General features: G+C 66.0%; 50 protein-coding genes, 3 tRNA genes and 2 pseudogenes (1 of these 55 cut by a window edge). 12 read left to right on the top strand and 43 right to left on the bottom strand.

Annotated features, from left to right (window positions below; genetic code table 11):
* The 27 genes from DWA33_RS00270 to DWA33_RS00140 all read right to left on the bottom strand — a co-directional run.
* Positions 1–207, bottom strand: the 5' portion of a protein-coding gene (locus DWA33_RS00270; protein ID WP_114356125.1) for a lipoprotein-releasing ABC transporter permease subunit. Its footprint begins 1,074 nt before the window's first position; only the first 207 of its 1,281 coding nucleotides appear in the window; the start codon lies at positions 205–207; its stop codon lies beyond the left edge, outside the window.
* 79 nt (positions 208–286) lie between these two features.
* Entirely contained in the window at positions 287–1,603 is a 1,317-nt protein-coding gene (gene proS, locus DWA33_RS00265; RefSeq protein ID WP_114356124.1) for a proline--tRNA ligase, read from the bottom strand.
* Positions 1,604–1,774: 171 nt separating this feature from the next.
* A complete protein-coding gene (locus DWA33_RS00260) occupies positions 1,775–3,373 on the bottom strand; it encodes a copper resistance CopC/CopD family protein (protein WP_147270209.1) in 1,599 nt (532 codons plus the stop codon).
* Positions 3,370–3,897: a YcnI family protein gene (locus DWA33_RS00255; RefSeq protein ID WP_114356123.1), complete on the bottom strand. Its 528-nt coding sequence runs from the start codon at positions 3,895–3,897 to the stop codon at positions 3,370–3,372. The genes DWA33_RS00260 and DWA33_RS00255 overlap by 4 nt, the downstream gene beginning before the upstream one ends.
* Entirely contained in the window at positions 3,897–4,436 is a 540-nt protein-coding gene (locus DWA33_RS00250) for a copper chaperone PCu(A)C (protein WP_114356122.1), read from the bottom strand. The genes DWA33_RS00255 and DWA33_RS00250 overlap by 1 nt, the downstream gene beginning before the upstream one ends.
* A 121-nt stretch (positions 4,437–4,557) precedes the next feature.
* Complete coding sequence (locus tag DWA33_RS00245; protein WP_114356121.1) at positions 4,558–4,962, bottom strand: hypothetical protein; 405 nt, start codon at positions 4,960–4,962, stop codon at positions 4,558–4,560.
* Positions 4,963–5,535: 573 nt separating this feature from the next.
* Positions 5,536–5,817, bottom strand: coding sequence for a DUF1467 family protein (locus DWA33_RS00240; protein WP_114356120.1), 282 nt, complete (start codon positions 5,815–5,817; stop codon positions 5,536–5,538).
* A gap of 4 nt (positions 5,818–5,821) precedes the next feature.
* A complete protein-coding gene (gene mce, locus DWA33_RS00235; protein ID WP_114356119.1) occupies positions 5,822–6,226 on the bottom strand; it encodes a methylmalonyl-CoA epimerase in 405 nt (134 codons plus the stop codon).
* A 38-nt stretch (positions 6,227–6,264) separates the two neighbouring features.
* Entirely contained in the window at positions 6,265–7,935 is a 1,671-nt protein-coding gene (locus DWA33_RS00230; protein WP_114356118.1) for a ribonuclease J, read from the bottom strand.
* The gene (locus tag DWA33_RS00225) at positions 7,935–8,741 is read right to left on the bottom strand and encodes a biotin--[acetyl-CoA-carboxylase] ligase (RefSeq protein WP_114356117.1); all 807 of its coding nucleotides are present in this window, start codon (positions 8,739–8,741) and stop codon (positions 7,935–7,937) included. The genes DWA33_RS00230 and DWA33_RS00225 overlap by 1 nt, the downstream gene beginning before the upstream one ends.
* The gene (nuoN, locus tag DWA33_RS00220) at positions 8,742–10,181 is read right to left on the bottom strand and encodes an NADH-quinone oxidoreductase subunit NuoN (RefSeq protein ID WP_114356116.1); all 1,440 of its coding nucleotides are present in this window, start codon (positions 10,179–10,181) and stop codon (positions 8,742–8,744) included. It abuts the gene before it with no gap.
* Between the two features lie 19 nt (positions 10,182–10,200).
* Positions 10,201–11,718, bottom strand: coding sequence for an NADH-quinone oxidoreductase subunit M (locus tag DWA33_RS00215; protein ID WP_167443092.1), 1,518 nt, complete (start codon positions 11,716–11,718; stop codon positions 10,201–10,203).
* Positions 11,719–13,821, bottom strand: coding sequence for an NADH-quinone oxidoreductase subunit L (gene nuoL / locus DWA33_RS00210; protein WP_114356115.1), 2,103 nt, complete (start codon positions 13,819–13,821; stop codon positions 11,719–11,721). It abuts the gene before it with no gap.
* A gap of 59 nt (positions 13,822–13,880) precedes the next feature.
* A complete protein-coding gene (gene nuoK, locus DWA33_RS00205) occupies positions 13,881–14,192 on the bottom strand; it encodes an NADH-quinone oxidoreductase subunit NuoK (protein WP_011158489.1) in 312 nt (103 codons plus the stop codon).
* Complete coding sequence (locus DWA33_RS00200; protein WP_114356114.1) at positions 14,189–14,827, bottom strand: NADH-quinone oxidoreductase subunit J; 639 nt, start codon at positions 14,825–14,827, stop codon at positions 14,189–14,191. The genes nuoK and DWA33_RS00200 overlap by 4 nt, the downstream gene beginning before the upstream one ends.
* Before the next feature lie 9 nt (positions 14,828–14,836).
* Entirely contained in the window at positions 14,837–15,325 is a 489-nt protein-coding gene (nuoI, locus tag DWA33_RS00195; protein WP_114356113.1) for an NADH-quinone oxidoreductase subunit NuoI, read from the bottom strand.
* 7 nt (positions 15,326–15,332) lie between these two features.
* The gene (gene nuoH / locus DWA33_RS00190; protein ID WP_114356112.1) at positions 15,333–16,358 is read right to left on the bottom strand and encodes an NADH-quinone oxidoreductase subunit NuoH; all 1,026 of its coding nucleotides are present in this window, start codon (positions 16,356–16,358) and stop codon (positions 15,333–15,335) included.
* A 9-nt stretch (positions 16,359–16,367) separates the two neighbouring features.
* Entirely contained in the window at positions 16,368–18,443 is a 2,076-nt protein-coding gene (nuoG, locus tag DWA33_RS00185; protein WP_114356111.1) for an NADH-quinone oxidoreductase subunit NuoG, read from the bottom strand.
* A gap of 33 nt (positions 18,444–18,476) precedes the next feature.
* The gene (locus tag DWA33_RS00180; protein WP_114356110.1) at positions 18,477–18,686 is read right to left on the bottom strand and encodes a hypothetical protein; all 210 of its coding nucleotides are present in this window, start codon (positions 18,684–18,686) and stop codon (positions 18,477–18,479) included.
* A gap of 9 nt (positions 18,687–18,695) precedes the next feature.
* Positions 18,696–20,021 (bottom strand): NADH-quinone oxidoreductase subunit NuoF, encoded by a 1,326-nt coding sequence (gene nuoF / locus DWA33_RS00175; RefSeq protein ID WP_114356109.1) that lies wholly within the window; start codon positions 20,019–20,021, stop codon positions 18,696–18,698.
* An 18-nt stretch (positions 20,022–20,039) separates the two neighbouring features.
* Positions 20,040–20,204 (bottom strand): hypothetical protein, encoded by a 165-nt coding sequence (locus DWA33_RS00170; RefSeq protein ID WP_244601161.1) that lies wholly within the window; start codon positions 20,202–20,204, stop codon positions 20,040–20,042.
* A gap of 47 nt (positions 20,205–20,251) precedes the next feature.
* Positions 20,252–21,001 (bottom strand): NADH-quinone oxidoreductase subunit NuoE, encoded by a 750-nt coding sequence (gene nuoE, locus DWA33_RS00165; RefSeq protein WP_114356107.1) that lies wholly within the window; start codon positions 20,999–21,001, stop codon positions 20,252–20,254.
* Between the two features lie 2 nt (positions 21,002–21,003).
* Positions 21,004–21,975 (bottom strand): FkbM family methyltransferase, encoded by a 972-nt coding sequence (locus tag DWA33_RS00160; RefSeq protein WP_114356106.1) that lies wholly within the window; start codon positions 21,973–21,975, stop codon positions 21,004–21,006.
* On the bottom strand, positions 21,972–23,195 hold the full coding sequence (locus DWA33_RS00155) for an NADH-quinone oxidoreductase subunit D (RefSeq protein ID WP_114356105.1): 1,224 nt from the start codon (positions 23,193–23,195) through the stop codon (positions 21,972–21,974). Before DWA33_RS00155 ends, DWA33_RS00160 begins: the two co-directional genes overlap by 4 nt.
* Before the next feature lie 51 nt (positions 23,196–23,246).
* Positions 23,247–23,861 (bottom strand): NADH-quinone oxidoreductase subunit C, encoded by a 615-nt coding sequence (locus tag DWA33_RS00150; RefSeq protein WP_114356104.1) that lies wholly within the window; start codon positions 23,859–23,861, stop codon positions 23,247–23,249.
* Between the two features lie 13 nt (positions 23,862–23,874).
* On the bottom strand, positions 23,875–24,492 hold the full coding sequence (locus tag DWA33_RS00145; protein WP_430707850.1) for a NuoB/complex I 20 kDa subunit family protein: 618 nt from the start codon (positions 24,490–24,492) through the stop codon (positions 23,875–23,877).
* Positions 24,483–24,848, bottom strand: a complete 366-nt coding sequence (locus DWA33_RS00140; RefSeq protein WP_011158501.1) for an NADH-quinone oxidoreductase subunit A — start codon at positions 24,846–24,848, stop codon at positions 24,483–24,485. Before DWA33_RS00140 ends, DWA33_RS00145 begins: the two co-directional genes overlap by 10 nt.
* 318 nt (positions 24,849–25,166) lie before the next feature.
* On the opposite strand from DWA33_RS00140, the gene DWA33_RS00135 reads away from it, so the two are divergent.
* Positions 25,167–25,361 carry a hypothetical protein gene (locus DWA33_RS00135; protein ID WP_114356102.1) on the top strand — a complete coding sequence of 65 codons (195 nt, stop codon included), beginning with the start codon at positions 25,167–25,169 and terminating at the stop codon, positions 25,359–25,361.
* 313 nt (positions 25,362–25,674) lie between these two features.
* Here the strand turns inward: DWA33_RS00135 and DWA33_RS00130 are convergent.
* A tRNA-Asp gene (locus DWA33_RS00130) sits at positions 25,675–25,751 on the bottom strand.
* Positions 25,752–25,999: 248 nt separating this feature from the next.
* Here DWA33_RS00130 and DWA33_RS00125 point away from each other — a divergent pair.
* The 6 genes from DWA33_RS00125 (at position 26,000) to DWA33_RS00100 (ending at position 35,552) form a co-directional block, all read left to right on the top strand.
* Complete coding sequence (locus DWA33_RS00125; RefSeq protein ID WP_114356101.1) at positions 26,000–26,311, top strand: HU family DNA-binding protein; 312 nt, start codon at positions 26,000–26,002, stop codon at positions 26,309–26,311.
* Between the two features lie 296 nt (positions 26,312–26,607).
* A complete protein-coding gene (gene pepT, locus DWA33_RS00120; RefSeq protein ID WP_114356100.1) occupies positions 26,608–27,861 on the top strand; it encodes a peptidase T in 1,254 nt (417 codons plus the stop codon).
* 152 nt (positions 27,862–28,013) lie between these two features.
* Entirely contained in the window at positions 28,014–29,258 is a 1,245-nt protein-coding gene (locus DWA33_RS00115) for an efflux RND transporter periplasmic adaptor subunit (protein ID WP_114356099.1), read from the top strand.
* A 28-nt stretch (positions 29,259–29,286) separates the two neighbouring features.
* Positions 29,287–32,424: an efflux RND transporter permease subunit gene (locus DWA33_RS00110; protein ID WP_114356098.1), complete on the top strand. Its 3,138-nt coding sequence runs from the start codon at positions 29,287–29,289 to the stop codon at positions 32,422–32,424.
* Positions 32,425–32,526: 102 nt separating this feature from the next.
* Positions 32,527–32,603 (top strand) — tRNA-Val (locus DWA33_RS00105).
* Positions 32,604–32,903: 300 nt separating this feature from the next.
* Entirely contained in the window at positions 32,904–35,552 is a 2,649-nt protein-coding gene (locus DWA33_RS00100; protein ID WP_114356097.1) for a bifunctional diguanylate cyclase/phosphodiesterase, read from the top strand.
* Positions 35,553–35,647: 95 nt separating this feature from the next.
* Here the strand turns inward: DWA33_RS00100 and darG are convergent, their stop codons facing one another.
* From darG to DWA33_RS00065, 7 genes are all read right to left on the bottom strand, one after another.
* The gene (darG, locus tag DWA33_RS00095) at positions 35,648–36,754 is read right to left on the bottom strand and encodes a type II toxin-antitoxin system antitoxin DNA ADP-ribosyl glycohydrolase DarG (protein ID WP_114356096.1); all 1,107 of its coding nucleotides are present in this window, start codon (positions 36,752–36,754) and stop codon (positions 35,648–35,650) included.
* Between the two features lie 16 nt (positions 36,755–36,770).
* Positions 36,771–37,358: a DUF4433 domain-containing protein gene (locus tag DWA33_RS00090; protein WP_114356095.1), complete on the bottom strand. Its 588-nt coding sequence runs from the start codon at positions 37,356–37,358 to the stop codon at positions 36,771–36,773.
* A 342-nt stretch (positions 37,359–37,700) separates the two neighbouring features.
* On the bottom strand, positions 37,701–40,133 hold the full coding sequence (gene lon / locus DWA33_RS00085; protein WP_114356094.1) for an endopeptidase La: 2,433 nt from the start codon (positions 40,131–40,133) through the stop codon (positions 37,701–37,703).
* Between the two features lie 322 nt (positions 40,134–40,455).
* Positions 40,456–41,730, bottom strand: coding sequence for an ATP-dependent Clp protease ATP-binding subunit ClpX (clpX, locus tag DWA33_RS00080; RefSeq protein ID WP_114356093.1), 1,275 nt, complete (start codon positions 41,728–41,730; stop codon positions 40,456–40,458).
* A 387-nt stretch (positions 41,731–42,117) separates the two neighbouring features.
* Positions 42,118–42,756 (bottom strand): ATP-dependent Clp protease proteolytic subunit, encoded by a 639-nt coding sequence (locus tag DWA33_RS00075; RefSeq protein WP_114356092.1) that lies wholly within the window; start codon positions 42,754–42,756, stop codon positions 42,118–42,120.
* Positions 42,757–43,068: 312 nt separating this feature from the next.
* Positions 43,069–44,427, bottom strand: a complete 1,359-nt coding sequence (gene tig, locus DWA33_RS00070) for a trigger factor (RefSeq protein ID WP_114356091.1) — start codon at positions 44,425–44,427, stop codon at positions 43,069–43,071.
* Positions 44,428–44,574: 147 nt separating this feature from the next.
* Positions 44,575–44,659 (bottom strand) — tRNA-Leu (locus DWA33_RS00065).
* Positions 44,660–44,808: 149 nt separating this feature from the next.
* Here DWA33_RS00065 and DWA33_RS00060 point away from each other — a divergent pair.
* Complete coding sequence (locus tag DWA33_RS00060; RefSeq protein WP_114356349.1) at positions 44,809–46,134, top strand: multicopper oxidase family protein; 1,326 nt, start codon at positions 44,809–44,811, stop codon at positions 46,132–46,134.
* A 219-nt stretch (positions 46,135–46,353) separates the two neighbouring features.
* Here the strand turns inward: DWA33_RS00060 and DWA33_RS00055 are convergent, their stop codons facing one another.
* Entirely contained in the window at positions 46,354–47,853 is a 1,500-nt protein-coding gene (locus tag DWA33_RS00055) for an NAD(P)H-hydrate dehydratase (RefSeq protein ID WP_114356090.1), read from the bottom strand.
* 408 nt (positions 47,854–48,261) lie between these two features.
* Here DWA33_RS00055 and DWA33_RS00050 point away from each other — a divergent pair, with 408 nt between their 5' ends.
* The 4 genes from DWA33_RS00050 (at position 48,262) to DWA33_RS00035 (ending at position 51,627) form a co-directional block, all read left to right on the top strand.
* Positions 48,262–48,600, top strand: a complete 339-nt coding sequence (locus tag DWA33_RS00050; RefSeq protein WP_011158515.1) for a P-II family nitrogen regulator — start codon at positions 48,262–48,264, stop codon at positions 48,598–48,600.
* Positions 48,601–48,686: 86 nt separating this feature from the next.
* Positions 48,687–50,096: a type I glutamate--ammonia ligase gene (glnA, locus tag DWA33_RS00045; protein WP_114356089.1), complete on the top strand. Its 1,410-nt coding sequence runs from the start codon at positions 48,687–48,689 to the stop codon at positions 50,094–50,096.
* Between the two features lie 235 nt (positions 50,097–50,331).
* The gene (locus DWA33_RS00040) at positions 50,332–50,997 is read left to right on the top strand and encodes a CerR family C-terminal domain-containing protein (protein ID WP_244601160.1); all 666 of its coding nucleotides are present in this window, start codon (positions 50,332–50,334) and stop codon (positions 50,995–50,997) included.
* A gap of 18 nt (positions 50,998–51,015) precedes the next feature.
* Complete coding sequence (locus tag DWA33_RS00035; RefSeq protein ID WP_114356087.1) at positions 51,016–51,627, top strand: hypothetical protein; 612 nt, start codon at positions 51,016–51,018, stop codon at positions 51,625–51,627.
* A 253-nt stretch (positions 51,628–51,880) separates the two neighbouring features.
* Here DWA33_RS00035 and DWA33_RS00030 read toward each other — a convergent pair whose 3' ends face one another.
* The 7 genes and pseudogenes from DWA33_RS00030 to DWA33_RS25665 form a co-directional block, all read right to left on the bottom strand.
* A complete protein-coding gene (locus DWA33_RS00030; protein WP_114356086.1) occupies positions 51,881–53,158 on the bottom strand; it encodes an adenosylmethionine--8-amino-7-oxononanoate transaminase in 1,278 nt (425 codons plus the stop codon).
* Positions 53,155–53,793, bottom strand: a complete 639-nt coding sequence (gene bioD / locus DWA33_RS00025) for a dethiobiotin synthase (RefSeq protein WP_114356085.1) — start codon at positions 53,791–53,793, stop codon at positions 53,155–53,157. Before bioD ends, DWA33_RS00030 begins: the two co-directional genes overlap by 4 nt.
* Positions 53,790–54,920, bottom strand: coding sequence for an 8-amino-7-oxononanoate synthase (locus tag DWA33_RS00020; protein WP_114356084.1), 1,131 nt, complete (start codon positions 54,918–54,920; stop codon positions 53,790–53,792). The genes bioD and DWA33_RS00020 overlap by 4 nt, the downstream gene beginning before the upstream one ends.
* Before the next feature lie 149 nt (positions 54,921–55,069).
* Positions 55,070–55,645: a hypothetical protein gene (locus DWA33_RS00015; RefSeq protein ID WP_114356083.1), complete on the bottom strand. Its 576-nt coding sequence runs from the start codon at positions 55,643–55,645 to the stop codon at positions 55,070–55,072.
* 89 nt (positions 55,646–55,734) lie between these two features.
* The gene (locus DWA33_RS00010; protein ID WP_114356082.1) at positions 55,735–57,165 is read right to left on the bottom strand and encodes an amidase; all 1,431 of its coding nucleotides are present in this window, start codon (positions 57,163–57,165) and stop codon (positions 55,735–55,737) included.
* Positions 57,166–57,232: 67 nt separating this feature from the next.
* Positions 57,233–57,412: pseudogene (locus DWA33_RS00005) on the bottom strand (integrase core domain-containing protein); the annotation flags it as partial.
* A pseudogene (locus DWA33_RS25665) lies at positions 57,391–57,493 on the bottom strand (integrase core domain-containing protein); the annotation flags it as partial. The pseudogenes DWA33_RS00005 and DWA33_RS25665, both read right to left, overlap by 22 nt.

Raw genomic sequence — 57,493 nt, 5'->3', positions numbered from 1 at the left:
GTCGAGCAGCTCTTTGCGGAAGCCGTTCATCACCGCCATCACGATGATCAGCGTCGCCACCCCCAGCATGATGCCGAGGAACGAGAAGCCGGCGATCACCGAGATGAACCCCTCACGCCGACGCGCCCGCAGGTAGCGCCCGGAGAGCAGCCATTCGAATGGCGCGAAAGGAGGGGTCCGAACAGGCTCGTTCATGGCGTGATCCATAGTCCGAATTTCACACGATTCGGGCTTTATCTGGCCGACGCCGCCCTCGCCGCTCAGGCCCGCGGTGGATAAGTGCCTATTACGTCAGACGTGAGACCACATCGGCGAGCGCGAGGTTTTCACGCGAGCCGTCGCTGCGCCGCTTGAGTTCGACCTTGCCCTCGGCGAGTCCGCGCGGACCGACGTGGAGCTGCCACGGAATGCCGATCAGGTCCGCGGTCGCAAACTTCGCGCCGGCGCGCTGATCTGTGTCGTCGTACAGCACCTCGACGCCCTTGGCCGAGAGTTCGCGATACAGCTGGTCGCAGGCCGCGTCGGTCGCGGCATCGCCCTGCTTCAGATTGAGGATGGTGACCCGGAACGGCGCCACCGCCTCCGGCCAGATGATGCCGTTGTCGTCGTGGCAGGCCTCGATGATCGCGCCGACCAGCCGCGACACGCCGACGCCGTAGGAGCCGCCGTGAATCGGCGCATCGGTGCCGTCCGGCCCGGTGACGTTGGCCTTCATCGAGTCCGAGTATTTGGTGCCGAAGTAGAAGATCTGGCCGACCTCGATGCCGCGGGTATTGAGGCGGTTCGCCTCCGGCACTTCGCTCTCGTAGCGCGCCGGCTCGTGGACGTCCTCGGTCGCCGCATAGACCGAGGTCCACTGCTTGATGATCGGGGTCAGGTCGCCGTCGTAATCGACGTTCTCGTCCGGCACCGGCAGGTTGAGCACGTCACGGTCGATGAACACGCCCGACTCGCCGGTCTCGGCCAGCACGATGAATTCGTGGGACAGGTCGCCGCCGATCGGGCCGGTCTCGGCGCGCATCGGGATCGCCTTCAGCCCCATCCTGGCGAAGGTGCGCAGGTACGCCACGAACATCTTGTTGTAGGACTTGCGCGCGCCGGCTTCATCGACGTCGAACGAGTAAGCGTCCTTCATCAGGAATTCGCGGCCGCGCATCACACCGAACCGCGGGCGCTGCTCGTCGCGGAATTTCCATTGAATATGATACAGATTCAGCGGCAGGCTCTTGTAGGACTTGATGTAGGCCCGGAAGATCTCGGTGATCATTTCCTCGTTGGTCGGGCCGTACAGCAATTCCCGCTTATGCCGGTCGGCGATCCGCAGCATCTCCGGACCGTAGGCGTCATAGCGACCGCTCTCGCGCCACAGATCGGCGAGCTGCAGCGTCGGCATCAACAGCTCGATCGCGCCGGCGCGATTCTGCTCCTCGCGGACGATCTGCTCGATCTTCTTCAACACGCGATGGCCGAGCGGCAGCCAGGCGTAGATGCCGGCGGCCTCCTGCCGCAGCATGCCCGCGCGCAGCATCAGCCGGTGCGAGACGATCTCGGCCTCCTTCGGGTTTTCCTTCAGGATCGGCAGGAAGAAGCGCGACAAACGCATGGGATTTGCTCGGAGAATCGGGTGGAAGCTGAATTTGCGCCAGTGAAACCGGATCGGACGCCAAAACACAAGGGCGCGGGCCGCGCAGTTCGGCAATTCGGGCCGGATTCGCCGCGCTGCGGCGCAGGCCGGACGCGGTCCTAGCACGGCGGCCAGGTGCTCGGCACCCGACTATCGAATCACGATCGGGGCTTCGAGGTTCACCTTCTCGAAGTCCGAGATCAGCACCCCCAGCGTCAGCGTCCACCGCCCGGGCACCGGGGCGGTCAGGCGCGTCCGCCACGGCCCCTCCGCCGTCCTTTGCGCTGCGGCGCTGAGCGGCTCGATGCCAGCGTCGGGATTGGCGAGCGTCACCGTGACCGCCTGGGCGGCGAGCGGCGCCTCGTCGGCGGTCTGCAGCAGCACCTCGATCTGCACCGGACCGGCACGGGCCGGCGTCAGCGTGACCGTGGCCATCGCCCGCTCGCCATGGAGGTGCACGACGTCCGCGGCCACGGCGGCGCCGCTGCGCGGCGGCGGCGTGAACCGCCACAGACCGACCACGCCGAGAATCGCGATCACCAGCATCAGCTCGGCGAAGATGCTGGCCCGCATCGTCCGCACCGCGGCCGCGTCGCCCGCCATCAGACGCGGCGTCAACCGGACCCGGTTCCACAGCGCCAGGCCGAGCAGTCCGAGCACCAGCGCCAGCTTGCCGAGCAGCACCCGGCCGTAATCGCTCTGCCACAGCGCATCGACCGTTCCGAGTTCGATCGCGGCCAGTGCCACGCCGCTGACCAGCAGCGCCACGATCGCCAGCGGGATCGTGCGCGAGAACCGCCGCAGCGTCGCCGGCGCCGTGTCGCGCTTGCCGATCGCGATCGCGAGCGGCAGCAGCGCGCCGATCCACAGCGCGAGGCTGACGCCATGCACCCACACCGCGGCGGATGCGAGCGCGCGCGGTTCGGCCGTGGCGGCATGGCCGCTGACCGCGAACGCCGTCCCCAGTCCAGCCACCGCGCCGAGCGACAGCAGCCGCGCATTCCAGCCGCGCCAGCGCAGCGACAGCAGCGCCACCATCAATGCGATGCCGGACAGCGCCGCGGCGTCGCCGAACGAGCCGGACCCGCCGGCCCGCCATACCGCAGCCTCGCCGATCCGGGAAAGCGGCAGGTCGAGCACGTCCAGCCCCTGCAGGCCGACCGAGAGAGTGAGCGCAGCGAGACCAAGCAGCGCGACGGCGGCGCAGCCGGCCCGTGCACCGCGCGACGGGGCTGCGGCGACCCAGCCGAGAAATGCCGCGCCGCCGACCGCCATCAGCAGCGTCAGCTCGAACGCAATCCTAGTCAGCCAGATCGCGGTGCGACGCATCGGATCGTCGGGCACCTCGATGGCCGGCAGCCTTTGGCCGGGCGTGCCGATCCAGAACGTCAGCGCTCCGCCGATCGGATGGCCGTCAGCGGACGACACCCGCCAGCTCAGCAGGTGTGCGCCCTCACCCAGCGGCGCCGGCGGCTTGAAGCGCAGCGTCGCGCCGTCCTGGTCGATCGCGCTGACCGGATGGCTCCGGCCGCGCGGATCGATCAGTTGCAGCCGCAGCGCGGTCACCGGTTCGTTGAAGGTCAGCGTGAAGCTATGCGGCGCCGTCGCCAGCACCGAATCTGCCGCGGGATCGCTGGAGACCAGGCTGGCATGCGCGGCCGCGAGCGCCGGCCACAGCATCACGGCGATCACCGTGATCCAGGCCAGCCAACGCCCGCGGCTGCGCGTCTGTCGGCGAGCCGCCGTCACGGCACCTTCGGCTCGAGCCGCAGCGCCGGGGCCGGCTCGTGCAGGGCGTCCGCCTTCTGCCCAGCGGCCGGGATCTCGATCCAGCGCGAAACGCCCTTCTCGCATTCCTGCACCACCGGGAAGTACAGCGTCTTGCCGGCAGCGTCTGGCAGTTTCATCACCAGGCCGAAGGTATCGTAGAGATTATCCGGGAGCGGGCCGCCGCGCCAGGTTACTTCGTCGACGGTTTCGGTGATGGTCTTGCCGTGCAGCTTCGGCTGTTCGCCCGCGATCTTGCGGGTCTTGATCTCGACCGACCAGCCCGGCTTCATCTGCGGCTTCACCGACAGCACGCCGTCCGGAATTTTGACCCGCACCGCGAGCGTTGCGCTGCCGTCGCAGCCGTGCGGCACGCTGAGCGCCGCCTGGAAGTAATTGCCGGCCACAGCCTTGTTCGGCTGCAGCGTGACATGGGCCAGCGCTGGACCGGCGCCCAGAGCGGCGGCCACGAGGGCCGCCGCTGCCGATACGGATCGGGATCGCATCACTTCTTCATCCCGTGGCCGCTGTGGTCCATGGTGCCGTGATCCATCTTCATCATGCTGCCGCCGGTGTCGCCGGGCGCCTTGGCGCCGACGCCTTCGACGTCGAGCGTCACCTGGACCTTGCCGGCCTTTTCGAACTGCAGCGTCACCGGCACCTTGTCGCCCTGCTTCAGCGGGCCCTTCAGGTCCATCAGCATGATGTGGTAGCTGCCCGGCATCAGCGTCACGGTCTTGCCGGGCTCGATCGCCAGCCCCTTGTCGAGCGGGCGCATCTTCATCACGCCGTTGTCCATCGACATCTCGTGGATCTCGACCTTGCCGGCGATGTCGGCGGTGCCGGACACCAGGCGATCGACGCTGCTGCCCTTGTTCTGAATCGTCAGGAAGCCGCCGGCGACCTTGGCGCCGCCCGGGGTGGCGCGGCTCCAGGACTGGCTGATCACCAGATCGCCGGCCTTGACCTCGGCGGCCTGGACCGCGGCGGTGGACAGCAAGGTGGCGACGGCGATCGACGCGACGCTGCGGATGAGCTTGTTCATGGGTGGGTCTTTCTGTCGGTTGAGGAGTGGAGAACGAACGCTCCGGCAGCCGCGTTCCCCGGATGCAGGGCGACGCGCCGTCGAGCGAGGGTCGCAAGGAAGAGAGCGGCGGATGCCGCGATCAGGCAAAGGCCGCAGCCAATGCAGGTGGCGCCCGTGCCTGAGCATGAACGAACTGCCCGGCGTCGACGGCCGCTGCACCCACAAGGTGCCAGATCACCGCCTGGGCAAACCGCGCCGCGACGACGTCCTGCGGCGGAAGCGCCGGCGCGCTACCGAGCCCGAGCGAACAGATCACGCAGCAGCCGACATTATGGCCGGTCGGGGCGGTATCCGAAGCCTGCCCCGGCTGTGCCAACGCCGCGCAATGCGGCGCCGCGCCGACCGGATCGGCGATCGCGCCGGCCATGAAGCGAACCACCCCGATCGGCGCCAGCACCTGCACCAGCACCACAACGCCGACCAGCATCGCCGGCCCGAAAGCGCGAAGCAGCGTGATCAAGGGGGTGGGCTGATGAATTATCATGCAGGTCCGCTGCGCCGGCTTCAGGATTCTACCATCGCACGACTAAGCCAAGTGCGCCAAACGAAACCGCCAAGCGAATGCAGGTGGCAAGTTTTCGTTCATTTCACGTCTTGCCTTAAATTTGAACATTCGTTGCCGTGAATGATGACAAACCGCCCCGGATACGCTACCAATACAACCACAGGCTAAGCCTCAGCGGCGAAGGTCTGAGTGGTCCAAGTCTCGGGAGGAACCCTGACGTTCACCAATGAGCGTCGCCCGGCCAACCAAATCAACAAGTATTCGGGAAAATCATAGGGTCGACAAGTTTTTCAGCAGGGCGTCGCGCCCTGCTTTTTCTTTTTCAGCGTCGTCTCGGCACTATTTTTCATTGTACGAATCGCCAAGCGCGTCACTCGCGCGCGGCGAAGCCATCCAACAACAACTGTTGGCAGAGTGATTCGTTTGATGACGAGTGTCGTCGGCTGAGCGAACGTAACGAAACACCTCTCGGCGAATCGTGCGTGCACACATGGGAATCGCGCTGCAATCAGTCCGCGCCTCGACAGCGTCGCGTTGCGCGCTGCTCAGCCGCTACAACGGCAGATTCATCAGCTTGGCGAGACGATCGATGCCCAGCCAGCCGGAGCGATACGCGTATAGTGCGACCGAGAAGATCACGGCGGAGATCAGCGTAGTCCACAGCGCCTTGCGCGCCAGCAGCGGCGCGACCGGCGCGCCGGGATCGGTACCGGGCGCCGCCCCCTCGCCATCGCTTTCGGCGTGGCTGCGCACGCCGAACGGCAGCGTCACGAACAATACGATCCACCACAGCACGAAGTAGATCGCGAGCAGCCCGGCGATCTGGGAGATCATCGGCTCAGGCTTGTTCGATCTCGACCAGCGCGCCGGAGAAGTCCTTCGGATGGAAGAACAGCACCGGCTTGCCGTGCGCGCCGATCTTCGGATTGCCGTCGCCGAGCACGCGCGCGCCTTCCTTGGTCAGGCGGTCGCGCGCTTCGATGATGTCCGGCACTTCGTAGCAGACGTGGTGGATGCCGCCGTCGGCATTGCGCTCGAGAAACTTGGCGATCGGCGAGGCTTCGCCGAGCGGCTGGATGAACTCGATCTTGGTGTTCGGCAGCGTCACGAACACGGTGATGACGCCGTGCTCCGGCAGCGGCACAGCATCCGAGATCGCCGCGTCGAATCCGGCGCCGTACACCTTCGCGGCCTGCACCGCATCCTTCACCGCGATCGCCACGTGGTTGAGCCGTCCGAGCATGTCACCCTCTCTGTTGTCGTGTTCTTATGGTGTTTATCTCAAACTCTCAGCACGTGCACCGTGCACAAAGGCTTCTTGCCCCATTCCATCTGGACGATCGAGCGGACCGTGCGTCGCACCGATTCCGCGACCGCGTCCGGATCGCGCCGCCGCGCCCGCGGCAGTCCCTCGACGGTGGAGACGATCGCATCGAACACGATGTCATCCATCGGCTCGCCGGCGGTGTTGTTCTCCGGAATCCCGACCAGCTCGACCTCGGGATCGTCGGCAAGCTCCCCTGCTTCGGTCAGCGCCAGCGCCACGAAGGCGCAACCGGCGAACGCCATCTTGCGACGTTCGACCACGGCGCGCGAGCTATCCTGCTCGAGGATGGTGCCGTCCTTGTACAGCCGACCGGAAGGCAGCTGATCGATCACCGCCGGTTCGCCGGGGCCGAGCCGGATCAGGTCGCCGTTGCGGCAGACCATCACCTTGGGGACGCCCATCTGCCGCGCCAGCTTGGCATGCTCGTTGAGATGCAGCGCCTCGCCGTGCACCGGGATCAGCAGTTGCGGCCGCACCCAGGAGATCATCTCGCGCAGCTCGTCGCGGCGCGGATGGCCGGAGACGTGGACCAGATGATCGCGATCGGTGATCACCTCGATGCCTTGCGTCACCAGCCCGTTGATGATGCCGCCGACCGCCTTCTCGTTGCCGGGAATGGTGCGCGACGAAAAGATCACGCAGTCGCCCTTGTTGAGCGTCACCTCGGGATGATCATCGCGTGCGATCCGTGCCAGCGCGGCGCGCGGCTCGCCCTGGCTGCCGGTGCACAGCGCCAGCACCTTGTCGGGCGGGAAATGCCCGTAATATTCGGGTCCGCGGAAGCTCTGCACGCCGTCGAGATGGCCGGTCTCGCGCGCCACCTGCGTGACGCGGTCCATCGCGCGGCCGACCAGCACGACCTCGCGTCCCGCCGCCTTGGCGGCATCGGCCACGGCGCGGATGCGGCCGACATTGGAGGCGAACGTCGTCACCGCGACGCGGCCCTTGGCCGACTTGATCAGCCCGGCAAGCGAGGCGGCAACTTCGGTCTCGGACGGCGAGCGGCCGTCACGCACCGCGTTGGTGGAATCGCCGATCAGCGCCAGCACGCCTTCGTCGCCGAGCTGGCGCAGCCGCGCCTCGTCGGTCGGCGCACCGACCACAGGGGTCGGATCGATCTTCCAGTCGCCGGTGTGCAGCACGGTGCCGACCGAGGTGCGGATCGCCAGCGCGTGACTCTCCGGAATCGAATGCGCCACCGGGATGAACTCGACGCTGAACGGTCCAAGATTGATCGTGCCGCCAGACGGCACTTCGGTGATCGGAATCTTCAGCGTGGTACGCTCGGCCGCGAGCTTGGCGGCGAACAGCGAGGCACTGAACTTGGTGGCGTAGATCGGGCAGCCGAGCTTCGGCCACAGATCGATGATCGCCCCGAAATGATCCTCGTGGGCGTGGGTCAGCACCAGCCCGACCAGGTTCTTCTTCTCTTTTTCCAGGAAGCGGATGTCCGGCATGATCAGATCGATGCCGGGCAGATGCTCCTCGTCACCGAACGATACGCCGAGGTCGACCGCCAGCCAGCTCCGCTGCGTGCGGTTGCCGAGGCCGTAGATCGACAGGTTCATGCCGATCTCGCCGACGCCGCCGAGCGGCGCAAATGTAAACTCGTCCGGACGCGCCATCACGCCGCTCCCATTGATGCGACGCCCTTGAAATACACGTCACCGGCCGAAACCGGCACCCTTCTTCCGTCGGTGGTGCGCACGATCAGACAGCCGGTATCGTCGATGCTGTCGAACACGCCCTCGAGCGCGCCGTCGCCGGAGCGGATCGACACCGGCTCGCCGAGACCGGCGGCGCGCTCCAGCCAGCGCCGGCGAATCTCGGGAAAGCCGCGACCGTCATCCCAGATCCCGCGCAGTTCTGTCCAGGAATCGGACAGCGCTGCGAACAGATCCTCGGCGCTGACCGAAATGCCGAGATCGTGCAGCGACACGGCCGGATACGGTGTCTCGGTCGGGGCCGCAATCACGTTGGTGCCGATGCCGACCACCACGGCGAGGCGACCACCGACATTCTCGGCTTCGAGCAGAATGCCGGCGAGCTTCTTGCCCGCGGCCAGCACGTCGTTCGGCCATTTCAGGCGGAAACCGAAATCGGTGCCCGAACGCGCCCGCGCTTCCAGGCTGACCTGCTGCAACGCGGTTTCGAGCGCGAGCCCGGCGGCGAAGCCCAGCGTCGCGGCGGTGCCGGGCGGCACCCGCATCACTTCGAGAACGCTGCTGGCGAGGTTGCCGCGCGGCGCCACCCAGGCGCGCTGGCGCCGGCCGCGACCGGCGGTCTGCTCGGTGGTGACGAACCAGATCGGTCCCGCCTCCCCGCCCCGCGCCCGGCTCAGCGCCTCGGCGTTGGTCGAGCCCACTGAATCGAAAGCGGCGAGCCGATAGCCCGCCGCTGCCGCCTTGGATCCGAGATGCAGCGCCGCCATTCAGAACAGCGATTTGGCGGCTGCCGTCGCCGCGTTCACCAGCGGCGCCGGATAGATGAAGAACAGCATGTTGAACAGACCGGCGACCATCAACACGCTGCGCAGCTCCGGCCGCACCGGATCGACGCCCGCGGCCGGCTCGTCGAAATACATCGTCTTGACGATCGCCAGGTAATAGTAGGCACCCACCACGCTGGTGACGACGCCGATCACCGCCAGCGCGAACATGCCGGCCTTGATCGCGGCCATGAAGACGTAGAACTTGGCGAAGAAGCCGGCCAGCGGCGGAATGCCGGCGAACGAGAACAGCAGCATCGCGAAGAAGAACGCCAGCGGCGGATTGGTGCGCGACAGGCCGGCGAAGTCGCTGATGTTCTCGACGTGCAGGCCGTTGCGGCGCATCGCCAGGATCACCGCGAAAGCGCCCAGCGTCATCGCGACGTAGATCGAAATGTAGACGATCACGCCCTGCGCGCCTTCGACCGTGCCGGCCGACAGACCGACCAGCGCGAAACCGATATTGGCGATCGCCGAATACGCCATCAGTCGCTTGATGTTCTTCTGCCCGATTGCCGCGAACGAGCCGAGCGCCATCGAGGCGATCGCCACGAAGATCACGATCTGCTGCCACTGCGGCGCGATGCTCGGAAACGCGGTCAGCGTGACGCGGGTGAAGATCGCGATGCCCGCCACCTTCGGAGCCGAGGCGAAGAACGCGGTGACCGGGGTCGGCGCGCCTTCATAAACGTCCGGCGTCCACATGTGGAACGGCACCGCCGAGACCTTGAAGCACAGGCCGGCGAGCAGGAACACCAGACCGAACACCAGACCGATATTGCCGTCCTTGGCCGCAGCCGCAATGCCCGCGAACTGCACCGTGCCGGTGAAGCCGTAGATCAGCGAGGCGCCGTACAGCAGCATGCCGGACGACAGCGCGCCGAGCACGAAATACTTCATGCCGGCTTCGTTCGACTTGGCGTCCTGGCGATTGCTCGCCGCCACCACGTAAAGCGCCAGACTCATCAGCTCGAGGCCGAGATACAGCATGACCAAGTCGCCGGCCGAGATCAGCAGCAGCATGCCGGCCGACGACAGCAGCACCAGGATGGCGTATTCGAACATCCGCCGCGACGGATCGGTCAGGACTTCGAGCGACAGGACCAGCGTCACCGCCGATCCGAGCAGCGCCAGCACTTTGAGGAAGCGGGCGAAGTCGTCGACGATGAAGCTGCCGCCGAAGGTGACCAGCTTGCCGGCGGGCAATGCGAACAGTTCGAGCGCGCCGGTGAGGAGCAGCAGCAGGATCGCCAGCACCGTGACGGTGCCGGTCGCCTTCGGCCCGCGATAGGCGCCGAGCATCAGGAGCAGCATCGCCCCGACGACCAGCACGAGTTCCGGAAGGATCGGCAGCAGCGGGTAGCCGGCTGTTTCAAAGTTCATCTGGATCGGTCCTTGCCGGTCAAGGCAGCGCCGCTGCCTTCACGGCAGTCACGGCGGCGGCGTAGTTGTTGACGAGTTGCTGGACGGACGCGGCGGACATGTCGAGCACCGGCTTCGGATAGAAGCCGAACAGGATCGTCGCCACCAGCAGCGGCGCCATCATCAGACCTTCGCGCCAGGTCAGATCCTTGATGGTGGCGAGCGACGGCTTGGTCATCGCGCCGAACACCACCTTGCGGTACAGCCACAGCGCGTAGCCGGCCGACAGGATCACGCCGGTGGTCGCCAAAGTCGCGGTCGGAACGTTGACGCGGAAGGTGCCGAGCAGCGTCAGGAACTCACCGACGAAGCCGGAGGTCCCCGGCAGGCCGACATTGGCCATGGTGAACACCATGAACACCAGCGCGTACAGCGGCATGCGGTTGACCAAGCCGCCATAGGCGGCAATCTCGCGGGTGTGCATCCGGTCGTAGACCACGCCGACGCAGAGGAACAGCGCGCCCGAGACGATGCCGTGGCTGACCATCTGGAACACAGCGCCGGCGACACCCTGCGTGGTGCCGGCGAAGATCCCCATGGTGACGAAGCCCATATGCGCCACCGAGGAGTACGCGATCAGCTTCTTGATGTCCTCCTGCATCAGCGCGACCAGCGAGGTGTAGATGATCGCGATCACCGACAGGGTGTAGACCAGCGGCGCGAAATAAGCCGAAGCGTCCGGGAACATCGGCAGCGAGAACCGCAGGAAGCCGTAGCCGCCCATCTTCAACAGGATCGCGGCGAGCACGACCGAGCCCGCGGTCGGCGCTTCGACGTGCGCATCCGGCAGCCAGGTGTGCACCGGCCACATCGGCATCTTCACCGCGAACGAGGCGAAGAACGCCAGCCACGCCCAGGTCTGCAATCCGCTCGGCACCGAGGTCCGCAGCAGCGTCGGAATGTCGGTGGTCCCGGCGTTCCAGTACAGCGCCATGATCGCCAGCAGCATCAGCACCGAGCCGAGCAGCGTGTACAGGAAGAACTTGAACGACGCGTACACCCGGCGCGGACCGCCCCAGATGCCGATGATCAGGAACATCGGGATCAGGCCGCCTTCGAAGAACAGATAGAACAGCACCAGATCCAGCGCCGAAAAGGTGCCGATCATCAGCGTTTCGAGGATCAGAAACGCGATCATGTATTCGCGCACCCGCACCGTCACCGAGCGCCAGCTCGCGATGATGCAGAACGGCATGATCGCGGAGGTCAGGATCACCAGCGGCAGCGAAATGCCGTCGAGACCCAAGTGGTAGGTGATGGTATCGCCGAGCCAGGGCGCCTTCTCGACGAACTGGAAGCCCGGATTGGCCGGATCGAAGTGCCAGACCAGCAGCAGCGACACCGCGAAGGTGATCAGCGTGGTCCACAGCGAGATCCAGCGGGCGTTGCGGCGCGCCGCCTCGTCCTCGCCGCGCGCCAGATACACCAGCGCGGCACCCAGCACCGGCAGGAAGGTGACGACCGACAGGATCGGCCAGGTCATGATCGAAGCCGACATTTACCGGCCCCCCAAGCCGAGTATGAACCAGGTGATCAGACCGGCCACGCCGATCAGTATCGCAAACGCGTAGTGATAGAGATAGCCGGTCTGCATCCGCACCACGCCGCGGGTGACGTCGAGCACCCGGGCCGAGATGCCGTCGGGGCCGAGACCGTCGATCAGCATGCCGTCGCCCTTCTTCCAGAGCTGCCGGCCGATCCACTTCGCCGGACGCACGAAGATCACCTCGTACAGCTCGTCGAAGTACCACTTGTTGAGCAGGAAGTTGTAGAGCAGCCGATGCTGGCTGGCGAGCTCCACCGGGATATCCGGGCGCCGGATGTAGAAGAACCAAGACACCAGGAAGCCGACCACCATCATCACCGTCGGGAGCAGCGCGATCCACGCCGGGATGTGGTGCATCTCTTCGATGATGTGCGGGTGCATCTTCAGCGACGAGCGGAAGAACTCCTCGACTCCGTGCCCGGCGAACAGCTCCTTGAACGGGTAGCCGGCCGCCAGCGCACCGAACGCCAGCACGAACAGCGGGATCGTCATCACCAGCGGGCTCTCGTGCGCCGCCTCGTAGTGCTTGCGATCGTGCGGCTGGCCGTGGAAGGTCTTGAACACCAGGCGCCAGGAGTAGAACGAGGTCAGCAGCGCCGCCACCACGGTCATCACGAAGCCGTAGAACGCCAGCGGGTTCTTCGAGACGAACGCCGCCTCGATGATCGCGTCCTTGGAGAAGTAGCCGGCGGTCAGCGGGAAGCCGGTCAGCGCCAGGGTGCCGATCAGCATCACCGCGTAGGTGAACGGGATGCGGTCCTTCAGGCCACCCATGTTGCGGATGTCCTGCTCGTGGTGCATCGCGTGGATCACCGAGCCGGCGCCCAGGAACAGCAGCGCCTTGAAGAAGGCGTGAGTGAACAGGTGGAACATGCCCACCGAATACGCACCCGCCCCCATCGCCACGAACATGTAGCCGAGCTGCGAGCAGGTCGAATACGCCACGATCCGCTTGATGTCGTTCTGAACGAGGCCGATCGTCGCCGCGAAGAACGCGGTGGTGGCGCCGAAGAACATCACCACGGCCTGGGCATCCGGGGCGAGCTCGAACAGCGGCGACATCCGCGCCACCATGAACACGCCGGCGGTGACCATGGTGGCGGCGTGGATCAGCGCCGACACCGGGGTCGGGCCTTCCATCGCGTCCGGCAGCCAGGTGTGCAGCAGGAACTGCGCCGACTTGCCCATCGCGCCCATGAACAGCAGCAGGCAGGCCAGCGTCAGCGCGTCGGCGTTCCAGCCGAAGAAGTTGATGGTCTTGCCGGTCAGGTCCGGGGCGGCGGCGAAGATGGTGTCGAAGTCGGTCGAACCGACCAGCACGAACACCGCGAAGATGCCGAGCAGGAACCCGAAGTCGCCGACGCGGTTGACCACGAAGGCCTTGATGGCGGCGGCGTTGGCGGACGGCTTCTGGTACCAGAACCCGATCAGCAGATAGCTGGCGAGGCCGACGCCTTCCCAGCCGAAGAACAGCTGCAGCAGATTGTCGGCGGTCACCAGCATCAGCATCGCGAAGGTGAACAGCGACAGGTAGCCGAAGAACCGCGGCCGGTGCGGATCCTCGTGCATGTAGCCGATCGAATACAGATGGACCAGCGACGACACCGTCGTCACCACCACCAGCATCACCGCCGTCAGGGTGTCGACCCGCAGCGCCCAGGCGACCTGCAGCTCGCCGGAATTGATCCACGGCAACAGCGCCACACGGGAGTCGTGGTGCATGAAACCGACGTCGACCAGCGTCACCCAAGACAGCGCGCAGGAGATCAGCAGCAGCGTCGTGGTGACGATCTCGGCGAGCCGCGAGCCGGCCGCGGCCGGCTCGACCGGGCCGTGGGCATGGTCGTCGTGAGCGTGGTCGTCATGACCGTGCGCCGCATGCGCGTGGGCGTCGTGGCCGTGCGCAGCGTGGCCATGGGCGTCGTGCCCGTGGCCGTGATCGTCGTGATGCTCGACGGTATCGCCGCTCGGGTTGCGGGCATGGGCGCCCACCAGCGCAATGACGGCGGCGATCAGCGCGCCGACCAGCGGCAGGAATACGATAGCCTGGATCATGCGCGCGCCTTCAGCCTCCGGACGATGCCGTCAATCCGCACTCGATTGCCGATCATGCCCTAGCCCTTCATCAAGTTGATGTCTTGCACCGCGATGGTGCCGCGATTGCGGAAGAACACCACCAGCACCGCCAGGCCGATCGCGGCCTCCGCGGCTGCGACGGTGAGCACCAGCAGCGCGAACACCTGCCCGACGATGTCGTTCAGGTAGATCGAGAACGCCACCAGGTTGATGTTGACGGCGAGCAGCATCAGCTCGATCGACATCAGAATGATGATGACGTTCTTGCGGTTCAGGAAGATGCCGAGCGTGCCGAGGGTGAACAGCACCGCCGCGACCGACAGGAAATGGCCGAGCCCGATCTCGTTCATCGCACCCACTCCGCAGAGTCGTTGTCGGAAAGTCCCTGCCCCGGCTTGACCTGGCGGATCGCCATCGCCGTCTCCCTGGAGCGGGCGTTCTGCGCGGCGATGTCCTGCCGCTTGACCTTCTTCTTGTGGCGCAGCGTCAGCACGATCGCGCCGACCATCGCCACCAGCAGCACGATGCCAGACACCTGGAAGTAGTGGATGTAGCGGGTGTAGAGCACCAGGCCGAGCGCTTCGGTGTTGGATACGCCGGCCGGGATCGGCGCCGTCACCGTCTTGGTCACGGTCGGGCTGATCACCCAGCCGCCGGCCAGCAGCAGCAATTCCGCGAGGAAGATGAAACCGATCAACAGGCCGAACGGCAGATATTCGAGGAAGCCTTCGCGAAGCTGGCTGTAATCGACGTCCAGCATCATGATCACGAACAGGAACAGCACTGCGACGGCGCCGACATAGACCACGATCAGGATCATCGCCAGGAATTCGGCCCCCATCAGCACGAACATGCCGGCGGCGTTGACGAAAACCAGGATCAGGAACAGCGCGGAGTGCACCGGGTTGCGGGCGACCACGACCATCACCGCGGCGGCGATCGCCACCCCGGCGTAGAGATAGAAGAACAGGACGGGCATCGACATGGCGTCAGCTCACCGGTACGGCGCGTCGAGGGAGATGGCCTTGGCGATTTCCCGCTCCCAGCGGTCGCCGTTGGCCAGCAGGCGGGCCTTGTCGTAGTAGAGTTCCTCGCGGGTCTCGGTGGCGAATTCGAAGTTCGGCCCCTCGACGATCGCGTCGACCGGGCACGCCTCCTGGCAGAACCCGCAATAGATGCACTTCACCATGTCGATGTCGTAGCGCACCGTGCGGCGGGTGCCGTCGTTGCGGCGCGGGCCGGCCTCGATGGTGATCGCCTGCGCCGGGCAGATCGCCTCGCACAGCTTGCAGGCGATGCAGCGTTCCTCGCCGTTGGGATAGCGGCGCAGCGCGTGCTCGCCGCGGAACCGGGGCGAGATCGGATTCTTCTCGAAAGGATAATTGATCGTCGGCTTCGGTTTGAAGAAGTAACGCATGGCGAGAAAGAACGCCGATACGAACTCCGTCAGAAGCAGCGAACGGGCGGTCGCGGTGATGTTCATCAAAGCCTCATTTCGGTGCCAGGCCGGCGAACTGCAGGACGGCCGCCACGATCACCACCATCGCCAGCGACAACGGCAGGAACACCTTCCAGCCCAGCCGCATCAACTGGTCGTAGCGGTAGCGCGGCACGATCGCCTTCGCCATCGCGAACAGGAAGAACATGAACAGCAGCTTCAGCGAGAACCAGACGATGCCCGGCACCCAGGTGAAGGGCGCGTAAGGCACCGGCGGCAACCATCCGCCGAGGAACAGGATCGTGCCCATCGCGCACATCGTGACGATCGCCACGTATTCGCCGAGCATGAACAGCAGATACGGGGTCGACGAGTATTCGACCATGAAGCCGGCGACCAGTTCCGATTCCGCTTCGACGAGGTCGAACGGCGGCCGGTTGGTTTCGGCCAGCGCCGACACGTAGAACACGACGAACATCGGGAACAGCGGCAGCCAGTACCAGCCGAGCATGCCCCATTTGCCGTCCTGCGCCTCGACGATCGCGGTCAGGTTCAACGAACCGACGCACAGCAGCACGCAGATCACCACGAAACCGATCGAGACCTCGTAGGACACCATCTGCGCGGCCGAGCGCAGCGCGGCCAGGAACGGGTACTTCGAGTTCGACGACCAGCCGGCCATGATGATGCCGTACACCGACAGTGACGACACCGCCAGGATGTACAGCACGCCGACATTGATGTCGGCGATCACCCAGCCGGCATTCACCGGGATCACCGCCCAGGCAGCGAGCGCCAGCACGCAGGTCACCAGCGGCGCCAGCAGGAACAGGCCCTTGTTGGCGCCGTCCGGAATCGTCGGCTCCTTGACGACGAATTTCAGCAGGTCGGCGAACGACTGCAGCAGGCCCCACGGTCCGACCACGTTCGGACCGCGCCGGATCTGCACCGCCGCCCAAATCTTGCGGTCGGCGAGCAGGATGTAGGCGATTGCGATCAGGAGGATGACCAACAGCAGCACGCTCTGCCCGATCACCACGAGCAGCGGCCACAGGTTGGTCGCGAAGAATTCAGCCATGGGTCCCGCCTACTCCGCCGCCGTCAGCAATTGCCCCGACGCCAGGCGGGAGCATTCCGCCATCACCGCGGACGCCCGCGCGATCGGGTTGGTCATGTAGAAATCGGCGATCACCGGCTTGAACGGCGTCTTCTCGACGCTGCCGCCGGCGCCCGCCAGCTTGCGCACATCGGCCGGATCGCCGGCCTCGATCTGGTCGACCCGCATCAGATGCGGCACCTCGGCGAACAGCGCCTTGCGCAGCGCCGCCAGCGAGTCGTAGGGCAGCTTGGCGCCGAGCGCTTCGGACAGCGCCCGCAGGATCGCCCAGTCCTCGCGCGCATCGCCCGGCGGGAACGACGCCCGGTTCGCGATCTGCACGCGGCCTTCGGTGTTGACGTAGATGCCCGACTTCTCGGTGTAGGCGGCTCCCGGCAGGATCACGTCGGCGCGGTGCGCGCCGCGATCGCCATGGGTGCCGATGTAGACCACGAACGCGCCGTCCGGCACCTTGATCTCGTCGGCACCGAGCGAGAACAGCAGGTCGACGCCGCCGGCGGTGGTCATCTCCGCCGCGCTCAGCCCGTTCGCACCCGGCACGAAGCCGATGTCGAGCGCACCGACGCTGGAGGCCGCCGGATGCAGCACCGCAAAGCCGTTCCAGCCGTCGTCGAGCGCGCCGACGTCGGCGGCGAGCTTGGCCGCCAGCGACAGGATCGCCGCTCCGTCGCGCCGCGCCGTCGCTGCGGCGCCGACCAGGACGATCGGGCGCTTGGCGTTCTTCAGCGTCTCGGCGAACGCGTGCTTGCCGACGATCAGGTCGTTCAACGTGTCGGTACCGGCACCGAGATAGTCGTAGTGATAGGTCAGCTCGGCCCTGTCACCGATCACGCCGATCGGCATGCCGCTGGCGCGCCAGCGCTTGCGGATCCGGGCGTTGAGGATCGCCGCCTCTTTGCGCGGATCGGAGCCGATGATCAGCACCGCGTCGGCCTGCTCGATCCCGACGATGCCCGGATTGAAGATGTAGCCGGCGCGGCCGGCCTTCGGATCGAACGCCGCGACGTTCTGCGCCGCGATATTAGCCGAGCCGAGCTTGGCGAGCAGCTGCTTCAGCGCGAACATCTCTTCGACCGCGGCGAGATCGCCGGCGATCGCGCCGATCTTCTTCGGCGAAGTGCCGTCGAGCCTGGCCTTGATCGCGGCGAACGCCTGCGGCCAGCTCGCCGGCTTCAGCTTGCCGCCCTCGCGGACGTAGGGCCGGTCGAGCCGCTGGGTGCGCAGACCGTCGACCACGTGGCGGGTCTTGTCGGAGATCCACTCCTCGTTGATCGCCTCGTTGACGCGCGGCAGGATCCGCATCACTTCGCGGCCGCGGGTGTCGACCCGGATCGCCGAGCCGACGCCGTCCATCACGTCGACCGACTGGGTCTTGCCGAGCTCCCAGGGCCGCGCCGCGAAGGCGTAGGGCTTCGACGTCAGCGCGCCGACCGGGCAGATGTCGACCAGATTGCCCTGCAGCTCGGAGGTGAGCGCCTTCTCGAGATAGGTGGTGATCTCCATGTCCTCGCCGCGGCCGATCGCGCCCATCTCCGGCACGCCGCAGACTTCGGCGGCGAAGCGCACGCAGCGGGTGCACTGGATGCAGCGGGTCATCGAGGTCTTGACCAGCACGCCGAGATACTTGTCCTCGACCGCGCGCTTGTTCTCGGCGAACCGGCTCTGGTCGACGCCGTAGCCCATCGCCTGGTCCTGCAGGTCGCACTCGCCGCCCTGGTCGCAGATCGGGCAATCGAGCGGATGGTTGATCAGCAGGAACTCCATCACGCCTTCGCGCGCCTTCTTGACCATCGGCGATTTGGTCGAGACTTCCGGCGGCTCGCCGTTCGGACCCGGGCGGCAGTCGCGCACACCCCAGGCGCAGCTCGCCACCGGCTTCGGCGAGCCCTTGAGTTCGACCAGACACATCCGGCAGTTGCCGGCGATCGACAGCCGCTCGTGATAACAGAACCGCGGAATCTCGGCGCCGGCCGACTCGCAGGCCTGCAGCAGCGTGTATTCCGGCGGAACTTCGACTTCCTTGCCGTCGACGATGATCTTGATCATATCGTTCCAGTCACTCTCAGTGTCGGCGAGCGATCAATGCGGCTGGTCGGCGAGATCGAGACGACGCTCGATCCGGTCGACACGAACTTCGAGACGATCGAGACGGCGATTGACGCCGGCCAAGCCTTCTTCGACACCCGTCATACGTACCTTCAGGTCGTGAACGTCATCGATCACGCGATCGAGTTTGGCGTCCATCCGCCGCAAATAAGTCAGCACCAGATTGTCGGGCTCGTCCGCCATCTTCGCCTCCTACTCCGCCGCTTGCATGTGCGCCGGATCGAGCACGCCCTGGTCGTCGAGCGTCGCCTTGCGCGAAAAGTCGTCGATGCGGCGCTCGATCTCCGGGCGGAAGGCGCGGATCAGGCCCTGGATCGGCCAGGCCGCGGCGTCGCCGAGCGCGCAGATGGTGTGGCCTTCGACCTGCTTGGTCACTTCCAGCAGCATGTCGATCTCGCGCTTGTGGGCGCGGCCTTCGACCATGCGGTCGAGCACGCGCCACATCCAGCCGGTGCCTTCGCGGCACGGCGTGCACTGGCCGCAGCTTTCGTGCTTGAAGAAGTAGCTGATGCGCGCGATCGCCGCGATGACGTCGGTGGACTTGTCCATGACGATGACGCCGGCGGTGCCGAAGCTCGACTTCACCGCGCGGGTGCCGTCGAAGTCCATGATCAGCTCTTCGCAGTCGGCCGCCGGGATCAACGGGCACGACGCGCCGCCGGGAATGATCGCCAACAGATTGTCCCAGCCGCCGCGGATGCCGCCGCCGTGCTTCTCGATCAGCTCGCGGAACGGAATGCTCATCGCCTCTTCGACGACGCACGGCGTGTTGACGTGGCCGGAGATGCCGTACAGCTTGGTACCGACATTGTTGGCGCGGCCGATCGACGAGAACCACGCGGCGCCGCGGCGCAGGATGTCCGGTGCGACCGCGATCGACTCGACGTTGTTGACCGTGGTCGGACAGCCGAACAGGCCGACATTGGCCGGGAACGGCGGCTTCAGCCGCGGCTGGCCCTTCTTGCCCTCGAGGCTTTCGAGCAGCGCGGTTTCCTCGCCGCAGATATAGGCGCCGGCGCCGTGCGCGACATAGAGGTCGAACGGATAGCCGTGGACGTTGTCCTTGCCGATCAGCTTGGCCTCGTAGGCCTGATCGATCGCCGCCTGCAGCCGCTCGCGCTCGCGGATGAATTCGCCGCGGACGTAGATGTAACCGGTGTGGGCGCCCATCGCGCAGCCGGCGAGCAGACAGCCTTCGACCAGCGTGTGCGGGTCGTGGCGCATGATCTCGCGGTCTTTGCAGGTGCCGGGTTCGGACTCGTCGGCGTTGACCACCAGGTAGCTCGGCCGGCCGTCGGCATTGTCCTTCGGCATGAACGACCATTTCAGGCCGGTCGGGAAGCCGGCGCCGCCGCGGCCGCGCAGGCCCGACGCCTTCATCTCGTTGATGATCCAGTCGCGGCCCTTGTCGATGATCGCCTTGGTGCCTTCCCACGCGCCGCGACGGCGCGCGCCCTTCAGCGTCCAGTCATCGAGACCGTACAGGTTCCGGAAGATGCGGTCCTTGTCGTCCAGCATGGCTTGCGGCGTTCCCTGTCAGCGTTTCGATTGCATGTAAGCGAGTCCGACGGCGCAGCCCCCGAAGGTCAGCGCCCAGATCAGGCTCGATTGGAGTGTCGCACCGAGCGCGTAGCGCTGCAGCAGAAATATGAACGCTGCGGCGGCGACACCGTGCAGCAGGATGTAAACCGGGGTCGGCATGGCTCTCGCGCTCTCCGCGACGGCGCGCCCGGTGGGGGCGATCGTCGTCATGGCGTGTTGTTACCGCTGGAATCCGCAGCCGGCGGCTTCGGTGCCGGCCGCTCCTGGACATTGGCTGCCGCACCGGCCCGCTTGGCCTCGTCGTCGGTCAGCGACGGTCCGTTGGCATCGACCGGCGATACGTTGATACCGCCACTCTGCAGCGTGGTCGGACCGGTGATCGGCGCCGCGTATTGGCGGCCGTTCTGCGGCCCCGGCTTCGGCGGATTGCCGCTGGCAAAGCCGTCGAGCACCTTGTTCAGCAGCTCGGGCGTCAGGTCCTCGTAGGTGTCCTTCCAGATCTGCACCATCGGCGCGTTCACGCAGGCGCCGGCGCACTCGACTTCCTCCCAGGAGAAGTCGCCGTCGGCGGACAGATGGAACGGGTCGTGATGGATCCGGTTCTTGCAGACCTCGATCAGCTCGCCAGCACCGCGCAGCCGGCACGGCGTGGTGCCGCAGACCTGGACGTGCGCCTTCTTGCCGACCGGGTTGAGCTGGAACATGGTGTAGAACGTCGCCACCTCCAGTGCGCGGATGTGCGGCATCTGCAACATGTCGGCGACGGTTCGGATCGCCGCTTCCGGCAACCAGCCGCCGCACTGTTCCTGCGCCCGCCACATGATCGCGATCACCGCCGAGAACTGCCGGCCCGGCGGATACTTCGTGATCTCCTTCTGCGCCCAGGCGAGATTGTCCGCGGTGAACGCGAAGCTCTCGGGTTGCAGCTCTTTGGGTGCCAGACGACGAACGGACATGCTCAGTTTCTCGCCGAGCGCTGTGCCACGCTCGCATTCAGGTGTTGGATCCGGGCCTGCCAGAACGCGCTCGCGGTTCCGACGACGTTGTAGCCGACATTCGACGCGACCTTGATCCGGTCGAGAATGCCGAGGTCGACCACGGCCTCGTAGCGATTGCTTTGCGGGTCGTACACGACCAGCTTCAGCGGGGTGTGTTCGAGGATGTAGCGCGACACCTTGTGGTCGCGGTCGCTGCCGTGCTCTTCGCACAGGATCGCGGTGTCTTCGGCGAGCAGCCGCTCGCCGCCGCGGATCGCGTCGATCTCGACGCCCTCGACGTCGAGCTTGACGATGTACTTGCCGCCGGTCGGCAGATGGCCGTCGTCGATCAGATCGTCGAGCCGGATCACCGGCACGTCCTCACCGCCGGCGCCGGGCTTGCCGACGATGCTGAGCGCCTCGTGTTTGGTACCGGACAGCCTGGCGACGCCGCGCGCGGCGCCGACCGCGCATTTCAGAACCGAGAACCGGTTGCCGTTGACCGCGGCGTTGTGCGCCAGCCGGGCGAAATTCTGGCTCGACGGCTCGATCGCCAGGGTGCGGTGGGCGCCGAACGGCGCGCTCGACACCAGCACCGACCAGTAGCCGTAATTGGCGCCGCAATCGACGAAGGTGAAATCGACATCGGCGGCGTCGCGGAACAGCAGGTCGAGTTCGATCTCGTAGGCGTAGTCGCGCTGCAGCAGCTTGCTCCAGTAGCCGTCGCCGTAAGGAAACACGAAGGTCGCGTCCGGATTGAGCTTGATCGCGATGTCGCGCTCCGGCAGCGCCTTGCGCATCAGATTGGCCGCGGCGTTGTAGCCGCGATACGAGAAGGTCGACGACACCCGCGCGCCCATCACCAGCGCCAGCGCGGCCATGCGCTCGAGGGCGCCGGCGCCCTCGAGAGCGCCGGTGGCGCGGTCGAACTGGATGGGCTCGGGGGCGTTCACCGATCGACCTCTCCGAACACGATGTCGAGCGAGCCGAGGATCGCCGAGACGTCGGCCAACAGGTGGCCGCGGCTGAGGAAATCCATCGCCTGCAGGTGGGCGAAGCCGGGCGCGCGGATCTTGCACTTGTACGGCTTGTTGGTGCCGTCGGACACCAGATACACACCGAACTCGCCCTTCGGCGCTTCGACCGCGGCATAGACCTCGCCGGCCGGGACGTGGAAGCCCTCGGTGTACAGCTTGAAGTGATGGATCAGCGCTTCCATCGAACGCTTCATCTCGCCGCGCCGCGGCGGGAAGATCTTGTGGTCGTCGATCACGACGGGCCCCTGCCCGGCCGGCTCGCGCAGCTTGGCGATGCACTGCTTCATGATCCGCACCGCCTGCCGCATCTCTTCCATGCGGATGTGGTAGCGGTCGTAGCAGTCGCCGTTCTTGCCGATCGGCACTTCGAAGTCGAGTTCGGCGTAGCACTCGTAGGGCTGCGACTTGCGCAGATCCCAGGCGGCGCCGGAGCCGCGCACCATCACGCCGGAGAAGCCCCAGGCCCAGGCCTGATCGAGCGTCACCACGCCGATGTCGACGTTGCGCTGCTTGAAGATGCGGTTGTCGCTGAGCAGCCGGTCGAGGTCGTCGACCACCGCCGGGAAGGCGTCGCACCAGGCGTCGATATCGTCGATCAGCTTCGGCGGCAGATCCTGGTGCACGCCGCCGACGCGGAAATACGCCGCGTGCATCCGGCTGCCGGACGCCCGCTCGTAGAACATCATCAGCTTTTCGCGCTCTTCGAAGCCCCACAGCGGCGGGGTCAGCGCGCCGACGTCCATCGCCTGCGTGGTGACGTTGAGCAGATGCGACAGGATGCGGCTGATCTCGGCATACAGCACGCGGATCAGCTGCGCCCGACGCGGCACCGTGATTCCGAGCAGCTTTTCCACCGCGAGACAGAAGGCGTGCTCCTGGCTCATCGGCGCGACGTAGTCGAGCCGGTCGAAATACGGAATCGCCTGCAGATAGGTCTTGGCCTCGATCAGCTTCTCGGTGCCGCGATGCAGCAGCCCGATATGCGGATCGACCCGTTCCACCACCTCGCCGTCCAGTTCCAGCACCAGCCGAAGCACGCCGTGCGCCGCCGGATGCTGCGGCCCGAAATTGATGGTGAAGTTGCGCACGCTGGGCGTGTCCGCGTGTGCGGCGGCGGAGGCGGCGGCATCAGCCATGGGGCAAGCTCCGCTTGCTGGGAAAACGCGAAGGGCGAACGGCGAACGAGATCACGACTTCACTCCAGCCTTCTCGTCTCCGGGAAGAACCGGATAGTCCGCGCCTTCCCACGGCGATAGGAAGTCGAACTTGCGGAATTCCTGATTGAGCCGCACCGGCTCGTAGACCACCCGCTTCTGGTCGTCGTCGTAGCGAACCTCGACGAAACCGGTGAGCGGAAAATCCTTGCGCAGCGGATGTCCCTCGAAACCGTAATCAGTCAGCAGCCGGCGCATATCGGGGTGGCCGGTGATGATGATGCCGTAGAGGTCGTAGGCTTCGCGCTCGAACCAGTCGGCGCCGGGGAAGACGTCGATGATCGACGGCACCAGCGTGGTCTCGCCGACCTCGGCCTTGACCCGCACCCGCTCGTTCAGCTTCGGCGACAGCAGATGATAGACGATCTCGAACCGCTGGGCGCGGCCGGGATAGTCGACCGCGGTCATGTCGATGAAGCTGATGAAGCGGAAGCGCGGATCGTCGCGCAGCAACCGCATCACCTCCACGATTTTGCCGGCATCGACGATCAGCGTGAGCTGGCCGAACGCGACCGAATGACCGGTCGCGATTCCCGGCAAGGCGCCGACCATCGTCTGACCCAGGGTGTCGAGCCCGTTGTCGTCCATGAAACAGCCTTCTTCAGCGTTCGATAGTGCCGGTCCGCCGGATTTTCTTCTGCAGCAGCATCACGCCGTACAGCAGGGCTTCGGCGGTGGGCGGACAGCCGGGCACATAGATGTCGATCGGAACGATACGGTCGCAGCCGCGCACCACGGAATACGAATAGTGATAGTAGCCGCCGCCGTTGGCGCACGATCCCATCGAGATCACGTAGCGCGGCTCCGGCATCTGATCGTAGACCTTGCGCAGCGCCGGAGCCATCTTGTTGGTCAGCGTGCCGGCGACGATCATCACGTCGGACTGCCGCGGCGACGCACGCGGCGCGAACCCGAACCGCTCGGCGTCGTAGCGCGGCATCGACAGCTGCATCATCTCGACCGCGCAGCAGGCCAGGCCGAAGGTCATCCACATCAACGAGCCGGTGCGCGCCCAGGTGATCAGGTCGTCGGTCGCGGCGACGAAGAAGCCCTTGTCGGACAGTTCGCGATTGACGTTGAGAAAGAACGGATCGTCGGCGCCGACAGGCTTGCCGGTGTTGGGGTCGATGATGCCGGTGGCGGGCCGCGCGATCAGCGGCTGCGCGCCGGCCGGATGTTGCGACGGCGTCGGCTGCATCGTCTCAGGCCTCAATCCCATTCCAACGCGCCCTTCTTCCATTCATAGGCGAAACCCACCGTCAGGACCCCGAGAAACACCATCATCGACCAGAACCCGGTGGCCCCGAGCTTGCCGAAGGCCACCGCCCACGGAAACAGGAACGCGACCTCGAGATCGAAGATGATGAACAGGATGGCGACCAGATAGAATCTGACGTCGAATTTCATGCGGGCATCGCTGAAAGCATTGAATCCGCATTCATAGGCCGAGAGCTTCTCAGGGTCCGGCTGCTGATACGCCACCGCAAACGGCGCGACCAGAAGGACGAAGCTCAAACCCGCCGCAACGATGATAAAAACGACGATTGGCAGATAGTTAGACAGAATGCCGCTCATCCCGTTCCCTAACCCCGCGGCGTGTTGCGCTGCCGCAGACTCGTTCGCATTTGAATTGTTCTACCGCTTAGCGCAGTGCAACAGGGGGCGCAAGCCAAGCTGTGGCAAGACCGAGGGCATATGCACCCTCATACGTCTTTAGCAGCACGAATTCGTGACTCATCATTCACCACGGCTCGCAGATCGCATCAACCAGATCGAAACCATACCGCCACGGTACGAAACCATTTTCGGAAACGGCGAAACGATCCTGAAACACACGCAAGGCTATCGTCCGTTCGTCGACGCGGCAACAACAAGCGCCGCGCGGAGGCAGCGATGAACCACTCTTTGCATTCAGCGGATCGTGCGACCCACCTGAAGATCGTGGTGGTGGCCCTCATTGCTGGGATCGGTGTCGCGGCGCTCGGGATCACCGCCCGCACCACTGCCTCCGACAGCCAGACCGCCCAGGTCATCAAGGCGACCAAGCAGATGACCGTCACAGACTCCGGCCGCTCGACGGTGAGATAGCAACGGCTTCATCGCCGCGCATCAAGGGTAACACAGTGTTGAGAAGGCCGCCATCGCGCGGCCTTTCGCATGTCCGGCCGCTTGAATCTTATCGCGCCTGCGGCTTGCGCGAAGGCGTAGCCCCCCCGCCGTGCCGGCCGCTCGCGGCGTCCGGCGGCTTTGGTCTCAGCCTCGCCGCTCACCACCAGGCGACAAGCTGCAGGACTGTCCGCCAGGACTTTCCGCCAAGTCTTTCAACTAGGCCATTGACCAAGGCATTCAACATGTTGTCGGGAGAAGTTCGCGGTGGTGCCAAACGCCCGTCCGGGCGAAATGGCGCGAGAGACGGGGCTCGAACCCGCGACCTCCGGCGTGACAGGCCGGCGCTCTAACCAACTGAGCTACTCCCGCGTGGTTTTGCGTCAACCGCGCAGGCGGTCGACTTAAAGGGACGCCCGACCCAAGTCAAGCGGGTAACGGCAGAGATTCCCATTCTCGTGCGGACAACCGCATTTCCCCTTTAATGTCGGCGTCTTTTTACGCCCTGATGCAAATAATGCGCTGTTTACAGGGCAAACGACGTAGGCAGCGGCCACCCGAATCGTCTAAGCCCTGCTACGTCTTAGTTTCTAAGCCGCCACACACAGCAGGAGGGCTATATGGCGAAGAAAGCAGCTGCCAAATCCGCGACGCCGGCGACGGTGACCCTGAAGCATCTCGCAGCGGCGCTCGCCGAAGAGCACGAGCTGTCGAAGAAGCAGACCGAAGCCATTCTCGGCGACATGGTCACCCGCATCACCAAGCACCTGAAGAAGGGCGAGCGCATCCGCATCGTCGGCCTCGGCATCCTCCAGGTCCGCAAGCGCGCCGCCCGCATGGGCCGCAACCCGGCCACCGGCGAGCAGATCCAGATCAAGGCCTCCAAGAAGGTGGCGTTCCGCGCCGCCAAGGAACTCAAGGAAGCGATCTGATCCGCTTCCGAGCGGCGTTCGTCGGGTGGCTCGGCTTGACCCGGGCCGCGTGAGGCATGCTTCTCGCAGCAAGGCGCTGGAGTTGCGGTTCTGATGATGTCAGGACCAGAACTCCAGCTTCTGGATTGAAGAACGGCAGGCTTGGGCATCCGCCCCGCCTGCCGTTTCTTTTTGGCGACACCCGAGCGACCCCGCGGGTCGCGCCGCAGGACGGGACCGGATATCAACAGCAAGGCCGCGCAACCGGAGGCGCCAGATCTGTTTCCGGTGCCGCGCCGCTGCAAGGGAGCTCGGATGTGACCGCGATCGACTTCGACTTCACCGTGCTGGAGCGCTTCCTCCGCTACGTCACCATCGACACCCAGTCGGACCCGGCCTCGGGCACCTGCCCTTCCACCGAGAAGCAGAAGAATCTCGGCGCACTGCTGGCGCAGGAGCTGCGCGAGCTGGGGCTCGCCGACGCCCATCTCGACGACCACGGCTACGTCTACGCGACGATTCCCACGACCACCGCCAAGCCGAACGTCCCGGTGGTCTGCTTCTGCGCCCACATGGACACCTCGCCCGATTGTTCAGGTGCCGGCGTCAAGCCGCAGGTCTGGAAGGACTATCAGGGCGGCGACATCGTGCTGCCGGGGGATTCCTCCCAGGTGATCCGGCGTGCCGACCACCCGGCGCTGGCGGATCAGATCGGCCACGACATCGTCACCAGCGACGGCACCACCCTGCTCGGCGCCGACAACAAGGCCGGCGTCGCCGAGATCATGGACGCCGCACGATTCCTGCTGGCGCATCCCGAGATCCAGCACGGCACGCTCAAGATCCTGTTCACCCCGGACGAGGAAATCGGCCGCGGCGTCGACAAGGTCGACCTGAACAAGCTCGGTGCCGATTTCGCCTACACCATGGACGGCGAGAGCGCCGGCCACATCGAGGACGAGACGTTCTCGGCCGACAGCGCGGTGATCACCATCGAGGGCGTCAGCGCCCATCCGGGCTTCGCCAAGGGCAAGATCGAGCACGCCATCAAGATCGCCGCAGCGATCATCGAACGGTTGCCGAAAACCGGATGCTCGCCGGAAACCACCGAAGGGCGCGAAGGCTTCCTGCACCCGGTCGGCATCAGCGGCACGCTGGAGAAGGCAACCGTCGGCTTCATCGTCCGTGACTTCACCGAAGCCGGGCTGCAGGACAAGGAGACGCTGCTGCAGAGCATCGTCGAAGAGGTGATGCTGGAGTATCCGCGCTCGCGCGCCAGAATCGAGATCCAGCCGCAATATCGCAACATGAAGCAGGTGCTCGACCGCCATCCCGAACTGGTCGAGAACGCCCGCGAAGCGATCCGCCGCGCCGGCCTCACCCCGGTCACCGCGGCGATTCGCGGCGGCACCGACGGCGCCCGGCTGTCGTTCATGGGCCTGCCCTGCCCCAACGTGTTCGCCGGCGAGCACGCCTTCCACTCCCGTCTGGAATGGGTCAGCCGCCAGGACATGGAAGCGGCGGTCCGCACCATCGTGCATCTGGCGATGATCTTCGAACAGCAGGCGTAGCGCGCGCATCGCGGCGCCGCCCGCCCAGCGCGCTGGCGCGGATGGCGGCGGCCGCGATGTTGTCTCAATCGTTGGACCACGATCCAGGAATCAGGTCTGAGTTCCCGTGCCGCGCAAGTTCCATTCGCGCGCGCGACACGGAGAGCTCTCGGATGATGTGCGCCCGCTTCATGCCTTTGGCGTCGTCGCGCAGGATCGGGCTGTTCGCGCTGATCGCCGCTGCCCCCATGCTCCTTTCGGGCTGCAAGGAGGAGAACAAATACGCAGCGCCGCCGCCCGCCAAGGTCACCGTGGCCAAGCCGACCCAGGCGCCGGTGACGCTGTATGCGGAGTTCACCGGCAACACCGCGCCGGTCGCCTCGGTCGATCTCGAAGCCCGGGTGCAGGGCTTCATCGAGAGCATCAACTATCTCGACGGCGAAGCGGTCAGGAAAGACCGGGTGCTGTTCAAGATCGAGCAGGCGCAATACCAGGCCCAGGTCGACCTGCAGCAGGCGCAGCTCGACGGCGCCAAGGCCAAGCAGGTCAACGCCCAGCGCGAGGCCGACCGGCAGTCGATCCTCGGCCAGAAGGACGTTGCCTCGCAGCGCAACGTCGATGACGCCCTGACCAATCTGGCAGCCGCCAACGCCCAGGTCGCCGCCGCCGAAGCGTCGCTGGCGCTCGCCAAGACCTCGCTCGGCTACACCACGGTGACGGCACCGTTCGACGGCGTGGTGACCCGCCGGCTGGTCAACGTCGGCACCCTGGTCGGCTCGGCCGGCGCCACCAAGCTCGCCACCATCCTTCAGGTCGATCCGCTCTACGTCTATTTCAACATCACCGAGCAGCAGCAGATCAATCTGCGCGACGCGCTCGCGCGGCGCGGCAAGACGCTGAAGGACATGCGCGAAGAGCGGCTGGAAATGCCGATCCAGGTCGCGCTGTCGTCCGACACCACGTTCCCATACGCCGGCAAGGTCGACTACATCGCGCCGCAGGTCGATCCATCGACCGGCACCCTGCAGCTCCGCGGCTCGCTGCCGAACAAGGACGTGGCGCTGGTGCCCGGCCTGTTCGTCAGGGTCCGGGTCGCGGTCGGCAAGCTCGATGACGCGCTGCTGATCAACGACACCGCGGTGATGTCGAACCAGACCGGCAGCTACGTCATGGTGGTCGGCGCCGGCGACGTGGTCGAGCAGCGCCAGGTCACGCTCGGCCCGCAGGAAGGGCAGCTCCGCGTCGTCACCAACGGCCTGAAGGCCGACGACCGGGTGGTGATCGGCGCGATCCAGCGCGCGATCGCCGGCAACACCGTCGCGCCGGTGGCCGGGACCATGGCGGCCGCTCCGACCGCGCCGACCCCGGCGCCTGCCGCGCTGAGCCCTGGAGCCCAATCCGGCACCGCGAAACCCTGATCCGCTCGGCCCTCACGAGGCGTTGCCCATGTTCTCGCGCTTCTTCATCGAACGGCCGGTGCTGTCCAACACCCTCGCCTTTCTGATCATCCTGCTCGGCGCCCTGGCGCTGATGCGGCTGCCGGTGTCGCAATATCCCGACGTGGTGCCGCCGACAGTGTCGGTGTCGGCAAGCTATCCCGGCGCCAGCGCCCGCACCGTGATGGATTCGGTGGCGCTGCCGATCGAGCAGCAGGTCAACGGCGTCGAGGGCATGATCTACATGCAGTCGACCAGCGCCAGTGACGGCAGCTACAATCTGGTCGTCACCTTCGACATCGGCACCGACCCGAACATGGCGCAGGTGCTGGTGCAGAACCGCGTGTCGCTGGCCACGGCGCAGCTGCCGGCCTCGGTCTCGACCCAGGGCCTCAACGTCAAGAAGAAGTCGACCTCGATCCTGCAATTCGTCAGCCTGGTCTCGTCGGACGGCCGCTACGACAATCTGTTTCTCGCCAATTACGCCAAGATCAACCTGCAGAACGAGCTGGCGCGGCTGCCCGGCGTCGGCGACGTCTCGGTGCTCGGCTCGGGTTCGTATGCGATGCGGATCTGGCTCGATCCCGACAGACTGCAGAGCTACGGCCTGACGCCGAGCGACGTGGTCAGCGCCGTGCAGCAGCAGAGCAATCAGGTCACCGCCGGCATGGTCGGCGGCCCGCCGGCGCCGTCGATCGTCAATTTCCAATACGCGCTCGACGTCGTCGGCCGCTTCAACCAAGCCACCGAATTCGAGAAGATCGTGGTCAAGGCGGTCGACCAGGGCGGCGGCCAGCTGGTGCGGATCGGCGACATCGGCCGGGTCGAACTCGGCGCCTCGTCCTACGGCCAGACCGCCAGCCTCGACGGCAAGCCGTCGGCCGCGATCGCGATCTCGCTGCTGACCGGCGCCAACGCGCTGTCGGTGGCGGAATCGGTCAACGCCAAGATGAAGCAGATGGCGGGTTCGTTCCCGGCCGGTCTCGACTACAAGGTGTCGTTCGACAGCACCAAGTTCATCACCGCCTCGGTCGACGAGGTCTACGAGACGCTGATCATCGCCGCCGTGCTGGTGCTGGTGGTGATCCTGCTGTTCCTGCAGGACTGGCGGGCGATGCTGGTCCCCGCCACCACCGTGCCGGTGACGATCATCGGCGCGTTCGCGGCGATGTCGGCGATGGGCTTCACCGTCAACACCACCAGCCTGTTCGCGCTGGTGCTGGCGATCGGCATCGTGGTCGACGACGCCATCGTCATCGTCGAAGGCGTCTCCCGCCACATCGCCGGCGGGATGTCGAGCCGCGAGGCCGCGGTGAAAGCGATGTCGGAGCTGTTCGGCCCGATCATCGGCATCACCTTGGTGCTGATGGCGGTGTTCCTGCCGGCGGCGGCGATCTCCGGCCTCACCGGCAAGATGTATCAGCAGTTCGCGCTGGTGATCGCCGCCACCGCGCTGATCTCGGCGGTCAACGCGGTGACGCTGAAGCCGACACAATGCGCGCTGTGGCTGCGCGCGCCAATGCCGCCGGAGCAACGCAATGTCGTCTACCGGATCTTCAACGCGGTGTATGCGCGCTGCGAAGCGGTGTATGCGGCGTTGATCCGCCGGCTGGTGGCGTTCAGCATCCCGACTACGATCGTCGGACTGGCGCTGATCGGGGTCGCGTTCTACGGGCTGTCGCGGGTGCCGACCGCGTTCCTGCCTTCGGAAGATCAGGGCTATTTCATCATCAGCCTGAAGCTGCCGGATTCGGCCTCCGCCGGCCGCAGCGAGGCGGCGGTGGCCAAGGCGGTCGAACTGGTGCGCCAGACCGCGGGCGTCGAGAGCGTGATCGGCGTGTCCGGGATCTCGCCGCTCGACAACAACGCCACGATGTACAACGCCGGCATGCTGTACGTCGTGCTGCACGACTGGGATCAGCGTAAGGCCACGGATCTCAGCATCGACGCGATCGCCGCCAGGGTGCGGGCCGCGCTCGCCACGCTCGACACCGCGACCGCCTTGGTGCTGATGCCGCCGCCGATCCAGGGTATCGGCAACACTTCGGGCTTCACCCTGATGGTGGAGATGAAGAACGGCAGCTCGGATTTCCTGGCGCTGCAGAACGCCGCCCAGCAGTTCGCCGCCAACGCTTCGACCCAGAGCGGCATCACCCACGCCGCCTCGACCTTCAACGCCGACGTCAAGCAGCTCCGTTTGGTGGTCGACCGGATGAAGGCGGAGACGCTCGGCGTCACCGTCGGCCAGGTGTTCTCCGCGGTCGAGAGCTATCTCGGCTCGACCTACGTCAACCAGTTCACCAAGTTCAACAACGTGTTCCAGGTCTACGTCCAGGCCGACGCGCCGTTCCGGCTGCGGCCCGGCGACGTGCTCAAGCTGAAGGTCAAGGGCTCGAACGGCCAGATGGTCCCGGTCGGCGCCGTCGCCTACCTGACCGACGAGGTCGGGCCGCCGCTGATCACGCTGTACAATCTCTATCCGGCCGCGACGCTGGTCGGCAGCCCGGCGCCCGGCTTCAGCTCCGGCGAGGCGATGACGCTGATGAGCGAGGTCGCGGCCAAATCGCTGCCGTCCTCGGTCGGCACCGCCTGGACCGGGATGTCGTATCAGGAGCAGGTGGTCGGCAATCAGATCTACTACGTGTTCGCGGTGGCGCTGCTGCTGGTGTATTTCGTGCTCGCCGGCCAATACGAAAGCTGGCTGCAGCCGCTCGCCGTGATCCTGGCGGTGCCGCTGACTCTGCTCGGCACCGTCGCGGCGCTGGAATGGTCCGGCCTGCCGAACGATCTCTATACCCAGATCGGCATCGTGCTGCTGATCGCGCTCGCGGCCAAGAACGCGATTCTGATCGTCGAATACGCCCGCGAAAAGTGTATCGAAGGCATGCCGATCGCCGAGGCCGCGGTCGAGGCGGCGCGGCTCAGGTTCCGGCCGATCCTGATGACCTCGTTCGCCTTCATCTTCGGCATGCTGCCGCTGGCGCTGGCGACGGGCGCCGGTGCCGGCGCGCGGGTGTCGCTCGGCATCGCGGTGGTCGCCGGCATGCTGGCCTCGACCGGCCTCGCGGTGCTGTTCGTGCCGTCGTTCTTCACCGTGCTGCAGCGGCTGGGGACGCGGCACGCGCCGGCCGCCAAGCCCGCGGGATGACGCCGCAGCCGCACCACGGCCGCGCCGCCGCCGCGGCGGATGTGCCGCGCGGCGTCCGCTCGCCTTGCACAGACCACACCCCGCGCGGTAGATAGGCGCGGCGGGCGGCTAGCTCAGCTGGTTAGAGCATCTCGTTTACACCGAGAGGGTCGGGAGTTCGAATCTCTCGCCGCCCACCATTCGGCCAGACCCGCTCGGCACACCCACCCGCTCCAAATCCGGGGTTCCGGCCGCGAGAAATTCAGCGGCTCTGGTGAACAGTTTCCGACCAAATTCGCGCCTCTAGACGCGATTGCATCGCAACTGCAGCTTCCGACCGATTGACCACCCACGAACACACAACATCATACCGCAACCGACGCCCGTCCGGGCGAAGGTCGCCGAATGCGCGAGTGGTTGCCCGTATCTGTACTAACGAGATGTCCATTTCCCCGCGCTAGGAAGGACAGGGATTCTCATGACGCCGGCTGGGGTGTTCGATGGCAAGGGTTGGGTGGGCAGCGGGGCCGCGGGGCCTGCTGCAGGGACCGCGAAACGTCTCGCTGCGCTGGATCGTCACGAGTGGCATCCTGCTCGGGACGGCGATCGCGCTGGCCAGCGCCTGGATGATCGCAGACAGCCGCGACCGCCTGCTGCGCAACACCGAGCGCGAACTCGGCAACACCGCGCTGCTGCTGGCGCGCCAGTTCGACCGCACCTTCGAGGCGCTGAACGTCGACCAGAGCGAGACCGCGGCGTCGCTGGAACAGACCTATCCGCTGGTCAACGCGCTGTCGACCCACACCCTGCTGGCGCTGAAGACCGGCGAACTCGGCGAATTCGATCTGTTCGACACCGCCGGCACCCTGATCAACTCGTCGCGCGGCTGGCCGGTGCCGGGCGTCGCGATCGGTGACGATCCGAATTTCCAGCGCTGGACGTCGGACTACGAGCGTGACGAAAGCCAGGCCGAGTTCGTGCGCGATCCGATCCTCGGCGGCTGGACGCTGGCGCTGGTCAAGCGGCTGCGCGGGCCCACCAGCAAGACCGCCGGGGTCCTGACCCGCGCCATCCCCAACGCCTGGTATGAGGGCCTGGCGTCCTCGATCGTGCTCGGGGAGGACGCGGCGATCGCGGTGTTCACCAACGGCGGGACGCTGGTGACGCGGTGGCCCCGCTTCAGTGCGGCGGTCGGCCAGAACTATCTCAATTCCGACCTGAAGACGCTGTTTCTCGGGCCCGGCAAGATCCGGCGGGTGGTCAGCCCGTTCGACGGCAGCGAGCGGATCTCGGCGGCGCGGACGCTCGGCAAGCAGCCGATCGTCGTGGTGGTGTCGCGCACCGTCGACGGCGTGCTGGCGGCGTGGTGGCGCGAGCTGTGGGTGATCGTCTCGGTCGCGCTGGCGACCGCGCTGGCGGTCGGCGTGGTGCTGTTCCAGCTCGGCCGCAACATCATCCGGCAGCAGACCGATCTGCGCCAGCGCTACAGCATCGCGGTCGACAACATGGCGCAGGGGCTGTCGCTGTTCGACGCCTCGGGCCGGCTGCTGCTGCACAACCAGCGCTATCTCGACATCTACCGTCTTCCCGCCGAGGCGGTGAGGCCGGGCCTGCGCGGCGCCGACATCGTCGAACTGCTGAAGCAGGCCGGCCACGACCCGCACCTCATCGAAGAATATCGCAGCTTCGTGGTGAAGAACGCCGGCCGCCGCAGCTCGTTCGAGGTGGAACTCGCCGACGGGCGGACGATTCTGATCACCCGCGAACCGATCCAGGGCGGCGGCTGGGTGATGACCCACGAGGAGATCACCGAGCGCAAGCGCGCCGACTCCCGCATCCATCACCTCGCCCATTTCGACGATCTCACCGGGCTGCCGAACCGGTCGTCGTTCCGCGCCCATCTCGGCGATGCGCTCGACGCGATCGAGCCCGGCGATCAGCTCGCCCTGCTCTACATCGACATCGACGAGTTCAAGATCGTCAACGACACCCTCGGCCATCCGGTCGGAGACCAGCTGCTCAGATGCATCGCGGAGCGTCTGCAACGCTGCCTGACGCCGGGCGACTACGTCGCGCGGCTCGGCGGCGACGAATTCGCCGTGGTGATGGCCGACGCTACCAATGTGCGCGATCTGGTGGCGACGCTGCAGGACGCGCTGCGCGAGAGCTTCGACTGCGCCGGCCACATGATCTCGCCGGATGCCAGCATCGGCATCGCGCTCGCGCCGGAGCACGGCCGCGAGGTCGACGAGCTGATCGCCAAGGCCGATCTGGCGCTGTACGCGGCGAAGTCCGAAGGCCGCCGCACCTACCGGTTCTTCATGCCGGAGATGGACACCAAGGCCAAAGCCCGCCACGAGCTGGCGACCGAGCTGAAGCGCGCGGTGGCCGAGCGCGCGTTCCAGCTCCACTTCCAGCCGCTGGTCGATCTGAATTCCGGCGCCGTCGCCGGCTGCGAGGCGCTGCTGCGCTGGCCGCATCCGGTGCGCGGCTTCGTTTCGCCGGCCGAGTTCATTCCGTTGGCCGAGGATATCGGGCTGATCGAGGAGCTCGGCGAGTGGGTGCTGGAGCAGGCCTGCGGCGTCGCGGTCGGCTGGCCGGCGGCGATGACGGTCGCCGTCAACGTGTCGCCGATCCAGTTCCGCCGCGCCACCTTCCCGCTCAAAGTCGCCGCCGCGCTGGCGCGCAGCGGGCTGGCCGCGCACCGCCTGGAGCTGGAGATCACCGAAGCGCTGCTGCTGCAGGATACCGAGTCGACCCTGACGATCCTCAATCAGCTGCGCGCCCTCGGGGTCAAGATCGCGCTCGACGATTTCGGCACCGGCTATTCGTCGCTGAGCTATCTGCACCGCTTCCCGATCGACAAGATCAAGATCGACAAGAGCTTCGTCGACACCCTGACCGACCAAGCCGGCTCCGCCCCCATCGTCCGCGCGATCGTGCAGATCGCCGCCGCCGGCAACAAGACCACGCTGGCCGAAGGCGTCGAGACCGCCGCACAGCGCGACCTGCTGCGCCAGCTCGGCTGCCAGCAGATGCAGGGCTATCTGTTCAGCCCGGCGCTCCCCGCCGAGGCGCTGGCGCGGCTGATCGCCGGCGGCGACGTCGAAACGAACTCCGCGTCCCGCAGGGCGACGTCGACGGTCTGAGACTTGGGGGTCCTCTGATCCGTTTGCGTTGCCGCGATAAGCATCGCGAACTGTCCAAGTCGGCCACGACGACGGATCGGTGAACGGGCTCCCGGCTACGCCGCCTCTGGTAGCGAGTCGCTGATCGTCAGGCGCAACCAGCCGAGCAGCACCAGATTGCGGATCGCGCTGGCGACCGCCTGCTTCTTGTCGTCGGTCTGCCAGGACTTCTTCCACGAAAGGATGTAGTCGTACAATTCCTGCTCGGCCACATCGCCTTTGGATTGCTTCAACTCGCGCGCCGCGAAGAACACCGTCAGGACCTCCTCGGCCTGTTCGGTGCTCTTGATCCGGCTGAACAGGTCGACCGCCTTGTCGATCTTGCCCTTGTAGCGCGCGATCAGCTCCTGAAAACGCCCGCGATCACTCTCGTACTCGGGGGCGACCCGAAGAGCGATCATCCGGCCGAGTTGCTGCTCGTTCAGCCAGTTGCGATTGGCAAAATCGCGTAGCGCCGGCTTCACGTCATCGGAGAACGGACCGTAGCTGCCTTTGCCGAACCTGAAGCCGGTCGGCACGCCCATTTCTGTCACCACATAGCAGATCTTCTGGAAGATCGTGCGGCCGACGGGCGTCGCATAGGGCTGGGCCTCCAGTTCGCGCAGCACCTCCATCAGCACGACCCATTCGGGCTTCAGCGGGTCGGGCTTGCGCCCCTTGCTGTCGAGACTCGATTGCGGCGGCGCGGCGAGGAAGTCGCGGGTCAATTGCTGACGAGGCGTGCCGTAGGGTGCATAGAGCTCAATCTCGATCGGCAGATCGGCAAGTTTGCTGAAGATCAGCGGCGCGACGTCCGCCCACTCCAACCCGCCATTCCCGCAGCCGAGCGGCGGCATCGCGAGGCTGGTGATGCCCCACCCGGCGGCGTGGGCCGCGAGATGGTCTAGCCCGCGCTCGACATCGACCAGCCGCGACGGCGATCGCCAATGATCCTTGGTCGGGAAATTGATGATCCGCGCACCTGACAGATCACAGAACAGGTACGGCTCGCCGAGGCGAACCTCGCCCCGCGCGCAGCGCGCCTTGTAGTCCTCGAACATCGCCGGAAAGCGCCGTTTGAACTGCTCGGCCACGCCTTTGCCCATCACACCGACGCAATTGACGGTGTTGACCAGGGTCTGGGCCCGGGATTCAAACAGGTCTCCGATCAGCGCGCTGAACATGACAGGATCACTTCCCTCATCGGAAGAATAACACGGGCGAGACGCAGATCGGCAGGCCAAATCCGCAGCTGGCCAGCTTGGCCTTCGCGGCCTCGTCCACCGCGTAGGCGCCGGTCAGAAAGCCCGGATGCACGCGGTGCGGCACCAGAATCTCGGCACATTTCTTGGCACGATGTTGCCAATAGGCGATCTGATCGCCCGGATGGCGCCAATCCATTGCATAAATGGCATCGAAATCAAGCGCCCGCCACTGCCGCGGATGCAGGAAGCGAACATAGTCGCTGGCTGCGTTCTGATCCGAGATCACGGCGCCTTCGAGCCGCAGGACGTCTGTTGACACCCGCAATACGCAAAGATCGTCGACTTCGCCTAGCCGTTTGAACAGCATTGGATTGCGGGCATGAAAATACAGATTCGCGTACTCGTGCAACCTCAGCCCACCTGGGACCTGCTTGCGGTCGCGCTTGTCCTGTACCGGCTGAAGGGCTACCGACCGGTGCGGGAGCTGTGCGGCATCGTCGTAGGATAGGATGCCGTGGGTCATCACCGAGCCGACATTTACGATCGGCATGATGCAATGCAGCTCGGTAACGCGCGGGTCCATCGCCAAACACCCCCGATAACGCCCACGGCGGGCGATCTCACGCCGCCGAGAATCGAACCTGTAAGTAATCCTTACAAGTTGGCGGCTGCCCCCCACGAAAGTCCTTAATCCGAGCAACGATCAACCCCGAAGTCCGGCGATGGCCGCCTGGTGTCGAGGATTCTTCGACACCTGAAGCGCCCCGCTGCCCCTGCAAAGGCAATCGAGTTGCAACCGCGCCCGCTGATCGCCGCCCAAGCACTTTCTCGTGGGTGCGCCCCCCCTCAGGCCCGCCGAGGATCTCCCAAACGCAAACGGCGCCCCGCAGGGCGCCGTCGCTGTCTCTGTGAGTCTCTCGCCGCGTCAGTGCGCGGTCAGGCCGCCGCCGGCTTCGTCGGAGGCTTCCGTGCTGTCCGGGGTCGGCAGCTTGGTGTCCTCTTCCCACACGATCGGCATCGGCGCCCGGGTCAGCGCGTTGGCGATCACCTCGTCCATCCGTGCCACCGGGATGATGTTGAGACCACCCTTGATCGCGTCCGGAATCTCGGTGAGATCCTTGGCGTTGTCCTCGGGGATCAGCACCGTCTTGATGCCGCCGCGCGCCGCGGCGAGCAGCTTCTCCTTCAGGCCGCCGATCGGCAGCACCCGGCCCCGCAGCGTGATCTCGCCGGTCATGGCGATGTCGCGGCGGATCGGGATGCCGGTCAGCACCGACACGATGGTAGTCGCCATCGCCACGCCGGCCGACGGGCCGTCCTTCGGGGTCGCCCCCTCCGGCACGTGGACGTGGATGTCGCGCCGCTCGAAGAACGGCGGCTCGATCCCGAAGGTGATCGCGCGGCTGCGGACGTAGGACGCCGCCGCCTGGATCGACTCCTTCATGACGTCGCGCAGATTGCCGGTGACCGTCATCCGGCCCTTGCCCGGCATCATCACGCTTTCGATCGTCAGCAGCTCGCCGCCGACGTCGGTCCACGCCAGACCCGTCACCACACCGACCTGATCGTCCTTCTCGATCTCGCCGAACCGGAACTTCGGCACGCCGAGATATTCTTCGATCAGCTTCTCGGTGATGTGCACCGACTTCTTCTTCGACAGCATCAGCTCCTTGACGACCTTGCGGGCCAGCGTGGAGATTTCGCGCTCGAGATTGCGCACGCCCGCTTCACGGGTGTAGCGCCGGATCACCAGCAGCAACGCGTCGTCGTCGATCGACCATTCCTTGGAGTCGAGGCCGTGCTTGGTCAGCGCCTGAGGGATCAGGTGCTTGCGCGCGATCTCGAGCTTTTCGGTCTCGGTGTAGCCGGCGATCCGGATGATCTCCATGCGGTCCATCAGCGGCCCCGGGATGTTCAGGGTGTTCGCCGTGGTGATGAACATCACGTTGGACAGATCGTAGTCCACCTCGAGATAGTGGTCGTTGAAGGTGCCGTTCTGTTCGGGGTCGAGCACCTCGAGCAGCGCCGAGGACGGATCGCCGCGGAAGTCGGCGCCCATCTTGTCGATCTCGTCGAGCAGGAACAGCGGGTTCGAGGTCTTCGCCTTGCGCATCGACTGGATGATCTTGCCGGGCATCGAGCCGATATAGGTGCGGCGGTGACCGCGGATCTCGGCCTCGTCACGCACGCCGCCGAGCGACACGCGAACGAATTCGCGCCCCGTGGCCTTGGCGATCGACTTGCCGAGCGAGGTCTTGCCGACGCCGGGCGGGCCGACCAGGCACAGGATCGGACCGCTCAGCTTGTTGGCGCGCGACTGCACCGCGAGATACTCGACGATCCGCTCCTTGACCTTCTCGAGTCCGTAGTGATCGCTGTCGAGCACGGCCTGCGCCGCCTCGAGGTCCTTCTTCACCTTGGACTTCTTGTTCCACGGGATCGACAGCAGCCAGTCGAGATAGTTGCGCACCACCGTCGCTTCCGCGGACATCGGCGACATCTGGCGCAGCTTCTTCAGCTCGTGCTGCGCCTTCTCCCGCGCTTCCTTGGTCAGCTTGGTCTTGGCGATCTTCTCTTCGAGCTCGGCGAGCTCGTCCCGGCCGTCTTCGTCGCCGAGCTCCTTCTGGATCGCCTTCATCTGCTCGTTGAGATAGTACTCGCGCTGCGTCTTCTCCATCTGCCGCTTGACGCGGCTGCGGATGCGCTTCTCGACCTGCAGCACCGAGATCTCGCTCTCCATCAGGCCGAGCACCTTCTCGAGCCGCTGCGTCACCGACAGCGTCTCCAGGATGCCCTGGCGATCGGCGATCTTGACGGCGAGATGCGAGGCGACGGTGTCGGCGAGCTTGGCGAAGTCGGTGATCGACTGCACCACGCCGACGACTTCGGCCGAGATCTTCTTGTTGAGCTTCACATAGCTCTCGAAGTCGGACACCACGGAGCGCGACAGCGCCTCCGCTTCCACCGAGTTGGCGTCGGTGTCTTCGAGCGCGGCGGCGGTGGCCTCGTAGTATTCGGCGCGATCGGTGTACTTGTCGACCTTGGCGCGCGCGAGGCCTTCGACCAGCACCTTCACGGTGCCGTCGGGCAGCTTCAGCAGCTGCAGCACGCTGGCGAGCGTACCGATCTCGTAGATCGCGTCGGGTGCCGGATCGTCGTCGGACGCGTTCTTCTGCGTCGCCAGCATGATCAGCGCGTCGTTCTTCATCACCTCTTCGAGGGCGCGGATCGACTTCTCGCGGCCGACGAACAGCGGCACGATCATGTGCGGAAACACCACGATGTCGCGCAGCGGAAGAACCGGATAGGAGTGGCTTTCGCCGTAGGTGATCGATGGCCTGGGTTTGGTGGCGGTCATGGCCCCGTTCCTTTCGTTTTGCCCCCTCGCCCTCGGCCCGCCATCGGCGCTGCCGTCACGAGGTGCGGAGGTCTCCGGCCTGCGTCGGCCGGTCAGGGCCTCGGTATCCGGGATGGTTTAGGCGAATCCTGAAAACGCTTGTCATCGCCGAATGATTAGGTGGCTATCCGGCGGTGGGGTGTCAAGTCGTGGAAAAGGCAACGTTTTGTCCGGATTTGGCGCCGGCGTCCGATGCGCGGAAGCGGGCCGCGACAGCACAGGCGGCGACCCGTTCCGATCGTTGCCGCGGCGGCCGGCAGGCCGCCGCTCCGAAGGCCGCGCCTCAGGCGCTGGCGCTGCTCTCGGCCGCACGATCGGTGCGGTCGGCGTAGATGTACAGCGGGCGCGCGGTGCCCTCGACGACTTCGCGCGAGATCACCACTTCCTCGACGCCTTCGAGGCCCGGCAGATCGAACATGGTCTCGAGCAGGATGCTCTCCAGGATCGACCGCAGACCGCGCGCACCGGTCTTGCGCTCGATCGCCTTGCGGGCGACCGCACCCAGCGCCTCGTCGGCGAAGGTCAGCTCGACATTCTCCATCTCGAACAGCCGCTGGTACTGCTTGACCAGCGCGTTCTTCGGATCGGTCAGGATCTTCTTCAGCGAGGTCTCGTCGAGATCTTCCAGGGTGGCGACCACCGGCAGACGGCCGACGAATTCCGGGATCAGCCCGTACTTCAGCAGGTCCTCGGGCTCGACGTGGCGGAAGATCTCACCGGTGCGGCGATCTTCCGGCGCCAGCACCTGGGCCGCGAAACCGATCGAGGTCGACCGGCCGCGCGACGAGATGATCTTCTCGAGGCCCGCGAACGCGCCACCGCAGATGAACAGGATGTTGGTGGTGTCGACCTGCAGGAACTCCTGCTGCGGATGCTTGCGGCCGCCCTGCGGCGGCACCGACGCCACGGTGCCTTCCATGATCTTGAGCAGCGCCTGCTGGACACCCTCGCCCGACACGTCGCGGGTGATCGAGGGATTGTCCGACTTGCGGCTGATCTTGTCGATCTCGTCGATATACACGATGCCGCGCTGGGCCCGCTCGACATTGTAGTCGGCGGCCTGCAGCAGCTTCAGGATGATGTTCTCGACGTCCTCGCCGACATAGCCGGCTTCGGTCAGCGTCGTCGCATCCGCCATCGTGAACGGAACGTCGAGAATCCGCGCCAGCGTCTGCGCCAGCAGCGTCTTGCCGGAGCCGGTCGGACCGATCAGCAGGATGTTCGACTTCGCCAGTTCGACGTCGTTGTGCTTGGTCTGGTGGTTCAGCCGCTTGTAGTGGTTGTGCACCGCGACCGACAGCACCTTCTTGGCATGGCCCTGGCCGATCACGTAGTCGTCGAGAACCTTGCAGATCTCCTTCGGCGTCGGAATGCCGTCGCGCGACTTCACCAGCGAGGACTTGTTCTCCTCGCGGATGATGTCCATGCACAGTTCCACGCACTCATCGCAGATGAAAACCGTGGGGCCGGCGATCAGCTTGCGGACCTCGTGCTGGCTCTTTCCGCAGAACGAGCAGTACAGGGTGTTCTTGGAGTCGCTCGTACCGACCTTACTCATCTCTATCTCCGTCCGCCGTTCGGTCTCTTCCGGTCGTCGCCTGGTCCTTGCGGGCTCGGCAGACGAGCATTAATGGGAGCAAAATCCGTACCAGAAAAGACCCCCGCATCAGTCCGGCCGCGAGCTGCGACCGAGTTCGAATCCCCCAAGCACTTCCATCGATCAGGTTCAGCCAATCAGACTGTCACCCGTCTATCAAGAATTCGCTAATCGGCCGGACCCCGGCCGGCGTGACATTAGCGTGATTTGCTGCACTTGCGCGACCCTCGGTCGCTGAAATCAACGCAGCGTTGCGCCATTGTCACGCGGGATACCGGCACGAAAGCGGAACATTGGGGCTTTCCTGTGAGAACCCCGAGGTCGGACCTGCGACCTCGGGAGCTCGACTCAGGTCGCCTTCGGCGCCGGCGACGGATCCTCGGGACGCTTGTCGATCACCTTGTCGACGATCCCGAACTCCCGCGCCATCTCGGCGGTGAGGAACTTGTCGCGCTCCAGCGCATCCTCGATCGCCTTGTAGGTCTGGCCGGTGTGATGCACGTAAATCTCGTTCAGCCGCTTCTTCAAGTTCAGGATTTCCTGAGCGTGCAGCATGATGTCGGTGGCCTGGCCCTGGAACCCGCCGGACGGCTGATGCACCATGATGCGCGCGTTCGGCAGCGAGAACCGCATGTCCTTGTGGCCGGCGGCGAGCAGCAGCGAGCCCATCGAGGCGGCCTGGCCGGTGCACAGCGTCGACACCGGCGGGCGGATGAACTGCATCGTGTCGTAGATCGCCAGGCCCGACGTCACCACCCCGCCCGGCGAGTTGATGTACATCGAGATTTCCTTCTTCGGATTTTCCGCTTCGAGGAACAGCAGCTGGGCGACGATCAGCGTCGACATGCCGTCTTCCACCGGACCGGTGACGAAGATGATCCGCTCTTTCAGGAGGCGCGAGAAGATGTCGTAGGCTCGTTCGCCGCGGTTGGTCTGCTCGACCACCATCGGCACGAGGTTCATGTAGGTTTCCACCGGATCGCGCATAAATCACCTGAGGGTTGTCGAGGGCGACAGCTCGCGGGAGCGACAAAACCGGCTCCGCCGCAGGCGTTCGCCCCGTGATGCAGGACGTGAAGCGAGGTCACAGATATGAGCCGATTGCCCGGCGACAAGGGTGGCCCCCGTTTCCACCCCTGAGTTGATACCGATTCGGCCGATCCCGGCAAAACCGACGAACGATTTTTCTCTGCCGATGCCACGGCTTTCACGCCGCATCGTTAACGGTGCCTGAGGATGCAAAACGGCCGCCGTGACGGTGTCACGGCGGCCGCAGAGATGATTCTCAGACGATGCGGATCAGGCCGCGGTCTTGTCGTCCTCGTCCTTGTACAGCTCCTCGCGGGTGACCGGCTTCTCGGTCACGTTGGCGAGCTCCAGGATGAAGTCGACCACCTTGTCTTCGTAGATCGGGGCGCGGAGCTGGGCCAGCGCTTCCGGATTGGAGCGGTAGAAGTCCCAGACTTCCTTCTCGCGGCCCGGCATCTGACGGGCGCGCTCGATCACCGCGCGGCTGACTTCGTCGTCGGTGACCTGGATCTTGTTCTTCTCGCCGATTTCCGACAGCACCAGGCCGAGGCGGACGCGGCGGTCGGCGATCTTGCGATACTCTTCCTTGGCGGCGTCCTCGGTGGTGTTCTCGTCGGCGAAGGTCTTGCCGGTCGACTGCATCTCGGCGTTGATCGACCGCCACATCACTTCGAACTCCTGCTCGATCAGCGACGGCGGAGCATCGAACTTGTGGGCTTCGTCGAGGCGATCGAGCAGCTGGCGCTTCAGCTTCAGGCGCGAGGCGCCGGCGTATTCGGCGGCGAGCCGGCCCTTGGCGGCTTCCTTCAGCTTGTCGAGCGATTCCATGCCGAGGGTCTTGGCGAACTCGTCGTCGATCGTGGTCTCCTGCGGCGCCTCGAGCTTGGTCGCGGTGGTCTCGAACTCGGCCGGCTTGCCGGCCAGCGTCTCGCTGGCATAGTTGGTCGGGAACGTCACCTGGATGGTGCGGGTCTCGCCCACCGCGATGCCGACGAGCTGATCCTCGAAGCCCGGAATGAAGGACGCCGAGCCGATCACCACCGGGATGTCCTCGCCGGTGCCGCCGTCGAACGCCACGCCGTCGATGGTGCCCTTGAACGACACGGTGACGCGGTCGCCGGTCTCGGCCTTGGCGCCCTCGGCCTTGTCGGCATAGCTGCGGTTGGCCTCGGCGATCCGCTTGATCGCCTCATCGACGTCCGATTCGCCGACCTCGACCACCGGCTTCTCGACCGAGAAGCTCTTGAAGTCGGCCAGCTCGATGGTCGGCACCACTTCGATCGCCACGGTGTAGGTGAGATCGGACTTGCCCTCGAGGATGTCCTCGATCTCCTTCTGGTCCTGCGGCATGGTGATCTTCGGCTCGGTGGCGAGCCGGAAGCCGCGCTCCGAGAAGATGCCGTCGTTGGTGTCGCGGACCAGCTTGTCGATGGTCTCGGCGGCGACCGAGCGGCCGTAGACGCGCTTCAGATGAGCGGTCGGCACCTTGCCCGGACGAAAGCCGTTGAGGCGCACCTTGTCCTTCAGATCGGCGAGGCGCTCGTCGACCTTGGCATCGATGTCCGCAGCCGGGACACTGACCTGGAATTCGCGCTTCAATCCGTCGGCAACGGTTTCCTTGACCTGCATGGCGTCAATCTTCTTCTCTTGGCTCCGGCCGAAGGACCGGAAATGGTCGAACTGCGATGCGGCCTTGCAGCCTGCATCATCGGGTTGGCGGATATCCGTCCTGGGAGACGGCCCTCCGGAAAATCGTCATGAGCAAAGCCACTTGCGTGGTGCGGGCGGAGGGACTCGAACCCCCACAACTTTCGTCACTGGAACCTAAATCCAGCGCGTCTACCAATTCCGCCACGCCCGCGAAGAGCATCATGTCCGGCCGCGATGCCGCGGGCGGCGGCTTATAACATGACATTGTGGTCGCGTATCAAGAGAAACCAGCAGCTTCGCCGACCGCGGCGGGCCGCCGCAGACTGGACAGCGGGCGGCGAACATGGTCCGCATCCAATGATGACCGATCAGCCGCCTGCCCTGTCCCGTCGCACCGTGCTCGCCGGCCTCGGTGCCGCTGCGATCACGCCGGCGCTCCAGATCGGCGACGCCGCTGCGGCGCCGGCTCGCAAATCGCTGACAATCAGCGCCGCGCCCGGCACCATCGTGCTGAAGCCGGGCGCTGCACCGGTCGGGCGGCCGGCGCTGAGCCTCGACGGGCCGGCACTGAGGCGCGGTGACGAGGTCGCGGTCGAGTTCGCCAACCAGCTCGACCAGCCGGCACTGCTGACTCTGCGCGGCCTCGACGGCGCCGTCGCCGCCGAGCCGCTGGTCAAGACCAAGCCGGTGCCGCCCGGCGGCAGCGACCGCTTTCTGCTGCCCTTGCGATCCGCCGGCACGCTGCTGGCCGACCTGCGCCTGACCGCCGACGCCGGGACGGCGCCGATGCCGGCGCTGCCGCTGGTTGTCGCCGAATCCGAGCCGCCGCAGGTCGACGGCGACCAGGTGGTGCTGATCGAGGATTTCCGGCTCGGCGAGGACGGCAAGCTGCGCCCCTCCGGCGTCGACGTCGGCGCCATGCCGTGGCTGTACACCGTCAACGGCCAGCCCTCGGCCGAGCTTGCGGTCCGGACCCATGGGCGTTTCAGATTCCGCTTCATCAACGCCTGCCAACGCAATGTGATTGCGCTTCGAATCGAGGATCACAATGTCTGGGTCATGGCCCTCGACAGCCAGCCGGCCGAGCCATTCCTGGCGCGCGGCGGAGCGCTGGTGATCGCCGCCGGTGGCCGGGTCGACGTCCTGATCGACGCGCTGAAGCCGCCCGGATCGAGCGCCGCGATCACGCTGCACGATGGCGGCAAGCCGGTTCCGCTGGCCCGGCTGGTGTATTCCGGCGATCCGCCGCTGCGCCCCGCGCCGCTGCCGCAGCCGGCGCCGTTCCCGGCCAATGGCCTGCCCGCGCAACTGCCGCTCGGCGGCGCGCTGCGCACCGAGCTGCTGCTCGGCGCCCTGGTCAATGCGCAGCTCGACTGGTTCGCGCCGGACAAGTTCAATCCCGCCGCCGGGCCCGCCTTTCAGGTCAAGCGCGGCCGCACCGTGGTGCTGGCACTGACCAACCACGCCACCCAGCCGATGGTGTTTCACCTGCATGGCCATCACTTCCGGCTGCTCGACCGGCTCGACGACGGTTGGAAGCCGTTCTGGCTCGACACTCTGGCGATCGACGCCGGCCAGACCCAGCGCATCGCCTTCGCGGCCGAATATCCGGGGCTGTGGCTGATCGAGGCCTATGCGGCGAAATGGTCGGAGCCGCGGCTGCTGCGGAGCTATCTGGTGAGTTGAGCATCGGTCTTTAAGCCTTCAACGCAGCAACGATTTCGGCAGAACGCCTGCCTCTCAGCTCGTCATGGCCGGGCTCGTCCCGGCCATCCACGCCTGTCTTGCGTTGCCGTCAGCAAGGCGTGGATGCCCGGCACAAGGCCGGGCATGACGCGTGGAGAGTGAGGCGCCTGAACTCATCGGCCGATTTTCCGACCAAGCGTCGCGCACGACGCTGTCGCATCAATACTCCACCCCAAGTTCGTCATAGACCCGCCGATGCACTGCCGGCAGGGTTTCGGTCAGGTCCTCGGCGATCAGGCCCGGCCCCGCCTCGCATGCCGCCTCGCCGTGCATCCACACCCCGATGCAGGCCGCCTCGAACGCCGGCACCCGCTGCGCCAGCAGGCCGGCGATGATCCCGGTCAGCACGTCGCCGGAGCCGGCGGTCGCCAGCCAGGGCGGCGCATTGCAGGCGATCGCCGCGCGCCCGTCCGGCGCCGCCACCACCGTGTCGGCGCCCTTGAGCAGCACCACGGCGCCGGAGCGCTGCGCTGCGACCCGCACCCGTTCAAGTTTCGAGCGAAGTGGATTTTTGTTGCTCATGTCACTGAACAGACGTGGAAATTCGCCCTCGTGCGGGGTCAGGACAACCTGTGGATTGCTTGTGGATTTGATCGCCTCGAACAGCGCCTCGGGCTGCCCGGCGAAGCTGGTCAGCGCATCGGCGTCGAGCACCACCGCAGGTCCCGCCGCCAGCGCCGCCAGCACCTTGCCCTGGGTCGCCTCGCCGATTCCCGCACCCGGCCCGATCCCGACCGCGTTGAAGCGCCGGTCCGCCAGCATCGCGCCGAGCTCGTCGGCGGTATCGACCGGCCGCACCATCACGGCTGTCAGCGCGGCGGCGTTGACCGCCAGCGCGTCGCGCGGCGACGCCACCGTCACCAGGCCCGCGCCGGCGCGCAGCGCACCGCGCGCCGCCAGCCGCGCCGCCCCGGTCTGCGACAGCTCGCCGGACACCACCACGGCGTGGCCGCGGCCGTATTTGTGGCCGTCGGCGCGCGGCACCGGGAAATCCGGCAGCCACAAATCGGGATCGTTCTCGAACGCCTGCGGCCGGATCTCGTCGAGCACCGCCGGCTCGATGCCGATGTCGACCAGCCGGACCTTGCCGCAATGCAGCCGACCGGGCAGCAACAGATGGCCGATCTTGCGGCGGAAGAAGGTGACGGTCTCGCGCGCCCGGATCGCCGCGCCCATCACCGCGCCGGTGGCGCCGTTGATGCCGCTCGGCAGGTCGACCGCCAGCACCGGCACGCCGCTGTGGTTCACCGCCTCGATGATCTCCAGCGCTTGATCCTTCACCGGCCGGTTGAGCCCGGAGCCGAACAGCGCGTCGACGATCAGGGCCGGCGAGCCGATCGACTGGGTCAGGAACGGCAGCAGCGGCCCTTTCCACTCCCGTGCCGCCATCGCCGCATCGCCCTTCAGCGCATCGCGCTCGCCCAGCAGCATCACGTGCACCGTGCGCCCCAGCGCCACCAATTCGGTGGCGGCGATCAGCCCGTCGCCGCCGTTATTGCCCGGTCCGGCGATCACCAGGATCGGGCCCGGCTCGGCCAATTCCATCGCCGCCTGGGCGACATGGCGGCCGGCGTGCAGCATCAGTGCGAACCCCGACGATCCGCCGGCGATCGTCAGCAGATCGGCGCGGTCCATCTCAGCCGGCGTCAACAGTTCCATGCCCAATTCCCGGTACAGTCGCCTGCAGCGAAGGCAGCTTCATTGATCCCAAACCGACACGACCCGCCTGCTGCACAATAGACTAGCTATTTGCCTAACGATTAATCAGGCAAAGCCCGTTCTGCATTCGCTCAGTGGGCCATACGCCCGATTAATATCCTGATAAAGCTTCACAATCGGCTGCTGCGCAAATTGGCACGGACCCTGCTTTTACGGAAGCCAGTTTCGATCCTCGCGCTCGCCTGCAAAGGCGGGGTCTGCGCACGACCGTTCCGAGTTCCGGCCTGGCGGGATTCAGAAACGGGATTGCTCACCCAATCGGCCGCGGTCATCGATCAACTGCGCAGCGTCGCGCAATCTGGCATACACATGCCGACTCACGACGTGGGAAGTCCGGGGAGAGTGTAAGTGAAGAAGATCGAAGCCATCATCAAGCCGTTCAAGCTCGACGAGGTCAAGGAAGCGCTGCAGGAAGTCGGATTGCAGGGGATCACCGTCACCGAAGCCAAGGGCTTCGGGCGGCAGAAGGGGCACGCCGAGCTGTATCGCGGCGCCGAGTACATCGTCGACTTCCTGCCCAAGGTGAAGATCGAGATCGTGATCGCCGACGACCTGGTCGAGAAGGCGATCGACGCCATCCGACGCGCTGCCCAGACCGGCCGGATCGGTGACGGCAAGATTTTCGTCTCCAACATCGAAGAAGCCATCCGCATCAGGACGGGCGAATCCGGACTGGACGCCATCTAAGCACCCGGCCTATCACCTCGACTGATCGCATCACCTGGCGGCCGTGCGGCCGCCGTTTCACGACGACCCGAAGCAAAGGGGTACTCATGACGACCGCTAAAGAAGTCCTGAAATCCATCAAGGACAACGACGTGAAATACGTCGACCTGCGTTTCACCGATCCGCGCGGCAAGTGGCAGCACGTCACTTTCGACGTGTCGATGATCGACGAGGAGATCTTCTCCGAAGGCACCATGTTCGACGGTTCCTCGATCGCCGGCTGGAAGGCGATCAACGAGTCCGACATGATGCTGATGCCCGATCCGTCGACCGCGACGATCGATCCGTTCTTCGCAGAGACCACCATGGTGATCACCTGCGACATCCTCGAGCCGTCGACCGGCGAGCCCTACAACCGCGACCCGCGCGGCATCGCCAAGAAGGCGGAAGCCCAGGTCAAGGCGCTCGGCATCGGCGACACCGTGTTCGTCGGTCCCGAAGCCGAGTTCTTCGTGTTCGACGACGTGCGCTATTCGGCGAACCCGTACAACACCGGCTTCAAGCTCGACTCGTCGGAACTGCCGACCAACTCCGACACCGAGTACGAGGGCGGCAACCTCGGCCACCGCATCCGCACCAAGGCCGGTTACTTCCCGGTGCCGCCGCAGGACTCGGTGCAGGACATGCGCTCGGAGATGCTCGGCGCGATGGCCAAGATGGGCGTCAAGGTCGAGAAGCATCACCACGAAGTCGCGTCTGCCCAGCACGAGCTCGGCATGAAGTTCGACACCCTGACCCACATGGCCGACCAGATGCAGATCTACAAGTACTGCATCCATCAGGTCGCCCACATCTACGGCAAGACCGCGACCTTCATGCCGAAGCCGGTGTTCGGCGACAACGGCTCGGGCATGCACGTGCACCAGTCGATCTGGAAGGACGGCAAGCCGACCTTCGCCGGCAACAAATACGCCGACCTGTCGGAAACCTGCCTGCACTACATCGGCGGCATCATCAAGCACGCCAAGGCGATCAACGCCTTCACCAACCCGTCAACCAACTCCTACAAGCGTCTGGTCCCGGGCTATGAAGCGCCGGTGCTGCTGGCCTATTCGGCCCGCAACCGTTCGGCCTCGTGCCGCATCCCCTACACCACCTCGCCGAAGGCCAAGCGCGTCGAAGTCCGCTTCCCGGACCCGATGGCCAACCCCTATCTCGGCTTCGCCGCGATGCTGATGGCCGGCCTCGACGGCATCAAGAACAAGATCGATCCGGGTCCGGCGATGGACAAGGACCTGTACGACCTGCCGAAGGAAGAGCTGAAGCAGATCCCGACGGTCTGCGGTTCGCTCCGCGAGGCGCTCGAGAACCTCGACAAGGACCGCGCCTTCCTCAAGGCCGGCGGCGTGTTCGACGACGACTTCATCGACGCCTATATCGAGCTGAAGATGACCGAAGTCGCGCGGTTCGAAATGACCCCGCACCCGGTCGAGTTCGAGATGTACTACTCGTACTAAGCGCTTCGGCGACATCACTCAGGGAGAAGGCGCTCCTCGCGGGGCGCCTTTTTCTTTGCCCGTCGACACCCGCAGCTGGTCCGCAGATCACCGGCGCCGTTTGATCCAGCTCAAAGTCCCATTCATTCGAATGAATTAAACAGACGCCAATGAGGCGTCGACCATGAAGTCCAACGGACACACCGCCCTGCTCCGGCCCGCGCTTGGCGGGCAAAGCCACGATACTCGTGCTCGCATGATCGAGGCGGCGATCGAGGTGTTCGGCTCGGTCGGCTACGACGGCGCCACCACCCGTCAACTCACCGAGCGGGCAAAAGTCAATCAAGCGGCGATCCCGTATCATTTCGGCGGCAAGCGCGAGCTGTACCTGGCAGCCGCGCAGGCGATCGCCGACTATATGCGATCCCGCATCGAGCCGCTGATTGACCAGCTCCGCACCGCTGCCGCCGATCCGGTCCGCCACATCGACGCGGTGGTGACGCGGTTCTTCCAGTTCATCGCCGGCGACGAGGAGCCGGAGGCCTGGACCGTGTTCTTCGTCCGCTGCGAGCGTGATGCCGACGACGCCTTCCGCATCATCTATTACCAGTCGGTCGCGCGGTTTCAGGCCGCGCTGATCGCGGAGGTCGCCGCCGCCACCGGCCGTTCCCCGGACGATGCGGATCTGAAAGTCCGGGTCGCCATCGTGCTCGGCGCGATCTCCAACTTCCGCACGCTGCGCAACGTCATGCTGAGTTCACTCGGCTGGGACACATTCGACGCCGCGCGCAAGCGGACCGTGGAGATGGCGGTGCGGCGGCTGGCGTTGGCCGAACTGCTCGGCATCCGCTCCGATGATCCGTCCATCGCCCATCCGCCGCTCGGCTCCGCATCCGGAGTTCACCCCTCACCCACGGCCTGACGTCAAAAGGAGGCTGCCATGACCAAGCCCGATCTCACTCAAGCCTACCTGGAATGGACCAAGCAGAAGCTCGACGAATCCGCCGCGACCATCGCCAAGATCGAGGAAGGTGTCGCCAAGCTCGGCGAAGCGTCGAGCGCGAAGGCTGAGGAAGCGCTGGCGCAATTCCGCACCGCGCGCGACGCCTTCCAGGCCAAGGTGACGGCCCTGCAGGCCGATCTCGGCGAGTCGAAGCAGGTCACCGACGCGGCGCTGGCGGCGGTCTCGGCGCAGTGGAACGAGGTCGAACTCGCGTTCCAGAAATTCCTCGGCACCGCCGGCGACCAGGCCGGCCTCGTCAAGGACGCGCTCGCCGCCCGCGCCGAAGCGCAGCGCCAGGCGTTCCTAGCGTCGCTGGAGACGATCCAGACCAGCGCCGCATCCGCGCTCGAACAGGGCCGCAAGGAAATGGAATCCTCGCTGCGCCGCTGGACCGAAGAAACCGAGAAGATGCTCGGCCCGAAGCTGACGCAATTGTCGGCCGCCGGCGACGAGACATGGAACGCGCTGAAGGCCGGCCTCGACGAAACCGCCGCGGTCTACGAGAAGACCTGGGCCCGGATCTCGCAGGCGTTCACCAAGACGAAGTAACAGCAGACAGCCAGCTCTCTCCCTCGCCTCGAACGCTTCGTCGACGAGTCGAATCGATAGCGCCCACAAAGCACGGGCTCCTCATCCTGAGGAGCCCGGCGCAGCCGGGCGTCTCGAAGGATGAGGCGCCGCACGGACTCGCGGCACATGGTTCGAGACGGCGCTTCGCGCCTCCTCACCATGAGGTTTTGTCTATTGTCGACGTCGTTAGCTTGTAGCTTCCGCACGCGACCGCAGTGCTCCCATACGCCGCTCAGCCCACACCGCTCCCGCGCGCCAGCGCCTCCGGCGCGGCGGCGATCGCCTGATATACAGTCTCGATCTCCGCCGCCGTGCTGCAATACGGCGGCATCAGATAGATCGTGTTGCCGAGCGGACGGACCAAGAGGCCGCGGCCGACGAAGTAGGCGTAGAGCCGCGGCCCGACATCGGCGAGATAGCCGCTGTCGCCGACCTCGAGATCGACCGCGGCGATGGTGCCGATCTGGCGGACATTGCTGAACCGCACATCGTCGCGAAAGCGATCCAGCGCGCGCGCGTGGACGGCGGCGAGATCATCGATCCGCTGCCGCACCGGCTCGCTTCCCCACACCTGCAGATTGGCCAGCGCCGCCGCGCAGGCGATCGGATTGGCGGTGTAGGAGCTGGAATGGAAGAACGTCTTGCGCCGGTCGGTGGAGAAATGCGCGTCGAAGATTTCGCGCCGGCACATCGTCACCGCCAGCGGCACCGAGCCGCCGGTCAGTCCCTTCGAGTAGCAGGCGATGTCGGGCACGACGTTCGCCTGTTCGCACGCGAACAGCGTGCCGGTGCGGCCCCAGCCGGTCATCACCTCGTCGGCGATCAGCAGCACGCCGTGCGCCTTGCAGATCCGCGCCATTTCGGCCAGCACCCAGGGCGGATAGATCAGCATGCCGCCGGCCCCGAGCACCAGGGGCTCGACGATCAGCGCCGCGATCGCCTCGGCGCGGCACGCCTGCTCCAGCGCGTCCAGCGTCGCCTGCTCGGCGCCGGCGCGCGGGAACGGCAGCCGGCTGACGTCGAACAGCAGCGGATCGTAAGGCGCGTTGAACACGCCGCGCTCGCCGACCGACATGCCGCCGATCGTGTCGCCGTGATACGCACCCTCCAGCGCCAGGATGCGCCGCCGGTTCTCGCCCGAGTGCAGCCAATAGCCGAGCGCCATCTTCAGCCCGACCTCGACCGCGGTCGAGCCGCTGTCGGAGTAGAACACATGCGTCAGCTCCGGCGGCGTGATCTCGACCAGACGCCGTGCGAGCTGTTCGGCCGGCGGATGGGTGAAGCCGGCGAAGATCACCTGGTCGAGCCGGTCGGCCTGCTGCTTGATCGCGGCGATGATCGCCGGATGGCGGTGGCCATGGGTCACCACCCACCACGAACTGATCGCGTCGAAGATTCGGCGGCCGTCCTCGGCTTCGAGCCAGGCGCCCTCGCCGCGCACGATGGTCGGCGTCTCACCCTGCACTGCATGCTGGGTGAACGGGTGCCAGACCGGCGAGGAGTGGCTCATGGTGCGTCTCCAAGAAAATCCCGCGGATCGAACGCCGCGGCGAAGGCCGCGCGCAGCGCGGCGGCGTCGAGCGACGCCAGCCACGGCAGCCGGCCGAGCCGTGGGGTGCTACCGAGCTCGGTGATGATCTGCTCGGAGTCGGCGTTTTCTTCACCGAGGAAAGCGACGCCCAGCAGCGGAATGCCGCGCGCCCGGATCGCCTCGATCGACAGCAGCGTGTGGTTGATGGTGCCGAGCGAGGTGCGGGCGCACAGCACCAGCGGCGCTCCCCAGCGCGCGAACACGTCGATGTAGGTGATTTCGCGGGTCAGCGGCACCATCAGGCCGCCGGCTCCCTCGACCACCAGCGGACGCGGCAGATCCGGCAGATCGAGCGCGTCGATCTCGATGCCGACGCCGTCGATCGCCGCGGCGAGATGCGGCGACGCCGGCGTCTTGAGCCGGTAACGCTCCGGCAGGATACGTTCTGCGGCGAGCCCCGACAGCCGCTGCACCGCGCGGGAGTCGGTTTCGTCTTCCAGGCCGGACTGCACCGGCTTCCAATAGGTCGCGTCCAGCGCGCCGGCGAGCGCGGCGGCGAACACGGTCTTGCCGATGCCGGTGTCGGTACCGGTGACGACGATCCGCGCGCTCATGCGGCGGCCCTGATGTCTTCGGCGAGCGCAGCGAACAGCGAGGCGATCACCTCCTCCGACAGATTGGCGCTGAGCGCGATGCGCAGCCGCGCGGTGCCTTCGGGCACGGTCGGCGGCCGGATCGCGCGGACGTCGAAGCCGCGCCGCTGCAGCGATGCGGCGAGCGCCACCGCGGTGTGGTTGGCGCCGACGATGATCGGCAGGATGTGCGATCCCGACGAGACGACGCCGCAGCGCTGCTTCAGCTCGCGATCCGCGAACGCCACCAGCGCGGCGAGCCGCTGCCGCCGCTCCGGCCGGGTGCGGCTGATGTCGAGCGCCGCCCGCGTCACCGCCGCGATCAGCGGCGACGGCGCGGTGGCAAAGATGAACGGCCGCGCCCGATTGACCAGGAAGTCGCGCACGATCTTGGGGCCGAGCACGAAACCGCCCATGGTGCCGAGCGCCTTGCCGCAGGTGTGCAGCGTGATCACGTTGGGACGGCCCTCGAACGCCGCGGCCAGTCCGCGGCCCTCCGGCCCGACCACGCCGGTGGCGTGCGCCTCGTCGATCACCAGCACGGCGTCGTGCCGATCCGCCACCGCGAGAAAGTCGGCGATCGGCGCGCTGTCGCCGTCCATGCTGTACACGCTTTCGATCGCGATCCAGGCGCTCCCGCGGCCGCCGGCCGCGCGCCACTGCCGCAGCCGCGCATCGAACGCCGCGACGTCGTTGTGCGGCACGCTCTCGCAAGCGGCACGGCCGCGGCGCATGCCCTCGTGCGCGCTGGCGTGGATCAGTTCGTCGTACAGCACGAGGTCGCCGCGCTGCGGCAGCGTCGCGAAGATCGCATGATTGGCGCCGAAACCGCCGCCGAAATACAGTGCGGTCTCGGCGCCGAAGTAATCGGCCGCCTCGGCTTCGAGCGCCAGGTGTTCGTCGTGATTGCCGCGCAGCAGCCGCGAGCCGCCGGCGCCGATCGGCACGCCGCGCGCGATCGCGTCGGCAGCGGCCTCGCGCAGTTCCTCGGACTCGGCGAGGCCGAGATAGTCGTTGGAGGTGAAGTCGACACCGGCGCGCGGCTGGAGCTTGCGACGCCGGCCCGCGTCTTCGAGCGAGCGCAGATCGGCTTCGAGGCTCTGATACATCGATGATCGTCCCGGAGGTGCAGCCGATCGCCAGACGGAATATCGACGATCAGACCTCCTGCCGTCGCAGGTGTTGAAGTTCGAAGGCGCACGACCGCGGCGCGACGACGGTTCGCGCCGCTTGCGGTCGGTCAGCGCGCGACGTCTGCTTAGCGCCCGTCGTCCGCCTCGTCACCGTCTTCTTCATAGCCGCGCTCGGAGGGGCCCATCACAATCTCGTTGCGCAACGCTTCGAACCGCCGCCGCGTCTCGGCATCGCGGTTTTCGATGAAGGCGATCGCGTCGGCGCGCGACAGCGGACCGGTGATGATCGGATGCACGCTGGCCCCGATCGTCTCGTCGACGAAGTAGCCGCGCTCGTCGCGCCGCAGCCGCCACTTGAAACGCAGCGCGTCGAGCGGTCCCGGCCCTTCGCGGGTATAGCGTTCGAGATCGTCGTCCGCCGGATCGCGCTCCGGCGTCTCGGCATCGCGCTGCGGATCGCCGACGATCGCGGCGGTCTGATCGGAATCGTCCTGTTCGGATTGGTCCTGTCCAGATTCCGCGTGTGCGGATTCCACCTGGTCAGCCGCGCGCTGCTCGTCAGGCTCGTCGTCCGGCTGCGAAGCGTCGGACGAATCCTCCTCCGATACCGCCTGGTCGCGCTTCTCCGGCGCGCTGTCGGTCTTTTCGAAGATGCTCGCGATCGCCGCGAGGGCTTCATCCGTTGGGTCGTTGGCAGTCAATACAAGGCTCCCCCAGCTTCGGCGCGAAGAAAACACCTCGGCCGAGCACGTCAACGCCGACAATGGTCGCTGGTTTCTATTTTGTGTGGCTATGTCGAGGCACAGACCGGTGGACGCCGAGTTTTCCACGGCCGTTCGCGCTCGAACTGCGCGGCGAGACGCAACAGCGTCGCTTCTTCGCCGAACTTTGCCGCGAACATCATTCCGATCGGCAAGCCGCTCGCACTCCACGCCAGCGGCACTGACATCGCCGGTTGCCCCGACATATTAGCAAGGCTGGTCCCCGGAATGTACCGGCGCAGCGTCGGGCTGATCCCGGACAGATCGCGTGCCATGGTGTCGATCTCGCCGATCCGCAGCGGCAGTGCGCACAGCGTCGGCGACAGGAAGACATCGACGTCGGTGAAGAAATCGGCCAGCGCGCGCGATATCTGAAACGCGATAAGCTCGGCGGCGCAGTAATCGACGCCGCTGGCCTTGCGCGCATTGGCGGCCGACGCCAGCGTCAGCACCTCGAAATCGCTCTCGGTCATCGGCCGGCCGAAGGTCTGCTCGGCGAGCCGCACCGCAAGGCCGGTGTTGCAAGCGACGATGGTGGCGATCACTTCCGCCGGATCGGCCGGCAACAGCGGCGCACGTTCCTCGACGTGATGGCCGAGGCCTTCGAGCAGCCTTGCGGTATCACGCACCGCCGCGGCGACTTCCGGATCGATCGCATCGCCATAGGTCGAGCGGTCGGTGAACGCGATCCGTAACCGCCCCGGATCGCGGCCGACCTCGTCGGCGAACGGCCGCTGCGGCGGCGGCGCGACGTAGGGGCTCGACGGCTCCGGACCGTGCAGCGCATCCAACATCGCGGCGCTGTCGCGCACGCTGATACTCACGACATGGCCGCAGGCAAAGCCGCCCCAGCCGGCGCCGCGATCCGGCCCGATCGGATTTCGCGCCCGCGTCGGCTTCAGCCCGAACACGCCGCAGGCCGAGGCCGGAATCCGGATCGAGCCGCCACCGTCGCTGGCATGCGCCACCGGCAGGATCCGCGCCGCGACCGCCGCCGCCGCGCCGCCCGACGAGCCGCCGGAGGAATGATCAATATTCCACGGATTGCGGGTCGGTCCGTGCAGTCGCGACTCGGTGGTCGGCATCAGGCCGAATTCCGGGCTGGCGCTCTTGCCGAACACGGTGACGCCGGCGTTCAGAAACCGCTGCGCCAGCGTGCCGGTGTGGGGCGCGACGAAATCCTTGTACAGGCTGGCGCCGAAAGTGGTGCGCGTGCCGGCGAGCAGATCGAGATCCTTCAAGAGAAACGGCACGCCGGTGAACGGACCATCCGGCAGCCCGGCTTCGATCTGCTTGCGCGCGTAGTCGTCGTGGCGGACGACGACGGCGTTGAGCTTGGGATCGACCGCCTCGGTGCGCGCGATCGCCTCGTCGAGCAGTTCGGCCGCGGACACCTGCTTGCTGCGGACCAGTTCGGCGAGGCCAACACCGTCGTAATTGTCGTAGTCCTTGAACGCCATGATGGGCCTCCCCCGCTTCAACATTATTGTTATTACCACCTCGCCCCGTCATTGCTGTGCGAGTTCACTAATTCGTTGATCGGATTTTTTTGTCGGCGGCGAAGTCCTTCGGGGTTTTGCCGCCGAGGGCCTGGTGGGGCCGGAAGTTGTTGTAATAGACCATGTATTCGAACAACTCGTTGGCGAAGTGGTCGAGGTTGTCGAAGGTGGCTCCGTCGATCACGTCGTCGTCGAGGGTCCGCCAGAAGCGCTCGATCTTGCCGTTGGTCTGGGGGCGGTAAGGCCGAGTGTAACGGTGCACGATGCCGAGCTCGCGCAGCATTGCCTC

Source organism: Rhodopseudomonas pentothenatexigens, assembly GCF_900218015.1.
In the GTDB taxonomy this organism is placed as follows: domain Bacteria; phylum Pseudomonadota; class Alphaproteobacteria; order Rhizobiales; family Xanthobacteraceae; genus Rhodopseudomonas; species Rhodopseudomonas pentothenatexigens.
This window is presented reverse-complemented; position numbering and strand designations above follow the sequence as displayed.

Bases quoted from the DNA above. Each gene is read 5' to 3' on its own strand.
- proS (WP_114356124.1), bottom strand. From the start codon at position 1,603: ATGCGTTTGTCGCGCTTCTTCCTGCCGATCCTGAAGGAAAACCCGAAG.
- DWA33_RS00255 (WP_114356123.1), bottom strand. From the start codon at position 3,897: ATGCGATCCCGATCCGTATCGGCAGCGGCGGCCCTCGTGGCCGCCGCT.
- DWA33_RS00250 (WP_114356122.1), bottom strand. From the start codon at position 4,436: ATGAACAAGCTCATCCGCAGCGTCGCGTCGATCGCCGTCGCCACCTTG.
- DWA33_RS00245 (WP_114356121.1), bottom strand. From the start codon at position 4,962: ATGATAATTCATCAGCCCACCCCCTTGATCACGCTGCTTCGCGCTTTC.
- DWA33_RS00240 (WP_114356120.1), bottom strand. From the start codon at position 5,817: ATGATCTCCCAGATCGCCGGGCTGCTCGCGATCTACTTCGTGCTGTGG.
- mce (WP_114356119.1), bottom strand. From the start codon at position 6,226: ATGCTCGGACGGCTCAACCACGTGGCGATCGCGGTGAAGGATGCGGTG.
- DWA33_RS00230 (WP_114356118.1), bottom strand. From the start codon at position 7,935: ATGGCGCGTCCGGACGAGTTTACATTTGCGCCGCTCGGCGGCGTCGGC.
- DWA33_RS00225 (WP_114356117.1), bottom strand. From the start codon at position 8,741: ATGGCGGCGCTGCATCTCGGATCCAAGGCGGCAGCGGCGGGCTATCGG.
- nuoN (WP_114356116.1), bottom strand. From the start codon at position 10,181: ATGAACTTTGAAACAGCCGGCTACCCGCTGCTGCCGATCCTTCCGGAA.
- DWA33_RS00215 (WP_167443092.1), bottom strand. From the start codon at position 11,718: ATGTCGGCTTCGATCATGACCTGGCCGATCCTGTCGGTCGTCACCTTC.
- nuoL (WP_114356115.1), bottom strand. From the start codon at position 13,821: ATGATCCAGGCTATCGTATTCCTGCCGCTGGTCGGCGCGCTGATCGCC.
- nuoK (WP_011158489.1), bottom strand. From the start codon at position 14,192: ATGAACGAGATCGGGCTCGGCCATTTCCTGTCGGTCGCGGCGGTGCTG.
- DWA33_RS00200 (WP_114356114.1), bottom strand. From the start codon at position 14,827: ATGTCGATGCCCGTCCTGTTCTTCTATCTCTACGCCGGGGTGGCGATC.
- nuoI (WP_114356113.1), bottom strand. From the start codon at position 15,325: ATGAACATCACCGCGACCGCCCGTTCGCTGCTTCTGACGGAGTTCGTA.
- nuoH (WP_114356112.1), bottom strand. From the start codon at position 16,358: ATGGCTGAATTCTTCGCGACCAACCTGTGGCCGCTGCTCGTGGTGATC.
- nuoG (WP_114356111.1), bottom strand. From the start codon at position 18,443: ATGATCAAGATCATCGTCGACGGCAAGGAAGTCGAAGTTCCGCCGGAA.
- DWA33_RS00180 (WP_114356110.1), bottom strand. From the start codon at position 18,686: ATGGCGGACGAGCCCGACAATCTGGTGCTGACTTATTTGCGGCGGATG.
- nuoF (WP_114356109.1), bottom strand. From the start codon at position 20,021: ATGCTGGACGACAAGGACCGCATCTTCCGGAACCTGTACGGTCTCGAT.
- DWA33_RS00170 (WP_244601161.1), bottom strand. From the start codon at position 20,204: ATGCCGACCCCGGTTTACATCCTGCTGCACGGTGTCGCCGCCGCAGCG.
- nuoE (WP_114356107.1), bottom strand. From the start codon at position 21,001: ATGTCCGTTCGTCGTCTGGCACCCAAAGAGCTGCAACCCGAGAGCTTC.
- DWA33_RS00155 (WP_114356105.1), bottom strand. From the start codon at position 23,195: ATGGCTGATGCCGCCGCCTCCGCCGCCGCACACGCGGACACGCCCAGC.
- DWA33_RS00150 (WP_114356104.1), bottom strand. From the start codon at position 23,861: ATGGACGACAACGGGCTCGACACCCTGGGTCAGACGATGGTCGGCGCC.
- DWA33_RS00145 (WP_430707850.1), bottom strand. From the start codon at position 24,492: ATGGGATTGAGGCCTGAGACGATGCAGCCGACGCCGTCGCAACATCCG.
- DWA33_RS00140 (WP_011158501.1), bottom strand. From the start codon at position 24,848: ATGAGCGGCATTCTGTCTAACTATCTGCCAATCGTCGTTTTTATCATC.
- DWA33_RS00135 (WP_114356102.1), top strand. From the start codon at position 25,167: ATGAACCACTCTTTGCATTCAGCGGATCGTGCGACCCACCTGAAGATC.
- DWA33_RS00125 (WP_114356101.1), top strand. From the start codon at position 26,000: ATGGCGAAGAAAGCAGCTGCCAAATCCGCGACGCCGGCGACGGTGACC.
- DWA33_RS00115 (WP_114356099.1), top strand. From the start codon at position 28,014: ATGATGTGCGCCCGCTTCATGCCTTTGGCGTCGTCGCGCAGGATCGGG.
- DWA33_RS00110 (WP_114356098.1), top strand. From the start codon at position 29,287: ATGTTCTCGCGCTTCTTCATCGAACGGCCGGTGCTGTCCAACACCCTC.
- DWA33_RS00100 (WP_114356097.1), top strand. From the start codon at position 32,904: ATGGCAAGGGTTGGGTGGGCAGCGGGGCCGCGGGGCCTGCTGCAGGGA.
- darG (WP_114356096.1), bottom strand. From the start codon at position 36,754: ATGTTCAGCGCGCTGATCGGAGACCTGTTTGAATCCCGGGCCCAGACC.
- DWA33_RS00090 (WP_114356095.1), bottom strand. From the start codon at position 37,358: ATGGACCCGCGCGTTACCGAGCTGCATTGCATCATGCCGATCGTAAAT.
- lon (WP_114356094.1), bottom strand. From the start codon at position 40,133: ATGACCGCCACCAAACCCAGGCCATCGATCACCTACGGCGAAAGCCAC.
- clpX (WP_114356093.1), bottom strand. From the start codon at position 41,730: ATGAGTAAGGTCGGTACGAGCGACTCCAAGAACACCCTGTACTGCTCG.
- DWA33_RS00075 (WP_114356092.1), bottom strand. From the start codon at position 42,756: ATGCGCGATCCGGTGGAAACCTACATGAACCTCGTGCCGATGGTGGTC.
- tig (WP_114356091.1), bottom strand. From the start codon at position 44,427: ATGCAGGTCAAGGAAACCGTTGCCGACGGATTGAAGCGCGAATTCCAG.
- DWA33_RS00060 (WP_114356349.1), top strand. From the start codon at position 44,809: ATGACCGATCAGCCGCCTGCCCTGTCCCGTCGCACCGTGCTCGCCGGC.
- DWA33_RS00055 (WP_114356090.1), bottom strand. From the start codon at position 47,853: ATGGAACTGTTGACGCCGGCTGAGATGGACCGCGCCGATCTGCTGACG.
- glnA (WP_114356089.1), top strand. From the start codon at position 48,687: ATGACGACCGCTAAAGAAGTCCTGAAATCCATCAAGGACAACGACGTG.
- DWA33_RS00040 (WP_244601160.1), top strand. From the start codon at position 50,332: ATGATCGAGGCGGCGATCGAGGTGTTCGGCTCGGTCGGCTACGACGGC.
- DWA33_RS00035 (WP_114356087.1), top strand. From the start codon at position 51,016: ATGACCAAGCCCGATCTCACTCAAGCCTACCTGGAATGGACCAAGCAG.
- DWA33_RS00030 (WP_114356086.1), bottom strand. From the start codon at position 53,158: ATGAGCCACTCCTCGCCGGTCTGGCACCCGTTCACCCAGCATGCAGTG.
- bioD (WP_114356085.1), bottom strand. From the start codon at position 53,793: ATGAGCGCGCGGATCGTCGTCACCGGTACCGACACCGGCATCGGCAAG.
- DWA33_RS00020 (WP_114356084.1), bottom strand. From the start codon at position 54,920: ATGTATCAGAGCCTCGAAGCCGATCTGCGCTCGCTCGAAGACGCGGGC.
- DWA33_RS00010 (WP_114356082.1), bottom strand. From the start codon at position 57,165: ATGGCGTTCAAGGACTACGACAATTACGACGGTGTTGGCCTCGCCGAA.